This window comes from Streptomyces sp. NPDC046805, assembly GCF_040645355.1.
Lineage (GTDB): Bacteria > Actinomycetota > Actinomycetes > Streptomycetales > Streptomycetaceae > Streptomyces.
In genome coordinates this window covers 55,580-113,250 of sequence record NZ_JBEYYC010000003.1, presented here as the reverse complement: position 1 = coordinate 113,250, position 57,671 = coordinate 55,580, and the positions used below count along the sequence as shown (strand labels likewise).

Here is a 57,671-nt window from a genome sequence, read left to right as displayed (position 1 = left end):
GAGGGCCGTGGGTCCGCGGCCGCGGGACAGCGCCCGGTCCACCAGGGCGGGGGCGCACCCCACGTACCGGGCCGGGTCGCGGAGGTGATCGAGCGAGGGCACCTCACCGCTCTCGGTCAGGCCGGCGAGGACGTCGAACAGGTCCGTGTGCTCCTCCGCCGCCCGCCGCGACGCCTCCGTGAGCAGCCGCCGGGCCGCGTCCCGGCCCAGCACCGGAGTCAGCTCCGTCAGCAGCCGCTCGGTCAGCATCAGGCCGCCCGTCGCGTCGAGGTTCGCGCGCATCCGGTCCGCACGTACCACGAGGCCTTCGCACAGTCCGGCCGCCGCGGTCGCCGCGCCGCCCGTCAGGCGCAGGGCTTCGCGCAGGGGCAGCCACTCCGCGTGCCAGGCGCCGGCGGGGCGTTCGTCCTCACAGGCCAGCGCGCCGAGGAGCACCGTGGCGAGCGCCGGCACCTGGCGGGCCGCGGAGGCGATCAGGGTCGCCCGCACGGGGTTGCTCTTGTGCGGCATGGCCGACGAGCCGCCGCCGGTGCCCTCGGCCAGCTCGCCCACCTCCGTGCGCGACAGCACCAGCACATCCGCCGCGATCTTGCCGAGCGCTCCGGCACAGAAGGCCAGCGCCGCCCCCAGGTCCGCGATCGGCGTCCGCAGGACGTGCCAGGGCAACCCGGGCTCGGTGAGACCGAGTTCGCGAGCATATGCGGCCAGGAGAGCCGGTCCCCGCTCGCCGAACGCCGCCAGCGTGCCCGCCGCGCCGCCGAGTTGTGCGGGCAGCGAGGCCCGGGTCCGCGTCACGCGTTCGTGCGCGTCCAGGACGAGCGCCCGCCAGCCCGCTGCCTTCAGCCCGAAGGTGGTGGGGACCGCGTGCTGGGTGAGGGTGCGGCCCGGCATGGGAGTAGTGCGGTGTGCGGCGGCGAGAGCGGCCAAGGCGTCGGCGGTGCGGTCCAGTTCGGCGGCGATCAGGTCCAGCGTGCGGGCGGACACGAGCATGAGCGCGCTGTCCACGATGTCCTGGCTGGTGGCTCCTCGATGCACGAACTCGGCGTGCTCGGGGACCACTTCGCCCACCGCCGCGGTGAGGTCGGCGACCAGCGGGATCACCGGGTTGCCCCCGGCCCGCGCGCGCACCGCAAGGGACCGGGCGTCGAACCGGTCGGCGGCCTTCGCCACGGCGGTGACCGTCTCGCCCGCCACCGGATCCAGCGCCCGCGCCAGCGCGGCCTCGGCGTCCAGCATGGCCCGCAGGACCGCCCGGTCGTCGGTGGCGGCCTCCACCCCGGTGCCCGCCCACACCGGCGCGAGCAGCCCGACGTCACCCACGGAAGTCAAGGAAGACCGTCTCCTTCTCGCCCTGCAGACGGACGTCGAAGCGGTACGTCCGCTCCCCGTCCGGTACGGCGATCAGCGTCGGCCTGCGCTCCTCGGGCACGGCCGCGAACAGCGCGTCCGTGCCGTCGGGCGGCGGATCTCCGACGTACGCGCGCGTGTAGAGGTGGTGGGTCAGCCCGCGGGCGAACACGCACACCGACAGGTACGGCGTGGCCGCCCGCGGCGGAAGCGTCCGCACCGCCCAGTGCCCGTCCGCGTCGGTCGCCACTCTTCCGAAGCCGGTGACATGCACCCCGTCGCGGCGCAGTGAACCGGGGAGGCCCGTACCGCCCTGCCAGAACTCCAGCAGCGCGTCCGGCACCGGATCGCCGTGCCCGTCACGGACGTACCCGTGCACGGTGACGGCGTCGGGCCGCCCGGCCGGGGCGATGTCCCCACCACCGGCGAACGGCAGGGCGTACGCGTAGAAGGGGCCCACCGTCTGGGACGGGGTCGGCGGAAGCATCAGTGGTCCTCCTCGGGGTCCGGGAGCGTGGCCGCCGGACCGTCGAGCACGATGTCCCAGCGGTAGCCGAGCGCCCATTCGGGCTGCGACAGCTCGTGGTCGTACACGGCGACGAGCCGGGCACGCGCCGCGGGGTCGGGGACGGACTGGAGGATCGGGTCGTACGGCAGCAGCGGGTCGCCCGGAAAGTACATCTGCGTCACCAGGCGCTGGGTGAACGCGGTCCCGAAGAGCGAGAAGTGGATGTGCGCGGGACGCCAGGCGCCCGTGTGGTTGCGCCAGGGATAGGCCCCGGGCTTGATCGTCGTGAACGCGTAGCGGCCGTCGTCGTCCGTCAGGCAGCGGCCCGCACCGGTGAAGTTCGGGTCCAGCGGCGCGGGGTGCTGGTCGCGCCGGTGCGCGTACCGGCCGGAGGCGCCGGCCTGCCAGATCTCGACGAGCTGACGGCGTACGGGACGGCCCTGCCGGTCGGTCACCCGGCCGGTGACCGTGACGCGTTCGCCGATCGGCTCCCCCGTGTGCTGCCGGGTGAGGTCCGCGTCGAGTTCGTCGACGTCGGTGGCGCCGAAGACCGGGCCGGAGAGCTCGGCCGCCTCCGGGTCGTCGCCGACGGCGATGAGCGGGTGCCGGGGATGCCGCAGGACGCTGCTGCGGTACGGGGCGAAATCGCGGGGCGGATGGTGGGGCGGCGACGTCCCCTCGGCGCGGGCGGCCTGGTGCGCGGCCTCGATCTCCGCGCTTATCTGCTGCTGACTGGGGATCACCGGGGTCACTGCCTCCTCTGGTTCGTCTGGTGGCGCGTCTCGCCGGAACGACGACTCGGAGCGCCTCCGCGCGGGCGGCCGGTCACACGAGCTCGGCTCCCGTCCTGTCCTGTACGTCGTCGGGGGACACGCCCGGCGCCGTCTCGACGAGCGCGAATCCGGCGGGGGTCACGTCGAGGACGCCGAGATCGGTGATGACCCGGTGCACACACGCCCGTCCGGTCAGCGGCAGCGTGCACTCCCGGACGAGCTTCGGGGCGCCGTCCTTGGTGGTGTGGCTGGTCAGGACGATGACCCGGCGGACGCCGTGGACGAGGTCCATCGCGCCTCCCATGCCCTTGACCAGCTGCCCCGGGACCGACCAGTTGGCGAGGTCGCCACCTGCCGAGACCTGCATGGCGCCCAGGATCGCGGTGTCGATGTGTCCGCCGCGGATCATGCCGAAGGACAGGGCGGAGTCGAAGAACGCGGCGCCGGGCAGGACGGTGACGGTCTCCTTGCCCGCGTTGATCAGATCGGGGTCGACGTCGTCCTCGCAGGGGTACGGGCCGACGCCGAGAACGCCGTTCTCCGCGTGCAGGACGACGTCCACGCCGTGCGGGAGGAAACCGGGCACCAGGGTCGGCAGGCCGATGCCGAGGTTCACGTAGGAGCCGTCGGTCAGCTCGGCGGCCGCGCGGGCGGCCATCTCGTCGCGTGTCCAGCCCATCAGGCTCGTACCGCCCCTCGCTCCGGACGGGCGACGACGGTGCGGCGTTCGACGCGCTTCGCGGCGGCCTGCTCGGGCGTGAGCGGCAGCACGCGCTGCACGAAGATCCCCGGAACATGGATCCTGTCGGGATCCAGCTCTCCGGGTTCGACCAGCGTCTCGACCTCGGCGATCGTCACGCGGCCGGCCATGGCGGCGAGCGGGTTGAAGTTCCGGGCGGCGCGTCGGAAGACGAGGTTTCCGTGGCGGTCGCCCCTGGCCGCCCGTACGAGGGCGAAGTCGGTGGTGATGGCGTGCTCCAGGACGTGATCGCGGCCGTCGAAGGTGCGCACTTCCTTGGCCGGCGACGGCACGGCGACGGATCCTTCGGGGCCGTACCGCCACGGCAGTCCGCCGTCGGCGATCTGTGTGCCGACGCCGGCCGGCGTGTAGAAGGCCGGGATGCCGCAGCCGCCGGCCCGCAGCCGCTCGGCGAGCGTGCCCTGTGGAACCAGCTCGACCTCGATCTCCCCGGCGAGATACTGGCGGGCGAACTCCTTGTTGTCCCCGATGTAGGAACCGGTCGCGCGGGCGATACGACCCGCGGCGAGCAGGATACCGAGGCCGCCGCCGTCGACTCCGCAGTTGTTGGAGACCACGCTCAGTCCGGTCGCGCCGCTCGCGTACACGGCCTCGATCAGTACGTTCGGCACACCGCTGAGGCCGAAGCCGCCGACGGCGAGTGACGCGTGGTCCTCGATGCCGGCGACTGCTTCGGCTGCGGACCGCAGGACTTTGTCCATGAGGCTTCCGTTCCACACCAGTTCATCCGTGTTCGCCAGATGGACTAAAGTTCACGTGAGCTGCCCCCGCAGTGTGCGTGTACCGGTCACGCATGTCAACGCCTGGAGGACCGATGCCGGCCACAGCCTCACCACAGGCCCCCACCGAAGCCGTGGGCCCTCTGATGCGCGGGATCGCCGTGCTGCGCGAACTCAGCGACGCCGGCGGCCGGATGACCCTCAGCCATCTCTCCCGGACGGCCGGACTCGCGCGCTCCACCGTCGACCGGATCGCCGCGACGCTCGCCCGCATGGGATACGTACGCCTCGACGGCCACGAGGTCCACCTCGCACCGCGGCTCATGGAGCTGGGCAACGCCTGTCTCGCCGCGACCGGACTGCCGGGCCCGCTCGGCCCGCTCGCCGCACAACTCGCCGACGAACTCGACGAGTCGGTCTCGCTCGCCGTGCCGGACGCCGACGGCATCCGCTTCGTCCACCAGAGCCCGCGGCGGCGGGCCATGTCGATCGCCTTCCGGATCGGCGACCTGCTGCCCTGCGAACGCAGCGCGCCGGGACCGCTGTTCGCCGCCTCGTGGACGGACGAGGAGTGGGCGACCTGGCGGCAGGGAGCGGACGCCCGCACCTCGTCCGCAGGAGACGCGGAGGCTGCGAGGGCTGCACGGGCCGCAAGAGACTTCGAGCAACGCGCCGCACGCGCCGCGAAGGTCGGCTGGGCCGTGGACGACCAGCTGATCGAACCGGGACTCGTCGCCCTCGCGGTACCGGTGCGCGACGCCCAGGGGCGAACGGTCTGCGCGCTGAGCGTCGTCAGCCACACCAGCCGCCACAGCACCGACTCCCTGCGCGGCACGCTGCTTCCCCGCGTACAGGAGAGCGCGGCCGCGATGGAGCGCGCACTGCGCGAGCAGCCGCCCGCCACCGAACACACCGCCACCACCACCGCCCCCGCCGGTGAGGAAGTCACTGGTACGGCCTTGATCGGGACGGCCGCCGACCGCGGTGCCGGCGAACACGGGCTCGCCCACTGGACGGCCGCCTCCAAGCAGGAACTCGGCGCGGAGTTCGTGGAGTCGCTCGCCCGCGGACTCACCGTCATCACCGCCTTCGGCGAGGGCCGGGCGGAGCTCGGCCTCACCGCGATCGCCCAAGCCACCGGCCTCGCCCGCGCCACCGCCCGCCGCGCCCTCATCACCCTGGAACACCTCGGCTACGTCGTCGCGCAGGAGCGGACCTTCCGCCTCACCCCGCGCGTGCTCGCCCTCGGCTGCCCCGCGCTCTCCCGGACGACGCTCCCCGACATCGCCGTACCGCACATGGCGGAACTGGTCCGCCGCGTCCACGACTCCGCCTCCCTCGCCGTCCTCGACGGCGACGCCATCCGCTACACCGCCCGCGTCGCCACCGAGCGCATCATGAGCGTCGACATCACCGTCGGCACCCGCTTCCCCGCATACGCCGCCTCGATGGGCCGCGTCCTCCTCGCCGGCCTCCCGGCACCGGAGCGAGCGGCCCGTATCGGCGACGCGGCCCTGCGCCCGCTCACCCCGCACACGGTCACCGACCCCGACCGCCTCGCGGTACTCCTCGACCGTGTCGCCCACGACGGCTACGCCCTGGTCGAGGAGGAACTCGAAGAAGGCCTCCGCTCCCTGGCCGTACCGGTCCGCGACCACACCGGCCGCATGGTCGCCGCCCTCAACGTCGCCATGCACATCAGCCACCGCACCCCGCAGGCCTGCGTGACCGACGTCCTCCCCCACCTGCGCGCCACAGCGGCGGCCATCGAGACCGATCTGCACACCCTCGGACGCTTCACCCACGTCGGCCAGGCCTGACACGGCCGTCCCGGAGGGGCGTCAGGCCGCGGTGACCGGTACCGTCTGCGGCTCTCGCACATACAGGTAGATCACCGCGCCGGCGATCATCAGGCCGCCGTCGATGCAGATGGCGCCCACCCACGTTCCGTACGCGTCGAAGAGCGCACCGCCGAGCGCAGGGCTGATGACGGCGCCGATCTCGGCGAGCAGGTTGTACATGCCGAACGCGGCGCCCCTCTGGTGCTCGTCGACGACTTCGGCGACGAGCGCGTGAGCCATGGGCTGCAGGGCGTTGAAGAACAGGCTGGCGGTGAAGAGCAGCACCGACATGACCACCAGCGACGGCTTTCCCGCCAGGTGCAGGTAGGCGCCGAAGAGCAGCACCAGCGCCCCCTGGATCAGGGTGGACCCGATCAGCATGGGCCTGCGGCCCCAGCCGCGCGCCTTCGCCAGGTCGGAGAGCCGTCCGCCGGCAGGGAAGCCGAGAATCCCCGCTCCGGCGTTGAAGGCGGCGACCATGGCGGCCTGCGCGAACGAACTGTGGGCGGCGTCGGTGACGATCGAGACCGACCAGAAGCTGAAGAACCACAGGTTCCAGAGGATGGTGATGCCGGCGACGCTCAGCAGCATCACGTCCCGGTTGCGGACGATCGACCCGGCATCGCCGCCCCGCCGGACGAAGATGACCGCGACCAGCAGCAGCGCGAGCAGCGTTTCGACGACGGCCACACTCCACGTCGGCATCCCCGCGCCGTCGGCCACGAGGTAGACCGCCATGATGGCGGCGCAGAAGAGCACCGAGATCCCCAGCAGCCGCAGGGTGGAGCCGCCCGCCTTCAGCGACCCGCCGAGGCGGCGCAGGTACGGCGTCATGCCGCAGCCGAAGCACAGCGTGAGACCGCCGAGGACCAGGAAGGGCATCCGCCAGGCGCCCTCCTTGCCGAAGGTGTCCACGCCCCAGTCGAGGAGGTAGGGGGCACTGATCGTGGCGACGGTCAGACCGAGGGAGAGGCCCGTGATGACGACGCCCATGCCGAGGCTGACCTTCCCCCGCGGCGAGTGCTTGGCGATCAGCGTGCGGTCGTTGGAGTAGAAGACACCCTCGCCGAGGCCGGTCAGCACGCGCAGCACCACGAAGACGATCAGGCCGGTGATCAGGCCGGTCAGCAGGGTCGTGACGCCTGCCCAGAGCAGGGACACGACGACCATCGTGCGGTGGCCGAACCGGTCGCCGAGATGGCCGCCGGGGAACTGGGTGAGCATGTAGCCCGCGAAGAACAGGCTCCCGATGAGCCCGCCGAGCGCGTGCGGATGGCTGGAGCCGCCGATCAGGCCGATGTCGTTGTTGATCAGCCAGGTGACGATGGGGCCCGTGATGGAACGGTCCGCGTAGCTGAAGAACCAGCCGCCGAGGAGCACGGCCCAGAGCGTGTGGTACGGCTGCCAGCCACGGCCCTCCTTGTCGGTGGCCGATCTGTCCTGTCCCGCGCTCGTTGTCTGTGGCTGCATCGCGAGAGCCCCTTCCCCTGACGGCGCCTGTTCGTCACGTGAACTTTTCTTCGCCGATCTGCGCGCGGGGGATGGTCCCACCGCCCTCAGGGCTCGTCAACGGTTCCGGCAGCATGCGTCCGACCGGCGGACGACCAATGAAAAATGCCCCCCGATACTGCGTTTCCGCAGGTCAGGAGGCATTTTGCAGTGGAGCCTAGGGGAGTCGAACCCCTGACATCTGCCATGCAAAGACAGCGCTCTACCAACTGAGCTAAGGCCCCGTGAGAGAAGCGTCCGCCGGAACGATCTCACTTCCGAGGGCGCCGCAGACCAGAGTACCGGGTCACCCCCGGGATCTCGCAAAAAACTTGGGCTCCCCGTACACGACCACGCTTCGTAAGATGCTCGACGTGGTTCGCTACAGCGAACCTCGTTTTGGGGAAGCGATGGGGAGACGCAATGGACGCCGCACAGCAGGAAGCCACCGCGAGAGCGCGGGAGCTGCAGCGGAACTGGTACGGAGAGCCGTTGGGGGCGCTCTTCCGTAAACTGATCGACGATCTTGGACTCAACCAGGCTCGTCTCGCGGCCGTACTGGGACTGTCCGCGCCGATGCTGTCACAGCTGATGAGCGGCCAGCGCGCGAAGATCGGCAATCCCGCGGTGGTCCAGCGGGTGCAGCTGCTGCAGGACCTGTCCGCGCAGGTCGCGGACGGCACCGTCAGCGCGGCCGAGGCGACCGAGCGCATGGATGAGATCAAGAAGTCGCAGGGGGGCGCCGTGCTCAGCAACACCACGCAGACGACGAACAGTTCGGGCGTGCCCACGGTCAAGCGGGTCGTCCGCGAGATCCAGTCGCTGCTGCGGTCGGTGGCCGCCGCGGGCGACATCATCGAGGCCGCCGACTCCCTCGCCCCGAGCCACCCGGAACTGGCAGAGTTCCTCCGGGTGTACGGCGCGGGCCGGACCGCCGACGCGGTGACGCACTACCAGTCCCACCAGGGCTGAGCCCACGGCCCGTCCCGCCGGAGGGGGTCCGGGGGACGGGCCGACGGTGACCCCGGTGGCGGGCCCGCCGTCGAGGGGGCTGCGCAGGAGTCCGCTCGCGCTTCGGGGTTGAGCGGGGAGACCGCAGGGGGAGGAGCGACGGACAGCCATGGGTGAGGTCTTCGCCGGCCGGTACGAACTGGCCGATCCGATCGGGCGCGGGGGTGTCGGCGCCGTCTGGCGCGCCTGGGACCAACGGCGCCGCCGCTATGTGGCCGCCAAGGTGCTGCAGCAGCGCGACGCCCACTCGCTCCTGCGGTTCGTACGGGAACAGGCCCTGCGGATCGATCACCCTCATGTGCTCGCACCGGCCAGCTGGGCCGCCGACGACGACCAGGTCCTGTTCACCATGGACCTGGTCTCCGGCGGTTCACTGGTCCATCTGGTCGGGGACTACGGCCCCCTGCCGCCGGCGTTCGTCTGTACGCTCCTCGACCAGCTCCTCTCCGGACTCGCCGCGGTGCACGCGGAAGGGGTCGTGCACCGGGACATCAAGCCCGCCAACATCCTTCTGGAGGCCACCGGCACCGGTCGCCCGCGGCTGCGTCTGTCGGACTTCGGCATCGCGATGCGCCTGGGCGAGCCGCGCCTGACGGAGACCAACCTCGTGGTGGGAACGCCCGGTTACCTCGCGCCCGAGCAACTCCTGGGCGCGGAGCCGGACTTCCCCGCCGACCTGTTCGCCGTCGGCCTGGTCGCGCTGTATCTGCTCGAGGGCGCCAAACCCGACGTCAAGGCACTCGTCCAGTACTTCGCCGAGCACGGAACTCCAGGCGCCCCCAAGGGAATTCCCGAGCCGCTCTGGCAGATCGTGGCCACGCTGCTGCAGCCGGACCCGCAGGCCCGCTTCCGTACGGCCACGGGGGCACGCAAGGCACTCACTCAGGCCACGGAACTCCTGCCGGAGCCGGGCCTCGACGACGAGCTGATCGAAATCTTCGACCAACTCGGCTCTCTTCCCCCGGGGTTCGGCCCTTCCGGCCCGCTGAAGGCGACGTCGAACGGGAGCACCACTGGGGACGGCCCCGCCGCCACCGACGGAGCCGGGGATGCGGACACGGGAGCCGAAGCATCCCGGCCAGGGGCTGCGGCAGGGGGAGGGAGCGAGCCGGAAGCGGGGAGCGGTCCGGGAGCAGGGAGCGGCGCCGTATCCGCCGATCCGCGCCAGGTCAGCGCCCCGCAACCGTCCACCATGTCGGACACCGGCAGCTTCCACCTGCCCCCGCCCCGAGCCGCCGGGCCACCCACCCCGGCAGCCCCCATCCCGCAGACCCCCACCCCACAACCGCACCAGACCCAACAGGCTCATCAGGCCGCGTCCCCAGACTCCCCCACGCACGTCCTGACACCGGTGTCACCGCAGCGTGTTGATGCCTCTACTGCTTCATACACCGCTCAGGCCCAGCAGGTTCCGCATCCCGAGATGGCAACCTCACCGCACCGATCCAGGCACCGTGCACACCGCCCCGGACGCCTCGGCCGTCCCGGCCCCCCGGCGAAGGCGGCGATCCCGATCCTGCTCCTCGCGCTGGCCTGCTACGCCGTGGGTTTCTGGGCACTGACCCGCATCTGAGCCCCCGTCCTGCGCCGGGCCGCCACGGTCCACGCCCCGAGGACGAGCAGCAGCGCGCTGCCCATGCCGATGCCGCCCACCGCGAGCGCCCTCATCGCGCTGTCACCGCCCCCGGTGTCCCCCGTCAGCGCCCGGGACCGGTCCTCGGCCGTGACCTCGAAGAGGTGCGGCCTCCTCGACTGCCCGGCGTATCCGGGGCCGGCGTGCGCAGGACCGCCGACCCGCACGCGCAGCGTCACACCGAACGGCCCCGGACCGAAGGTGTCGGCCATCTGCTCGCTGACGTGCACCACAAGGAAGTAGGCACCGGCGAAGCGCATCGCCCGCACCCGGTCGAGGACGCCGTACCGGTTGCGGTACTCGACAGACGGCAGCGGCGGGAGAGAAGCGGCCTGCTGCCTGCCGGTGTAGCCGAGGGCCACGTCGTCGACGCCTCCGCGGACGGGGTTGTAGAGCGACAGGTCGAGCGCGCCACTGACATAGCCTCCGCCGCCCGAACTGCCCAGCTCGGCGCTGGCGTAGAGCTGCTGGCCCCAGTCGACGGGCACCCGGTAGAAGAGGGTCTGCCCCGGCTCGACGTCGGCCTGCCACACCCCACCGGCCAACGGCCGCGCCGTGGCGAACCCCGGTCCGCCGTCCCGGCGCCTGCGCTCGCCGGTGACGGCCTGGGGTGAGGCGGAGTCCCAGACCTCGGGCGCGGTCGTCGCTCCTGCCTTCGCCAGGCCCGGCTCCGAGGAGGGGGCGAGCTCAAGGTCCCAGGAACCGGAGCCGGAACCGGACGAGGATCCGCCCGCCGCCCCAGCCTCCGTACCCGCCCCGGTCGAGGACCCGGTCGCGTCGAGGCGTTCGACGAGCACGTAGTACGTCCCCGCCTCCCGGCACAGCGCCCGGCCGGCCTCGCGCATCCCCAGCGCCGTGAGGGGACGGGGGCTCAGTCCGGCACCGAAACGCGCGGTGCCGTAGGAGCCGCAGGTGCCGCCGTTGGCGTCCTCCACGGACACCCTGATGCCGTCGGTCGCGGAGACCGTGGATCCGGCCGGGGGTACGGCGGTGACGGGGACGTATGCGGTCGTCGAGACGTCAAGTTCGAGGCGGTAGTAGAGCTTGGCGTTCCCGGTGAGGGAGCTCCGGTACGTCTGGCCCGGCTCCAGCCGTACGGCGTCCGCGGTGCTCGCCGTCCCGGCGACGGTCCGGACGTCCGCAGCGAAGGCGTAGCCGCCCGGAACCCCGTCCGCCGCACCCGCGGCCATCGCGGGCAGCCCCGGTGACGCCGCCACGGCGCTCAGCACCGCCCCCACGACGACGGCGCGCGCAGCGGCAACGGACAGCCGGCGGCGCCGGTGTCCTCCGGCCCGCCACCACGCCGTACGCCGCCGCCCCATTACGCCCCACCCCTCGTCGTCGCAACCGGCAGTGTCCGTACACCGGCAATCGCCCGTCGTCCGGCAGTCGACGTAATCCGGCAGCAGCCGGACGGAGCGCGGCACCGCCCTGTCCCGCCATGCGCCGCCCCCGCCGCCGTGCGGTGCCGTGCCGTGCCGGACCGTGGCCCATACTGCCTCGGCCGTGCTCGCGCCACCCGGGGAATGCGCGCAATCCGGTGCCGGCCCGAGCAACACAAAACCCCGACCGCAAGGGCGGTCGGGGTCTGCTCACATCTCGGTGTCGGTATTCACGAACCCGTGGGCACGGAGTCGGTCGCCTCCGTCCACAGGTCCTGCTCGGCGCGATCCGCCTGGATCTGGCGGTACACGAGGAGCCCGCCGATAGCGGCCAGTGCGACCAGGAGAAGCTTCTTCACCGCGCGACCTCGTCTTTCCTTGGCGTAGGGGACCTCTGGCGCCCGACTATACACACCGCCCGATATCGATCGGTGACCTGCGTCTGGGGTCAACTTCCGCCTATGAACGCGCATTAGGCCCGGACGGCACCGGATGGCCCGGAGGGTGAGGACACCTCTACAGGCGGTCACTTTGGTCCGCTTTCCTCACCTCTCATCTCTCTTCAGGATATTTACAGCCACCTTGCACCCATCCGTGTGTTGTTCATCTGAACATCAACGCGCCACGAGCGTCGGTCCACCACTTCGCGCCGCTCATACACATCATGAGGAAAGTACGCAAATCGCCCGACCCGAAAGTGAGGGGCCATGACCAAGAACAAGGTCATGAACCTGTGGACCGCCATCGTCACCGCCTTCCTCGCGCTGTGCACGGCGCTCGGACTCATCACGACCACCGCCGCCGCGGCGGTACCGCAGACCGACGTCACGAGCAAGAGCAACAGCGAGAGCATCAGCAGTACGCCGATCACGGCGCCGGCGATGTCACCCTGGTCCTGGTCCCATACCAGGTCCCTGCCCCCCACGATGAAGCAGCGGATCCGCGCCGAGGCCCACGGAAAATCCCCGAACTGCCGCCACCGCCCCCTCGACGACCTGGAAGCGGACGTACCGGCGGAACCCGCGGACCCCCTCGACTGCTGATCCCCACGGCTCGGCGGCTCAAGCGGAGCAAGCCACTCAAGCAGCTCAGCAGTACAGGCGTAGCGACGTAACACGTAACGACGAGCGCAATGACGTGACAGACAAAGACGTGATGCCGCGTACGACGTAGCTACGCAGACGGCGATCTTGCGTACGACGCCACACACCACGGCCCCCGACCGGTTGGCACCGGTCGGGGGCCGACGTGTCTTCCCCCTTGTCCTCCCCCCTTCTCCCAGCCCTCTCGACTCGTCAAGCCCTCTCCAGGAGCCGTAGCCTGATCACCTCTGACCTGGAAGACGGATCGGTGAGCGCCCATGCCAGTCGCGTACGAACGGGTCCCCCGCAAGCAGGCGGTCCGCGACAACGCGCGCCACCAGTGGGAGAAGAACCGCGCCCGTGAACCGAGGACCACGCGGGCCGAGACCGGAGCGACCGAACGCGAAACCGGCCTCCAGTCCCAGGACCTGGTCTTCTCCGCGCGGTACCGCGAGATCGAGGCCTTTGGGGAGCTGGCCGGGGCGTTCGGCGTCCCCGAGGGCACGGCGCTCCTCCGGCGCACCTACCGCACGCGCTACGCGGCCGAGACGGCTCCGTTCAACCTGATCACCTCGTACCTGGTCCGCGACCTGATCGCCGGGAACCCCGCGCTCCTGGACGAGACGAACGAGCCGTGGCCGGGCGGCACGCTGAACCAGCTGTTCACGGTCGGCATCGAGGTGGACCGCATCGAGGAGCGGTTCACCGCGCGTCCCCCGACGCCGGACGAGGCGCGGGGACTGGAGCTTCCGCCCGGCACGTCGGTGATCCTCCTCCGCAAGACGTCGTACGACATCCACGACCGCGTCGTGGACATCTCCGACGTGACGCTGCCGGGCGACCGCACCGAGCTGCGCTTCACCACTCCCCTGGAAAGGTGGTGAGTGCGGCCGTGAGCCGGCGCATCATCATCGTCACCGCTGTCCACGGCCCGTCGGCCCCGTTCCTCGCGGCGGCGTACAAGTCGCTGTGCGAGCAGGAGCTGCCGGACGGCTGGGAGTGGCAGTGGCTGATCCAGGAGGACGGCCGGACGGACGACGTACGGCCCTACGTCCCCGACGACGAGCGGGTCTCCTTCCGGCAGGGGCGTCGCGGCGGCCCCGGCGTCGCCCGCACGATCGCCCTGGCACGGGCCGACGGCGCGTACGTGAAGGTCCTGGACGCCGACGACCGGCTGCTGCCGGGTGCGCTGGCGCGCGACCTGGCCGCGCTGGAGGCCGATCCCACGATCGGCTGGGCGACGTCCCGGGTCCTCGACCTGCTGCCGGACGGGTCCACGGCCGGCTTCCCGGGCGATCCCGAGCCCGGGCCGATCGAGCGCGGCGCAGTCCTCGACGGCTGGAAGGCGAACGGCTTCCTCGCCCCGGTCCATCCGGCGACGCTGTTCGTCCGCCGCGATCTCCTGCTGGCCCTCGGCGGCTGGATGGCGCTGCCCGCGTCCGAGGACACCGGTCTGCTGCTCGCGCTGGGAGCCGTCAGCCGCGGCTGGTTCTCGGGCGAGGTCGGTCTGCTGTACCGCAAGTGGGACGGGCAGGTGACCGGGCAGGCGTCACACGTCGACCCCGCGGAACGGGACGCGCGGATGGCGGTCGCGGAAGCGAGGGCCAGGGCGCTGGCAGCCTCCCGGTGGCGTTACCCGGCCGACGGCTGAGCAGGCCGTGAGGAGGGCCGCCCCAGCGCTCAGGCCCCGTCGCCCCCTCTGCTCGTGATGGCCCGGGAGGGACACGCCTCCAGCGCCTCACGCACCGCTTCCCGCAGCGCGGGGTCGTCGTCGGCCTCCTCGCGTCCCGGTACGACGGCACCGAACCCGTCGGCCACGGTGAAGACGGACGGGACGCGGTAGGCGCAGTCACCGGAGCCGTAACACCGGTCGGGGTCCACGGAGATCGTCATGTGTCCTCCAGTCACAGGCACGGATCGAGGCACCTTCACGACGTGCCTGCCCCACCACGCACCCTGCCGAACCGGCGCGCAGACGCCAAAGCCCCCCGACCAAGCCTTGGTTGGGGTCTTCGTGCTGGTGGGGCTAACAGGAGGGGGGCTGGTAGTCACGGGCACGGCGGGGACACCGGCGCACTCGTCTCAATCACCGGCGTCCCGGCGCTTGTCGCGCCTGACGCTCTTGATCCAGTCCCGAAGACCGAGCATGTCCGCAACAACGGACACCAGGCCCAACACCCGAGATATGACCGACACTGCCAGATCTTTCATGGCCCCCCTGATCACTCGTGCGGCTGGCGCCTGCGGACGTCCGAGAGGGAGACGTGTACCTCGCAGCCGACGAGCGGTGTCCCTTCCACGTCACCTGATGTGACACGGCGGTTGATGTCAGCCGTGAATGTCAAAGACCCCCGGTCCTGGTGGACCGGGGGCCTTTTCGCATGTGGGGCTAACAGGATTTGAACCTGTGGCCTCATCCTTATCAGGGATGCGCTCTAACCAACTGAGCTATAGCCCCGCCGCGCTCTGCGGTGTGTGTCCCGCGCGCTGACTCCTGAAGATTAGCGCACGACCGGGGCAGTCCCAAAATCGGTTGCCGGGCGACCGTCGGCCGAGAGGGGAACCGCCGCGGCGAGGAGCCTCACTCGTCCTCGGCCAGCGTGAGCTCGATGCCGCCGACGAAGCCCGCGGAGAGGTTGTAGATGAACGCGCCGAGCGTGGCGAGCGCCGTCGCGAGGACGACGTCGATGACGGCGATGATCGCCGCGAACGTCAGGACGTGCGGGAGGGACAGGAAGGCCTGGAGGTCGAAGCCGGTCGCCGCGGTCGCGCCGGTCGCCTCCGAGATCGTGCCGCCGACCGTCGAGAAGACGCCCATCGCGTCCATGACCATCCACAGCACGGCCGACGCGACGACCGTGCAGATGCCGAGCGCGATGGAGAGCAGGAAGCTGACCTTCATCACCGACCACGGGTCCGCCTTGGCCACGCGCAGCCGGGCCTTGCGGACACGGGGCGTCGTGCGCGCGCCGGTACGCGGGCGGCGTACGCCTCCGGCGGGGGCCTGCGCCGGGTAGGCCTGCGGCGGGTGGTAGGGCCCGGCAGGCTGGTGCGGGGGGCGCTCGCTGGGCAGTGGCGACGCGGTCTGTACGGCGCTCTCCGCCGCCGGGGGCTGGGCCGCCGGCTGGGGCTGGGCGCCCGGAGCGACCTGGCCGGCTCCGGCCGTGTGCTGCGTCTGCGGGCCGCGGCTGTCCGTCACAGTTCCCCCCTGGGATCCGTGGGATCCATCGGATACATGAGTGTCCGTCGAGTGCGAGTCCTTCGTATGCGCCACGGAGCCACGGGCGCCGCCCTCCGCTTTCTTACCGGCAGAGGTGTCGGTCGAGGTACCGACCGAACCGGCGCCCGTGGCTCCGCTCACGCTGACTCACTCCTCGTGCTACTCGGCCGAGGGCGCCTCACCCTCGTCCGTGCCGGTGGTCGCGGCATCTTCGGCGATCTCGTCCACGACGATGTCGCCGTCGACTTCCTCCGCCTCGCGCCCCGCCTCGGCGTTACGAGCGATACCGACCACGGCATCGCGCTTGCCCAGGTTGATCAGTTGGACGCCCATGGTGTCACGGCCCGTCTCCCTGACCTCGTTGACTCGCGTACGAATCACACCACCGGACAGTGTGATGGCGAGGATCTCGTCGGTCTCCTCGACCACCAGCGCACCGACGAGGGATCCGCGGTCCTCGACGATCTTGGCGGCCTTGATGCCGAGGCCGCCGCGGCCCTGGACGCGGTACTCGTCGACGCTGGTCCGCTTCGCGTACCCACCGTCGGTGGCAGTGAACACGAACGTACCGGGTCGAACAACATTCATCGAGAGGAGTTCGTCGCCTTCGCGGAAACTCATTCCCTTGACGCCCGAGGTCGCACGGCCCATGGGTCGCATGGTCTCGTCCGAGGCCGTGAACCTGATCGACTGCGCCTTCTTGCTGATCAGCAGCAGATCGTCGTCGGCCGACACGAGTTCGGCTCCGATCAGTTCGTCATCGGAACCGTCCTCCTGCTCGCGCAGGTTGATCGCGATGACACCGCCGGAGCGCGGCGAATCGTAATCCTTCAGAGGCGTCTTCTTGACCAGGCCGGCCTTGGTGGCGAGCACCAGGTACGGCGCCGCGTCGTAGTCGCGGATCGCGAGGATCTCCGCGATCGCCTCGTCCGGCTGGAAGGCCAGCAGGTTCGCGACGTGCTGCCCGCGCGCGTCACGGCCGGCGTCCGGGAGCTCGTACGCCTTGGCGCGGTACACGCGGCCCTTGTTGGTGAAGAACAGCAGCCAGTGGTGCGTGGTGGACACGAAGAAGTGGTCGACGATGTCGTCTTCCTTCAGCTTCGTGCCGCGTACGCCCTTGCCGCCGCGCTTCTGCGAGCGGTAGTCCTCCGTCTTGGTGCGCTTGACGTAGCCGCCGCGCGTGATGGTGACGACGATGTCCTCTTCGGCGATCAGGTCCTCGATGGACATGTCACCGTCGTAGGGCACCAGCGTGCTCTTGCGGTCGTCGCCGAACTTCTCGACGATCGCGGCCAGTTCAGCGCTGACGATGCCACGCTGGCGGACCGGCGAGGCGAGGATCTCGTTGTACTCGTTGATCTTCGCCTGGAGCTCGTCGTGCTCCTGGACGATCTTCTGGCGCTCCAGGGCGGCCAGCCGGCGCAGCTGCATCTCGAGGATGGCGTTGGCCTGGATCTCGTCGATCTCCAGCAGGCCCATCAGGCCCTCGCGCGCGATCTCGACGGTCTGGCTGCCGCGGATCAGCGCGATGACCTCGTCGATGGCGTCCAGGGCCTTGAGCAGACCGCGCAGGATGTGGGCGCGCTCCTCGGCCTTGCGCAGCCGGAAGCGGGTCCGGCGGACGATGACCTCGATCTGGTGCGTCACCCAGTGGCGGATGAACGCGTCCAGGGACAGTGTGCGCGGCACGCCGTCGACCAGCGCCAGCATGTTGGCGCCGAAGTTGGTCTGCAGGTCCGTGTGCTTGTACAGGTTGTTCAGGACGACCTTGGCGACCGCGTCCCGCTTCAGGACGATCACCAGGCGCTGGCCCGTGCGCGACGACGACTCGTCGCGGACGTCGGCGATGCCGCCGATCTTGCCGTCCTTGACCAGGTCGGCGATCTTCTGCGCCAGGTTGTCGGGGTTCACCTGGTACGGCAGCTCCGTGACCACCAGGCACTGGCGGTTCTGGATCTCCTCGACCTCGACGACCGCGCGCATCGTGATGGAGCCGCGGCCCGTGCGGTACGCCTCCTCGATGCCCTTGCGGCCGACGACGAGGGCGCCGGTCGGGAAGTCGGGGCCCTTGATGCGCTCGATCAGCGCGTCCAGGAGCTCCTCGTGCGAGGCCTCCGGGTTCTCCAGGTACCACTGGGCACCGGCCGCGACCTCGCGCAGGTTGTGCGGCGGGATGTTGGTCGCCATACCGACCGCGATACCGGCCGAGCCGTTGATCAGCAGGTTCGGGAAGCGGGCCGGCAGGACGGTCGGCTCCTGGGAGCGGCCGTCGTAGTTGTCCTTGAAGTCGACGGTGTCCTCGTCGATGTCGCGGACCATCTCCATCGACAGCGGCGCCAGCTTGCACTCGGTGTACCGCATGGCGGCCGCCGGGTCGTTGCCCGGGGAGCCGAAGTTGCCGTTGGAGTCGACGAGCGGCATGCGCATCGACCACGGCTGGGCGAGGCGGACCAGGGCGTCGTAGATGGAGCTGTCGCCGTGGGGGTGGTAGTTACCCATCACGTCGCCGACGACGCGGGCGCACTTGTAGAAGCCGCGCTCGGGGCGGTAGCCGCCGTCGTACATGGCGTACAGGACACGGCGGTGGACGGGCTTGAGACCGTCACGGACGTCGGGCAGCGCACGGGACACGATGACGGACATCGCGTAGTCCAGGTACGAGCGCTGCATCTCCGCGTCGAGCCCGACGGGCTCGATGCGCAGCGTGGTCGTGCCCTCGTCGGTCTCAGGCACGGTCGGGATGTTCTCGTCGGCCATTGCTGGTGAAGATCCTTCCTGGTGCGGTCAGCGGGGACCGACTCAGATGTCGAGGAAGCGGACGTCCTTGGCGTTGCGCTGGATGAACTGGCGGCGGGCCTCGACGTCCTCGCCCATCAGGACCGAGAACAGGTCGTCGGCCTGGGCGGCGTCGTCGAGGGTGACCTGGCCGAGGACCCGGAGGTCGACGTCCATCGTGGTCACGCGCAGCTCCTCGGCGTTCATCTCGCCGAGGCCCTTGAAGCGCTGGATCGAGTCCTCGCGGATGCGCTTGCCGCGCTGACGGCCGATCTCCAGCAGCGCGTCGCGCTCACGGTCGGAGTAGGCGTACTCGAAGTCGTCCCGGCCCCACTTGATCTTGTAGAGCGGGGGACGCGACAGGTAGACGTGCCCGGCCTCGATCAGGGGCCGCATGAAGCGGAACAGGAAGGTCAGCAGCAGGGTGTTGATGTGCTGGCCGTCGACGTCGGCGTCCGCCATCAGGATGATCTTGTGGTAGCGGAGCTTCTCGATGTCGAAGTCCTCGTGCACGCCCGTGCCGAAGGCGGAGATCAGCGCCTGGATCTCCTGGTTCTGCAGGATCTTGTCGATCCTGGCCTTCTCGACGTTGAGGATCTTGCCGCGGATCGGGAGGATCGCCTGGTACTCCGGGTTGCGGCCGGACTTGGCCGAGCCGCCGGCGGAGTCACCCTCGACGATGAAGATCTCGCACTTGGCCGGGTCGTTGGACTGGCAGTCCGAGAGCTTGCCCGGCAGGGACGCCGACTCCAGCAGACCCTTGCGGCGGGTGAGGTCGCGGGCCTTGCGGGCCGCCACGCGCGCGGTGGCCGCCGCGATGCCCTTGCGGACGACGTCCGCGGCCTCGATCGGGTTGCGGTCCAGCCAGTCGCTGAGGCGCTCGTAGACCGCCTTCTGCACGAAGGTCTTCGCCTCCGTGTTGCCCAGCTTGGTCTTGGTCTGGCCCTCGAACTGCGGCTCGCTCAGCTTGACCGAGATGATCGCGGTCAGGCCCTCGCGGATGTCGTCGCCCGTGAGGTTGTCGTCCTTGTCGCGCAGCAGCTTCTTGTCGCGCGCGTACTTGTTGATCAGCGAGGTCAGCGCGGCACGGAAGCCCTCCTCGTGCGTACCGCCCTCGTGGGTGTGGATGATGTTGGCGAAGGAGTACACGCCCTCGCTGTAGCCGCTGTTCCACTGCATCGCGACCTCGACGGACAGGTGCTTGTCCTTGTCCTCGGCCTCGATGTCGATCACGGTCGACGGCGTCACCTCTCCCTTGCGGGAGTTGAGGTACTTCACGTAGTCGACGATGCCGCCCTCGTAGTGGTACGTGACGGACTTGACCTCGTCCTTCTCGTCGGCGCCCGCCTCGTCCGCCCCACTGGTGGCCTTCGCCAGCTCGCGCTCGTCGGTGAGCCTGATCGTCAGGCCCTTGTTGAGGAACGCCATCTCCTGGAAGCGCCGCGAGAGCGTCTCGAAGGAGTACTCGGTGGTCTCGAAGATGTCCGGGTCGGCCCAGAAGGTGACCGACGTGCCGGTCTCCTCCGTGGCCTCGTGCTTGGCCAGCGGCGCCGTCGGGACGCCCATCTTGTAGTCCTGCGTCCAGCGGTGGCCGTCGGTCCTGACCTCGACGGCCACCTTGGTCGACAGGGCGTTCACAACGGAGACGCCCACGCCGTGCAGACCGCCGGAGACCGCGTAGCCGCCGCCGCCGAACTTGCCGCCCGCGTGCAGTACGGTCAGCACGACCTCGAGAGCCGGCTTGCCCTCGGAGGGGACGATGCCGACCGGGATGCCACGGCCGTTGTCGACGACACGGACGCCGCCGTCGGCGAGGATCGTCACGTCGATGGTGTCCGCGTGGCCGGCCAGCGCCTCGTCGACGGAGTTGTCGACGACCTCCTGCACGAGGTGGTGCAGGCCGCGCTCCCCGGTGGAGCCGATGTACATGCCGGGTCGCTTGCGAACCGCGTCCAAGCCCTCGAGCACGGTGATGGCGCTGGCGTCGTACGAGGCGTTGACCTCGTCGTTCACGCCGGCGTCGGTGGACGGGATGTTCTCGTTGGGGTTGCCGGAATCGGCCACGAAGCGCCCTTTCTGGCACAGCACGAGCCGGGCTCGTCGGCGGGTCGCCGGAGCGGCTGCGGCATGTTGCGTTGGTAAGCCCTGATCAGCGTTGCTCAGCTTGTCCCGGACGGTCCCCACTATTGGGGCGGGATTGCCTTCCAGTCTACCGGTAGCGCCGACAGTGATGGGGGTTTGCGGGTACCTGAGTCCGCATGTGCCGCCCTGAATCGGCCTCGATCGGGTCCCGATATGTGGAAGGGGGCTCCAAGACGCTCACAGAGGCGCTCAGCGCCTCGGTCCGTCAACCCTGGCTACTCGGGGGTCAGGACATGATCCGCCACCATGCGCGCTCGCATGGCTACACGCCAGCGGCACCATGCCCGATCACCTGCGTGAAGTACGTCACCCGCACGTCAGCCGTAGGTATCGCCGGGTCCCGTGCTGCCCGGAGCGCGCAGCGGGCCATAGCGACGGGCGGGTGCGCCGGGGCCGTACACCTTGATCAGCTTCACCGCGCCGTGCCCGAGGTCCTCGTTGAGACGGGCCACCAGCGTAGGGGCGAGCAGCCGCAGATTGGTCGCCCAGGCGGTGGAGTCGCAGCGCACGGTCAGGACCCGCTCGTCCTCGTCGTACCGGTCCGGCACGCAGTGCTTGGCCACGTCCTCGCCGACGATCTCGGGCCAGCGGCCCGTGACCCCGCCCACCGCGGCGGGCGTCTCCCAGCCCCGCTCGTTGATCAGCCGGTTGATCGCGGAACCGAGCGCCATCGGGTCGCGGCCGTCGGCGCGCGCGCCGGACCGCAGGCCGCCGCGCCGTGCCTGCTTCTTCTGCCGCGCGACGTCCCCACGCGCGCGTGCCTGTTCCTTCGCCGCGCGCAGCGCCACGCGCGCGAGGTCGACGCCGGACGGCTCCGGGGCCTTCTCGGGCGTGGGTTCACCGGTGCTCATGCGCGCTCCACCGTCCCGTCGGACACCGCGTACCGGGTACCCGCCAGCACGTGCGGTACGTCGTCGTCGACCGCGGCCGTCACCAGGACCTGCTCGCCGGGCGCGACCAGCTCGGCGAGGCGCTCGCGGCGCCGGGCGTCCAGCTCGGCGAACACGTCGTCGAGGACCAGCACCGGCTCGTTGCCCTCGGCGCGCAGCAGGTCGTACGAGGCGAGGCGCAGCGCCAGCGCGTACGACCAGGACTCGCCGTGGGAGGCGTACCCCTTGGCCGGCAGCTGGCCGAGTTTGAGGACCAGGTCGTCCCGATGCGGGCCGACGAGGGTGACGCCCCGCTCGATCTCCTGCTTGCGGGCGTCGGCGAGCGCGGCCATCAGCTGCTCGTAGAGCTCCTCGCGCGCGTGGGCCTCGCCGGGGGCGGACGGCTTGTACTCCAGGGTGATGGGGCCGCCGCCGGGGGCCAGCTGCTCGTACGCCTTGTCGGCGAGCGGCTGGATCGCGGCTATCAGGTCGAGACGCTGCGCGAGCAGTTCGGCGCCCGCGCGCGCGAGGTGCTGGTCCCAGACGTCGAGCGTGGACAGGTCCATCGAGCGGCCGCCGTGGCGCCGGGCGAGCGCGGCCGACTTCAGCAGGGTGTTGCGCTGCTTCAGCACGCGCTCGTAGTCGGAGCGCACGCCCGCCATGCGCGGCGAGCGGGCGGTGATCAGCTCGTCGAGGAAGCGGCGCCGCTCACCCGGGTCGCCCTTCACCAGGGCGAGGTCCTCGGGCGCGAACAGCACGGTCCGCACGATCCCGAGCACGTCACGCGGCTTGACCTGCGAGGACCTGTTGATGCGGGCGCGGTTCGACTTGCCCGGGTTCAGCTCCAGCTCGACCAGCTGCTGCCGCTCGCCCTGCCGGACCTGCGCCCGGATGACCGCGCGGTCGGCGCCCATGCGCACCAGCGGCGCGTCGGAGGAGACGCGGTGGCTGCCGAGGGTGGCGAGATAGCCGACGGCCTCGACGAGGTTGGTCTTGCCCTGCCCGTTGGGGCCGACGAAGGCGGTGACGCCCGGGTCGAGCGGGACCTCCACCCGGGCGTACGAGCGGAAGTCGGCCAGCGACAGATGCGTGACGTGCATGGTCGTTCGCCGACCTCCCCCGGAGTCGTGGATCGCGGGGCGACCCTGTGGACTGCTTCCCTGCCGTCTCGGCCTTCTCGGTCGAGCTTCCTGGTCGAGAAGGACTACTTCGTCTCGACCGCGTGGCCGCCGAACTGGTTGCGCAGCGCGGCGATCATCTTCATCTGCGGCGAGTCCTCCTGACGGGAGGAGAACCGCGCGAACAGCGACGCGGTGATCGCGGGCAGCGGCACCGCGTTGTCGATGGCGGCCTCCACCGTCCACCGGCCCTCGCCGGAGTCCTGTGCGGAGCCCTTCAGCCGCTCGAGGTGCTCGTCCCCGTCGAGGGCGTTCACCGCGAGGTCGAGCAGCCAGGAACGGATGACCGTGCCCTCCTGCCAGGAACGGAAGACCTCACGCACGTCCGTGACCGAGTCGACCTTCTCCAGGAGCTCCCAGCCCTCGGCGTACGCCTGCATCATCGCGTACTCGATGCCGTTGTGGACCATCTTCGCGAAGTGGCCGGCGCCGACCTTGCCGGCGTGCACCGAGCCGAGGTCGCCCTCGGGCTTGAGCGCGTCGAAGACCGGCTGCACCTTGGCGACGTTCTCGGCGTCGCCGCCGTACATCAGCGCGTAGCCGTTCTCCAGGCCCCAGACACCGCCCGAGACGCCGCAGTCGACGAAGCCGATGTCCTTGGCGGCCAGTTCCTCGGCGTGCCTCTCGTCGTCGGTCCAGCGGGAGTTGCCGCCGTCCACGACCACGTCACCGGGCTCGAGCAGCTCGGCGAGCTCGTCGATCGTCGACTGGGTGGGCTCGCCGGCCGGGACCATCACCCAGACCACACGCGGGGCCGGAAGCTTGCCCACAAGCTCTTCCAGGCTGTGGACATCCGCGAGGTCCGCGTTGCGGTCGTATCCGATGACGGTGTGGCCCGCGCGGCGGATCCGCTCGCGCATGTTGCCGCCCATCTTGCCGAGGCCGACGAGACCGAGGTCCATCAGTTGTTTTCCTTAGGTTGCTGTGTGGCGTGTGAGGCGCAGGCACATTCGTACCTGCGTCCGAGCCTAAACCCGGACGCTCACGCACACCTGTGGGCATACGCGCTCATTCGTACGCCCTCACCTGCGGCTTCGTCGGAGGGTGGACTCGGCGGCCGAGCCCACCCGTCTCCGTCCGCCGCGAGGCGGCTCGACGGCTCAGCCGCTGAGTCGCACCGGCATGATCAGGTACTTGTAGGCCTCGTCCGCCTCGGCGTCCACCGCCGGCTTGCCGCTGAGCAGCGCGGGCTTCGTGGACGTCGTGAAGGACAGCTGGGCCACCGGGGAGTCGATGGCGCTCAGACCGTCCAGCAGGAAGGTCGGGTTGAAGGCGATCGAGATGTCGTCGCCCTCCAGCTGGGCGTCAACCCTTTCCACAGCCTGTGCGTCGTCGCTGGAGCCGGCCTCCAGGATGAGCACGCCCTGCTCGAAGCTGAGGCGCACCGGGGTGTTGCGCTCGGCGACCAGGGCCACGCGCTTGACGGCCTCCACGAAGGGGGCGGTCTCGATGACGGCGACGGAGTTGAACTCGGTCGGGAACAGCGTGCGGTACTTCGGGAGGTCGCCCTCCAGCAGACGCGTGGTCGTCCGGCGCCCGGCGCCCTCGAAACCGATCAGGCCCTCGCCCGAGCCGGAGCCGGACAGCGCCAGCGTGACGCTGTCGCCGCTCGTGAGCGCCTTGGCGGTGTCCAGGAGCGTCTTGGCGGGCACCAGGGCGACCGCGGAGGCGTCCGGGTTCTCCGGCTTCCACAGGAACTCACGGACCGCGAAGCGGTAGCGGTCGGTCGAGGCCAGGGTGACCGTGTCGCCCTCGATCTCGATGCGCACACCGGTGAGCACGGGCAGCGTGTCGTCACGGCCGGCGGCGATGGCCACCTGGGAGACGGCGGACGCGAACACCTCGCCGGGGACGGTTCCCGTGGCGGTCGGCATCTGCGGCAGCGCCGGGTACTCCTCCACAGGCAGGGTGTGGAGTGTGAACCGCGAGGAACCGCAGACCACGGTCGCCCGTACACCGTCTGTGGAGATCTCCACCGGGCGGTTGGGCAGCGCGCGGCAGATGTCGGCCAGCAGGCGGCCGGAGACGAGGACCGTGCCCTCCTCGTCGACCTCGGCCTCCACGGACACGCGGGCGGAGACCTCGTAGTCGAAGCTGGACAGGCTCAGCTGCCCGTCCTCGGCCTTCAGCAGGAGGCCGGCGAGCACAGGCGCCGGCGGACGGGCCGGGAGGCTGCGTGCCGCCCAGGCCACTGCCTCCGCGAGTACGTCGCGTTCCACCCGGATCTTCACCGTAAGCCGCCTCCTGCGGTTGCTACTGAGTCCTACGACTCGGCGTCACGGCCCTCTGGGACGGGAAGGACGCCGGGGACCAGTCTGACGCACCGCACTGACAGTAGGTGCCTGTCGGGGTCAAGTCGCTCGGAGGGGCGGCCGGGCTCGAGACAGCGAGTTGTGCACAGGTCCCGCTTCCAAACGAATTCCGCACTCTCTCTAGTCGGGAGTAGTAGTAGGGCCTGTGGATACCGTGGATAACCACGTTTGCCCAGCTCAGCGCGGAAATTTTGTCCACCGGCCCTGTGGGTGGCGGCGGTGGACAACCGGGCGTCTCTGTGGAGAACAGGAAGTTCTGCACACCCCGCCCACAGCCTGGGCCGACTTCTCCCCAGCTGCGTCCCCAGCTTTACCCACGTTTCCCACAGCCCAATCCGGCCCCTTGGTGTGACGGCTTTCACTCAGGGCGGTGATCCGGTGCGGCGCGTTGCCGAACAGTGGACAACCATGTGGAGAAGCCGCCGATCGATGGGGACAACCGGCCCCAGCCTGTGGGCCGACGGTGGACAACGTTGCGCACAGCCTGTGGATCTCCGCTTCGTCCACAGCCTGTGGAGATCGTCCGTCCACCAATCCACAGCCTGCTGACCTGGCCTGATGGTCTTTCAACAGGCTCCTCTGTGGACACGATCTGGACAACTCCCCAGTCCCCAGGGTGTGGACGGAAGAAAGTCGTCGAATCTGTGGAGGGCGACCGTAACCCGCCGGGGATTCGAACACCACGCGGCCGCGGTACGACGAAGGGCGCCTCCGGGATCCGCTCCCGGAGGCGCCCTCGACGCCGTACGACTGTGGCTGTCAGCCGTTCTTGATGCGGTTCGTCAGCTCGGTCACCTGGTTGTAGATGGACCGCCGCTCGGCCATCAGTGCGCGGATCTTGCGGTCGGCGTGCATGACGGTCGTGTGGTCGCGGCCGCCGAACTGTGCGCCGATCTTCGGCAGCGACAGGTCGGTGAGCTCGCGGCACAGGTACATGGCGATCTGGCGCGCGGTCACCAGGGCGCGGCCGCGCGAGGTGCCGCACAGGTCCTCGACGGTGAGGCCGAAGTAGTCGGCGGTCGCCGCCATGATGGCCGTCGCCGTGATCTCCGGGGCCGAGTCCTCGCCACCGGGGATCAGGTCCTTGAGGACGATCTCCGTGAGCCCGAGGTCCACCGGCTGCCGGTTGAGCGACGCGAACGCCGTCACGCGGATCAGCGCGCCCTCCAGTTCGCGGATGTTGCGCGAGATCCGGGAGGCGATGAACTCCAGCACCTCCGGCGGGGCGTTGAGCTGCTCCTGCACCGCCTTCTTGCGCAGGATCGCGATGCGCGTCTCCAGCTCGGGCGGCTGGACGTCGGTGATCAGGCCCCACTCGAACCGGTTCCGCAGCCGGTCCTCCAGCGTGACCAGCTGCTTGGGCGGCCGGTCGCTGGAGAGCACGATCTGCTTGTTGGCGTTGTGGAGCGTGTTGAAGGTGTGGAAGAACTCCTCCTGCGTCGACTCCTTGTCCGCCAGGAACTGGATGTCGTCGACGAGCAGGATGTCCATCTCGCGGTAGCGCTTGCGGAAGCTGTCGCCCTTGCCGTCGCGGATGGAGTTGATGAACTCGTTGGTGAACTCCTCCGAGCTCACGTACCGCACGCGCGTGCCCGGGTAGAGGCTGCGCGCGTAGTGCCCGATGGCGTGCAGCAGGTGCGTCTTGCCGAGCCCCGACTCCCCGTAGATGAAGAGGGGGTTGTAGGCCTTCGCGGGCGCCTCGGCGACGGCCACCGCGGCCGCGTGCGCGAAGCGGTTGGAAGCGCCGATGACGAACGTGTCGAAGAGGTACTTGGGGTTCAGCCGTGCGGTGGGCTCGCCCGGACCGGTCGCCGGAGCGGGCTGCGCGGCCAGCGGTCCCGGGGCACCGGTCGTCGGCAGGTTCGGTCCCATCGGACCGCCGCGGTGCACCTGGCCGGAGCCTGCCGACGGCTCGCGGCGGCCGGCGTCGCGCTGGTCGTAGTCGACGCGGGACGGGTCGTATTCGGAGCGCTGCTGGTCGTACGACGGGCGCTCCATGGACTGCGGGCGGTAGTCCTGCGTCGGGGCGTACGCGTCCTGGCCCGAGCCGTACGAGTCCGACGACGGGGCACCGTAGGTCTCGCGCGTGTCGCGCGACGGCGAGCCGTACGAATCCTGCGACGGCGACGCGTACGGGTCCCGCTCCGGGAAGCCGAGCCGCGGCTGCCGCCAGCTGTACTCGTCCTGCGCGGGCCGCGGCCAGGCGCCCGGCTCGGGGCGCTGGTACTCGGAGGGGTACGCGGGGCGGGCGGACGGCAGCTGATCCGCGCGGGTGCCGGGGTCGGCCGGGGAGCCCGGCGACTGCTCGGCGCGGTGGCGCCGGTACCCCTCGTACTGGCCGGAGGGGCGTTCGGTCTCCTCGTAGCGCGACTGCGGGGAGCTCTGCCGCTCGTGCGGGGCCGAAGAGGCCGCGGGCGCGGGCGGAGCCGCGGGCTCGCCCGCGGAGTCGTCGACGGTGATCGCGATGCGGATCGGCCGGCCGCACTCGCGGCTCAGAGTCTCGCTCACGACCGGAGCCAGCCGGCCCTCCAGCACGTTCTTCGCGAATTCGTTCGGTACGGCGAGCAGGGCGGTGTCCGCGACCAGCGCCAGCGGCTGGCAGCGCCGGATCCAGTGCTCGTCCTTCACCTCGACACCCTGGCCACGGCCCTCACCCAGGAGCTGGTCCAGTACTCGCGGCCACACTGCGGCAAGATCGGCAGGTACGTCAGCCACAGGGCACGCTCTCTCACAGGTCCCACGAACGTGTGATTCGCGGGAAGGTCGGGATGTAAATCGGGTGGTGCGGGGACAAGGGAACGAATTGGGGTTCAGCCAAGGTAGTCAGGGCGGCGGGTACGGTTCAAGTCGTTGTCCCCAGCCTGTGGATAGTGTCCCTCACGGGCAGCTGGTTTGACCGGATGGCGTAGCCCCGCGTACCGTGACCAGGTCGAGTTGTCGATGGCTGCTGCCGCCTGCCTACCGATGGGCACAGATCGCTAAAGGTGATCGGGAAGCGGTGCACTCGGGCGTGACGCGAGCTACTCGTGGGCGCACGGTGACAGCCAGGACGGCACCCCGCCAACTATCGATTCTTTCTGGAGCCCCCGAGTGAGCAAGCGCACCTTCCAGCCGAACAACCGTCGTCGCGCCAAGACCCACGGCTTCCGGCTGCGTATGCGGACCCGTGCCGGCCGCGCGATTCTCGCCGCCCGCCGTGGCAAGGGTCGCGCGAGCCTGTCCGCCTGATTCCGATCAGGTCATGACGTCGTGCTGCCCACCGAGAACCGGCTGAGGCGGCGCGAGGACTTCGCGACCGCGGTACGACGAGGTCGCCGGGCAGGCCGCCCGCTTCTCGTCGTCCACCTTCGTAGCGGTTCCACGGACCCGCACGCGCCTGGGGAGAGCGCTCCCCTGACGCGTGCGGGTTTCGTCGTGAGCAAGGCAGTGGGTGGTGCGGTCGTCCGTAACACAGTGAAGCGCAGACTTCGCCATCTGATGCGTGACCGAGTCGCCCTGTTTCCCCCCGGTAGCCTGGTAGTCGTACGAGCGCTGCCCGGAGCGGGCGACGCAAGCCATGCACAGCTGGCCCAAGACCTGGACGCCGCCCTACAGCGGCTGCTGGGAGGGGGCGCGCGATGAAGTACCCGCTGCTGGCTCTGATCAAGCTGTACCAGTGGACGATCAGTCCACTGCTCGGGCCGGTCTGCAAGTACTACCCGTCGTGCTCCCACTACGGCTATACGGCCATCGACCGGCATGGTGCGATCAAGGGAACGGGACTCACCGCCTGGCGCATCCTGCGGTGCAATCCGTGGTCGCTCGGCGGCGTGGACCATGTCCCGCCGCGCAAGCGTCCACGGTGGCACGAAATGCTGCGCAGCGCCTGGCGCGCGCGCAAGGGCGGGCCCTCCGCCGCCGAACCGGCCACTGAAGGGAAGCCGCACATGGCACTTCCTTCGAGCCCGGTCGCAGAGACCTCGTCCCATGCCCAAGGAGCATGATTAGTGGACACGATTGCCAGCTTCTTCAGCTTCATCACGACACCTGTTTCCTGGGTCATCGTCCAGTTCCACTCGGTGTACGGGAACATCTTCGGGCCCGACACGGGCTGGGCCTGGGGCCTGTCCATCGTGTCTCTGGTGATCCTGATCCGCATCTGCCTGATCCCGCTCTTCGTGAAGCAGATCAAGGCGACCCGGGCCATGCAGACGCTCCAGCCCGAGATGAAGAAGATCCAGGAGCGCTACAAGAACGACAAGCAGCGTCAGTCCGAAGAGATGATGAAGCTGTACAAGGAGTCGGGCACCAACCCGCTCTCCTCGTGCCTTCCCATCCTGGCGCAGTCCCCGTTCTTCTTCGCCCTGTACCACGTGCTCAACGGCATCGCGACCGGCAAGACGATCGGCGTCATCGACGATCAGCTGCTGGCCAGCGCCCGTCAGGCGCACATCTTCGGCGCCCCGCTCGCCGCGAAGTTCACGGCGAGCGCCGACTCGGTCGCCGCGCTCGGTGCCTCGCTGACCGACGTCCGCGTCGTCACCGCGGTCATGATCATCCTGATGTCGGCGTCGCAGTTCTACACGCAGCGCCAGCTGATGACGAAGAACGTCGACACCACGGTGAAGACGCCGTTCATGCAGCAGCAGAAGATGCTGATGTACGTCTTCCCGATCATGTTCGCCGTCTTCGGCATCAACTTCCCGGTCGGTGTCCTCGTCTACTGGCTGACCACGAACGTGTGGACCATGGGCCAGCAGATGTACGTCATCCACAACAACCCGACCCCGGGTTCCAAGGCGCAGGCCTCCTACCTCGAGCGCCTGACCAAGCACGTCACGCACCACGGCAAGGTCCGTCGCCGCAGCCAGAAGACCATCGTCAAGGCGATCGTCGCCAAGGGGCGGGACCGCAACGAGCACGAGCGCAAGTTCATCCACGCCCTGACCAAGGCCGGCCTCGCGGCCCAGGTCGACGGCTCCGTGGTGAAGGGCGAGACCCAGGCCGCTGTGGAGACCGAGGAGGGCACGGCGACGACCGCCGCCCCCAAGCGTCAGCAGCCCAAGCGTCAGACGAAGGCCCAGCGGCAGTCGGGCAGTACGAAGACGGCGGACGAGTCCGAGTCCTCCACGTCTTCCACGTCTTCCGCGTCCTCCCAGCCGTCCACGTCGCTGGCGAAGTCCGACGAGCCGCAGAACGGCAAGGCTGCTTCGAAGCCCAGTGCCGGCTCCGGCTCCCGCAGCAAGGCCCAGTCCGGTCAGCGCAAGGGCGGCTCGCAGCGCCCCAAGTCCCCGTCCAAGAAGTAAGAAGGAGCCCATCCCGTGACGGAAGGCACCACCTCCGCCGCTGCCGAGGGTGCAGACACCCTGACCCGCCTGGAGCAGGAGGGCGAGATCGCGGCGGACTACCTCGAAGGTCTGCTGGACATCGCCGACCTTGACGGCGACATCGACATGGACGTCGAGGCCGACCGGGCGTCCGTGTCGATCATCAGCGACACGAGCAGCCGCGACCTGCAGAAGCTGGTCGGCCGCGACGGCGAGGTGCTGGAGGCACTCCAGGAGCTCACGCGCCTGGCCGTGCACCGGGAGACTGGGGACCGCAGCCGGCTGATGCTGGACATCGCGGGTTACCGGTCCCAGAAGCGCGCCGAGCTCTCGGAGCTGGGCGCCAAGGCCGCGGCCGAGGTCAAGAGCACCGGCGAGTCCGTCAAGCTCAAGCCGATGTCCCCGTTCGAGCGCAAGGTCGTGCACGACGCGGTCAAGGCCGCGGGGCTGCGCAGCGAGTCCGAGGGCGAGGAGCCGCAGCGGTTCGTCGTCGTGCTGCCTGCTTGACCGGCCCCTACGTTCCACCGGCCCCGTCTGTTGCGCAGACGGGGCCGAACTTTGTCAGCCTGTAGTTCTGGTGGCCGACGCTCGGTGCGTCGGCGCTGTACGGAAGGACGGTCCCCGTGACGGAGGCAGCGGAGCTCCCCCCTGCGCCTGAACAGGCGCGGGAAGTGTTTGGCGATCGCTTCGACGATGCGGTCCGCTATGCGGAGCTGCTCGCCGAGGCGGGTGTGCAGCGTGGGCTCATCGGCCCGCGGGAAGTGCCCCGCCTCTGGGAGAGGCATCTGCTGAACTGTGCGGTGCTCTCCGAGGTCGTCCCCGAGGGCGTGACGGTGTGCGATGTCGGCTCGGGTGCGGGCCTGCCGGGCATTCCCCTGGCCCTGGTCCGGGACGACCTGAAGATCACCCTCCTTGAGCCGCTGCTGCGGCGTACGACCTTCCTCACCGAGGTCGTCGAGCTCCTGGGCCTGGACCATGTGACGGTCGTCCGCGGCCGGGCCGAGGAAGTCATGGGCAAGCTGACGCCGGTCCACGTGGTGACCGCCCGCGCCGTGGCTCCACTGGACCGACTGGCCACCTGGGGCATTCCGCTGCTGCGCCCGTACGGCGAGATGCTCGCCCTGAAGGGTGACACTGCCGAGGAGGAGCTGAAGGCCGCGGGTACCGCTCTGAGTAAGCTCGGGGCGGTGTCGACCTCGATCCTGCATGTGGGCGAGGGCGTGGTGGATCCCACGTCCACCGTCGTGCGGGTCGAGGTCGGGGAGAGCCCGGGCGGTGTGCGTTTCGCGGCCAAGCGCGCCAAGGCGGCGCGCACGGAGCGGGTGCGCAGGCGCCGCTGAGTACGCGACGTACTCCACACAAGCTGCCCAACCCATGCGTGTCGGAGTGTCGCGCAGGCGCGGCTGGTGCCGCTATGCATCGTGTTTCACGTGAAACGTCGCTCACTGTTGCACGGCATCATCAGTCGCGGCCGCGCTGCGGCCGAACCCCGCGAGCGTAAGCCTCTCGGTTCACTCGGAGAGGTAGCGGAGTTGTCCACAGAGGTGGATTTCTCCACAGAACGTCAAGCCTCACTGGTTCATCACCCCGAAGGCATGGGAGGCTCTGTTCATTGCGAGCCTGAAGTCGAGGAGAGTGAATCCTTGCGGTCCGACGCCAACATCGCGGGACCGATGACCGATCCGGTCCCCGGTCCCCGTACCGAGTCGATGGGGGCGGATGTTTCACGTGAAACACCGCCTCCGATGGACGACACTCCCATCGGTCGTGCTGCCCAACTGGCGGTCGAGGCGCTGGGCCGCGCTGGTGAAGGCCTGCCTCGGCCCGAGCAGACCCGCGTCGTCGTGGTCGCCAACCAGAAGGGCGGCGTCGGCAAGACCACGACGACCGTCAACCTTGCCGCTTCGCTGGCTCTGCACGGTGGTCGTGTCCTGGTGGTCGACCTCGACCCGCAGGGCAACGCCTCCACGGCTCTGGGTATCGACCATCACGCCGAAGTTCCATCCATCTATGACGTGTTGGTCGACAGCAAGCCACTCTCCGACGTCGTGCAGCCGGTGCCGGACGTCGAGGGTCTCTTCTGCGCCCCTGCCACGATCGATCTCGCCGGTGCGGAGATCGAGCTGGTGTCACTGGTGGCCCGGGAGAGCCGACTGCAGCGAGCGATCCAGGCGTACGAGCAGCCGCTGGACTACATCCTCATCGACTGCCCGCCGTCGCTCGGCCTCCTGACGGTCAACGCGATGGTGGCCGGCGCCGAGGTCCTCATCCCGATCCAGTGCGAGTACTACGCGCTGGAGGGCCTGGGGCAGTTGCTGCGCAACGTCGACCTGGTACGGGGGCACCTCAACCCCGCCCTGCATGTGTCGACGATCCTGCTCACCATGTACGACGGCCGGACGCGTCTCGCCTCCCAGGTCGCAGAAGAGGTGCGCAGCCACTTCGGTGACGAGGTGCTGCGGACGAGCATTCCCCGCTCGGTCCGTATCTCGGAGGCACCGAGCTACGGGCAGACGGTGTTGACCTACGATCCAGGATCAAGCGGTGCCCTCTCCTATCTTGAGGCGGCACGAGAAATCGCGCTGAAGGGTGTCGGCGTCAGCTATGACCCGACGCAGGCCCACATCGGCGCACAGAGCAACCCGAGCACGGTGGAGGGGATTCAGTGAGCGAACGACGGAGGGGGCTGGGCCGAGGTCTTGGCGCACTGATCCCTGCAGCCCCGACCGAGAAGAACCCGGCCCCGGCCGCGGTGGGGGGAACGCCTTCCGCGTCCCCCGCAGTGGCCCCAGTGCTGACGACCGACCGAGGGGTGGCTGCCGCCAAGGTGGCCACGCTGCCCCCGGTTTCGCAGGAAACCGATGAGCCGTCGGTGAACGGCGCTGCTGAGCTGCCCACGCATCCCATGGGCGCCCACTTCGCCGAGATTCCCCTCGACTCCATCACGCCGAACCCGCGCCAGCCGCGCGAGGTCTTCGACGAGGACGCGCTGCACGAACTGGTCACCTCCATCAAGGAAGTCGGCCTCCTCCAGCCCGTCGTCGTACGGCAGCTGGGCCCCGGGCGCTACGAGCTCATCATGGGCGAGCGGCGTTGGCGGGCCTGCCGCGAGGCCGGTCTCGAAGCGATCCCGGCGATCGTGCGCGCCACGGACGACGAGAAGCTTCTCCTGGACGCGCTCCTGGAGAACCTGCACCGTGCCCAGCTCAACCCGCTGGAAGAGGCGGCCGCCTACGACCAGTTGCTGAAGGACTTCAACTGCACGCACGACCAGTTGGCGGACCGCATCGGGCGCTCCCGCCCGCAGGTCTCCAACACCCTGCGTCTGCTGAAGCTCTCGCCGGCTGTTCAGCGCCGGGTGGCCGCCGGGGTCCTCTCCGCCGGACATGCCCGGGCACTGCTCTCTGTGGAGGACTCGGAGGAGCAGGAGCGGCTGGCTCACCGGATCGTGGCCGAGGGGCTCTCGGTGCGGGCCGTCGAGGAGATCGTGACTCTGATGGCCTCGCGGCCTCAGACGGCACAGCGCTCCAAGGGGCCGCGTGCGGGGACCCGGGTCTCCCCGGCGTTGGACGAACTCGCGACCCGTCTCTCGGATCGGTTCGAGACGCGCGTGAAGGTGGATCTCGGCCAGAAGAAGGGCAAGATCACCGTCGAGTTCGCTTCGCCGAAGGACCTCGTGCGGATCCTCAGCACGCTGGCCCCGGGTGAGGGAGAGGCCCTTCAGAAGGGTCTTCACGACGGTGACTCCGAGGGCCCGGAGGACTGATCCTCGTGTGAACCCGCCTGTTCGGGCGATGAAGCGGATCGTGTCCGGTGTGTACCGGAACACGGTCCGCTCTTTGCTTTCAGGCGGTATCGATGGAATCTCAACATGGATACGATGCGTTCGGGTATGGCGCATCCACCTGACAGCACCTTCGAGTGGGAGGCGGGGCCATGCGAGGGGTGAGCCGCACCGGGCTGGTGAGCGCGAGCCTGGGACTGGGCGTGGTCAGCGGCTTCATCGGCAGTCTGCTCAGGGAGCGAAGCGCTCTGACAGCCGCTCGTGACGCCGCGGGCGAGGGAAGCGAGGAACAGGCTTCATGGGCCGACGGCTCGTACCGCTTACGCTGGACAACCTTCAGGACCTTCCCCGGCGTTGTCGTTCGTGCGTCTTCTGGGAGCTGGACCCGGTCAGCGGCGAAGCCGCGGTAAAGGCGGGAACGGCCTCCGTGGAGAAGGAAGCCTGGATCTCCGCGGTTCTGCTCGACTGGGGCTCGTGTGGCCGGGTGGTTTACGTCGACGACGTACCCGTGGGCTTTGTGCTCTACGCTCCCCCCGCCTACGTCCCCCGCTCCACGGCGTTTCCCACGAGCCCTGTCTCACCGGACGCGGTCCAGCTGATGACGTCGTTCATCATGCCGGGCTACCAAGGGCAGGGGCTCGGCCGCGTGATGGTCCAGACGGTCGCCAAGGATCTGCTGCGGCGCGGGTTCAAGGCGATCGAGGCCTTCGGTGACGCCCGCTGGAAGGAGCCCGCGTGTGTGCTCCCGGCGGACCATCTGCTGGCCGTCGGCTTCAAGACGGTCCGCCCTCATCCCACGTACCCGAGACTGCGGCTGGAGCTGCGCACGGCGCTCTCCTGGAAGGAAGACATGGAGATGGCGCTGGACCGCCTTTTGGGGGCCGTACAGAAGGAACCGGCGCTTCGGCCGCTGTAATGCGAATGGGCCAGCCCGCAGGGGCTGGCCCATTCGTGTTTCACGTGAAACATGCGCCTGTCGGTTCGACGGCGCAGCCGTGGACTCGGCTACTCGGCGATGAAGTCCTCGAGGTCGCGGACGAGCGCGGCCTTCGGCTTCGCACCGACGATGGTCTTGGCGACCTCGCCGCCCTGATAGACGTTCAGGGTCGGGATGGACATGACGCCGTACTTGGCGGCCGTAGTCGGGTTCTGGTCGATGTTGAGCTTGACGACCTCGATCTTGTCGCCGTACTCGGCGGCGATCGCTTCAAGGGACGGCGCGATCTGACGGCACGGGCCGCACCAGTCGGCCCAGAAGTCCACCAGGACGGGCTTGTTGCTCTTGAGGACATCCTCGTCGAAGGAGGCGTCAGTCACGTTCTTCAGGGTGCCGGCCACGGCGGGCTCCTTAACTTGATCTTGCGGTGGGGCGGAAGGGGATCAGACAGAGGTCTTCTCGGGCTCGGCCTGCTCCTCGTCTGCGAGGGAGGCGAGGTAGCGCTCGGCGTCGAGAGCGGCGGCGCAGCCGGTGCCGGCCGCAGTGATCGCCTGGCGGTAGCTGTGGTCCACCACGTCACCGGCGCCGAAGACACCCGGGACGTTGGTCCGGGTGGTGGGCGAGTCGACCTCGAGGTAGCCCTCGGCGTCGAGGTCCAGCTGGCCCTTGAACAGCTCGGTGCGCGGGTCGTGGCCGATCGCGATGAACAAACCCGTCACCGCGAGGTCCGAGATCTCGCCGGTCTTGAGGTTGCGCAGCTTCAGGCCGGTGAGCTTCGGGTCGCCCAGGATCTCGACCACTTCGCTGTCCCAGACGAACTTGATCTTCGGGTCGGCGAAGGCGCGGTCCTGCATCGCCTTGGAGGCGCGCAGGGTGTCCCGGCGGTGGATGATCGTCACGGACTTGGCGAACCGCGAGAGGAAGGTGGCCTCCTCCATCGCGGTGTCACCGCCACCGATCACGGCGATGTCCTGGTCCTTGAAGAAGAACCCGTCACAGGTGGCGCACCAGGAGACGCCGCGGCCGGAGAGAGCATCCTCATTCGGCAGGCCCAGCTTGCGGTGCTGCGAGCCGGTCGCCACGATGACGGCCTTCGCCCGGTGAACCGTGCCCGCGGTGTCGGTGACGGTCTTGATGTCACCCGTCAGGTCGACCGAAACGACGTCGTCCGGGTTGAGCTCGGCTCCGAAGCGCTCGGCCTGGGCGCGCATGTTGTCCATGAGCTCGGGGCCCATGATGCCGTCGGGGAAGCCGGGGTAGTTCTCGACCTCGGTGGTGTTCATCAGCGCACCGCCCGCGGTGACGGCGCCCTCGAACACCAGGGGCTTCAGCGACGCGCGCGCGGTGTAGAGCCCCGCCGTGTAGCCGGCGGGCCCGGAGCCGATGATGATCACGTTACGGACGTCGCTCACGGCTTGATTCCTCGTCTCTGGTCTGCGTCATTCGACCGGTGGGAGCCCCTTCCGGGACTCTCACCCCACCCAACGGATCCTACGGGTCGCGCATTCCCGGTGCGGCCGGGCACACGGGATGCCGCACGGTACGACCTAACATCCCGGACCGCGTTGATGCGTCAAGGCTCAGGGGCGTGCGAAGGACTGCTTCAGGAGGACGTCTCCCGGGGAGGCGGTCTGCCTGCCGACGCAGGCGGCGTCGACGACGTATGCGGTGACCCGAGTGCCGTCGGAGATGTCGGGCAGGACGACGAGGTACACGTGCTTCCCGTCGTACGTTCCCTGTTCGGCGCCGAGGACGGGGTCGTCGCGGTTGATGCCCTGCCGGATGCAGTCCGGGACCGGGGCCGAGGTCTGAAGCAGGGTGTCCGCGCTCTCGGTCGACCCCGGGGTGTCGGACTGGGACTCGATGCCCAGCTTCGGCTTCTGGCTGTCCAAGCCGCGCTGCGGGCTCTTTGTCTTGGCGAGAAGGTCCGTTACCTGGCCCTTGAGGCTCCTCTCGGAGAAGGCGCCGGCCGAGGCGGTCTGCTTGCCCTGCGCGGCCGAATCCGCATCGGGGTGACCGAGTGACAGCAGGAGCAGCGATCCGGCCCCGAGAACGGCAGCCGTGAGTACGGCTCCCAGGGCCACGCGCCTCCGGCGTCCCGAGCGCTGACGTTGCTTGCGGCCCGGACCGGCCGCGCCGTGGGGACGTCCGGCGGGACGGTCCACCGGCGCCGATGTTTCACGTGAAACATGCGCATCGGCGTCGGGCTCGGCGGCGGGGGCGGGGTGGAGCAGCGCCTCGGCCGCGAGTGCAGCATCGACACGGCTCGCCACGTCGTCGGGCATCCGCGGCGGGCCCGGCAGCGTGCCGAGCAGTCCCTGGATCTCCTCCAGCGAGACGAGGACGTCGGCGCAGAGCTCGCACGCGTCCAGGTGACGTCGTACGTCCGCGGTCCGGGACGGGGAGAGGAGGCCCTCGGTGAGGTCGGAGATCTCGGCGACGTCCGGATGCCCGGCCGTGTCCGTCGTGGAAGTCACGCTCGCCCACCTCCGCCCTTCACTGCGGTTGAATCACTCGGCCCCGGCTCGTGTGGACCACCGTCCGGAGGCCCCGCTGCCGGTGGGACGGATGTCCCCTGCGCCCGGTTCCGTGCCGCGTCCGGCTCCTTTTCGGCACCGCCGCCTTCCGGCCGTAGATGGCCGACCAAGGGGAGAAGTCTGGCTCTGCCCCGGGCGCATCGGCTCTTCACCGTCCCGGTCGGCACGTCGAGGATGCGGGCGGCCTCTGCGACGGGGTAGCCCTGCATGTCCACCAGGACGAGCGCTGCGCGCTGGTCGTGCGGGAGGGTGCCGAGGGCTTCGAGGAGCTGGCGGTGCAGCTCGTTGCGTTCCGCAGGCGCCGAGGCCGACTCGTGGGGTTCCAGCAGATGCTCGAGCCGCTCGGTGTCGTCGACCGGAGCGGTCTTCCGGGAGGCCGCCTTGCGGGCTCGGTCCAGGCAGGCGTTCACCGTGATCCGGTGCAGCCATGTGGTGACGGCCGACCGGCCGCGGAAGGTGTGGGCGGCACGGTAGGCGGACACGAGCGCGTCCTGAACCGCGTCAGCGGCCTCCTCGCGGTCCCCGAGCGTCCGCAGCGCCACGGCCCAGAGCCGGTCCCGGTGGCGCCGCACAAGCTCACCGAAGGCGTCAGGATCGCCTTCTACGTGACGGGCGAGGAGATCCTGATCGCTGACCGCATCGCCGGCGGACTCGTCCAACGGTTCCCCTCCCTCCCGCCACGTGCTCGTTCAGCTGGTCACCTTGACGTTCGCCAGCCTGCCGCGCCATTTGCCGTCGTCCGACTGCATCGGCAGCTTGGTCAGCCACACCAGCACGTACCGGGTCTTGAGGGGCTTGCCCGGCTTGAGTCCCACGGTCGTACCCGAGCCCTCGGCGACCTTGGTGAAGGCGTCGAAAGACGTCGGTTCCGTGCCCGTATCCGCGCTCGCGGCACGGAGTTCGACCGAGGTGTCCCCCACAAAGGTGGTGGTCACCTTGCCGACCTGCTGGACCTTGCCGAGGTCGAGGATCACACCGACGCCCGACTTCAGGCGGCCGAAGTCCGGGCTCAGATAGAAGTCCGTCTGCCAGTACGTGGCCGTGCTGTTGTCGTAGACCTTCGCCACATCGGCCGGCTTCTCGGAACCGTCCGAGCTGAACGGGTCGAAGTCACGCGCGCCGACGATGGCGATCGGCTTGCCCGACGCCGGCTTCTTGCCCTTGCCGCCGCCGTTCGTCGTCTGCGTGTTGTTCGTGTCGTCGGACTTGTCGCCGTGGTCCATCAGCGCGTCCGCCAGCTGCCAGCTGCCGAGGCCGAGAGCCGCGATCAGGAGAGCGGAGACCGCCCACTTGAGGGCCTTGCCGGTACGGCTCTGGAGCGGGGGCGGCGGCGTCTGGACCGGCTGGGCGGCACCGGGGTGCGCCGCCGGGCGGCCGTACGTGCCCTGCTGGTACGTCGTGCGCTGGTACTCCGGCGGTGCCGTGAACGCGGGCTCCGGCGGGCGGATGCGGGGCATCTCGCCGATCGCCTTCACCAGCTCCTCAGGCGTGGTGCACGGGGACTCGTGGCGGGAGGCAGTGGCACCGTCGTTGGCGAGCGCACGCATCGCGAGCTCAGACAAGCCGCGGTGGACGCCGGCGCGCACCTGGTCCGGTGCGATCAGGCCGATGTCCTTGGGCAGGCCGGACAGGCCGTAGGCGTCGCTCTCGTACGGCCAGCGCTGGGTCAGCGCCGCGTACAGCAGGGCGCCGATCGACTCGGTGTCCGTTCGCTGCGGGGTGTCGGAGGTGATGCCGCGCAGCGCGGCGTTCACGGCGAGGCCGCGGATGCGCCACTGGCCGCTGGACGTGCGCAGCACGGCGTTCGGGTTGAGCCGCAGATGGGCGAGGCCCTCACGATGGGCGGCGGCCATCGCGGAGGAGAGCTGGCTGACCATCTGGTACGTGTCGTGCGGCTCCAGCGTCCCGGCGGAGAGCAACGTGGTCAGCTCGGTGGCGTCGGGCAGCCACTCGTGGACGACGTAGACGAGGTCGTTCTCCTCGACGGCGTCCAGGACCTGCACGAAGCGGGGGTCGCCGAGAAGCGCGGCGGAGCGGGCCGCGGCCAGCACCGAACGCGCCCGTGCATGGTCCGCGGGCAGAATGTGAACGCCGACGGCACGACGGAGCTTCTCGTCGACCGCTCGCCAACTGCTGAATCCGTCCAGACGAGTGACGCACTCCTCGAGACGGTAGCGTCTGGCGAGTTTGTGACCGCTGTGCAGTTCGGGAGGTGAGGCCTGCTTCCCGGGGTCCCCGGTTCCGTCTCCCCCGGTTCCGTCTCCCCCCTGCGCCTCGTCGCTGTCCGTGTCCCGCTTCGGGTTCTGGGCCACCCCGTCGGCCGTGGACTGGTCCGCCTTCGCGGTCAGCGGCTTGTCGCCGCTGTTGTCTGCCACGTCGACGGCAGCCGTGCTCCGTTCCGCCACCGTCGTTCCCTGCCTCCCCATCCGTTGCGCGCTGTCCGACGCCGAAACCAATTGTGCCCACAGTCCGCCGCTATGCACGACACGCGGTGGCGGACGATGGTTGTGCGCGTACCCCCGTCTCAGCGCCCCAGACGCCCGCGCACCATGCCCACGAGCGAGTTGAGTTCCTCGATGCGCATCCGGCGGGCCGCCACGAAGAAGACACCGACCAGGACCGCACCGCCGATCAGCAGCGCTGCGAAGGAACCGAGGACGCCCTGACCGAGGGTGTGGCCGATCTCGTAGCAGGCCGCACCACTGAGTAGAGCGGCCGGTACGGAGGCGATGCACAGTCGCGCGTAGGTCCTGAGGACCCTCGCACCGTCCAGGTCACCGCCGAGCCTCTTGCGCAGCCGCCGCCAGGCGACGCCCACTCCGGTCGCGTAGGCGACGCCGTACGCGGCGGCCATGCCGGCCACGGCCCAGCGGGCCGGGAGCAGGAAGTAACACGCCGCGGAGGCGCCCGCGTTGACCGCGGCCACGATGACCGTGTTGTAGAAGGGCGTCCGGGTGTCTTCGTAGGCGTAGAAGGCGCGCAGGACGACGTACTGCACGGAGTACGGGATCAGGCCGAGGGCGAAGGCCATCAGCATGTAGCCCATGTTGGTGGCCTCGCCGGTGCCCGAGGAGCCGAAGATCAGCGTGCACATCGGGATGCCGAGGGACAGGAATCCGAACGCGATGGGCACGATCGCCACGGCGGTCGTCCGCAGTCCCTGGGAGATGTCGTCGCGGACGGCGCCCGCGTCGTCCTCGGCCGCCGAGCGCGCGATCCGCGGCAGCAGGGCCGCCATCAGAGAGACCGTGATGATGGCCTGCGGCAGGCCCCAGATCAGCTGCGCGTTGGCGTACGCGGAGAAACCGGTGCCGTCGACGGGCGAGTCCTTGCCGGCCGCGGTGGACAGCTGGGAGACGACCAGCGCGCCGGCCTGGTTGGCGAGGACGAACAGGAAGGTCCACTTGGCGAGTGTGACGGCCTTGCCGAGGCCGTGGCCCCGCCAGTCGAAGCGCAGGCGCAGCCGGAAGCCGGTCTCGCGCAGGTACGGGATCATCGCCAGGGCCTGGACGACGAGGCCGAGCAGCACACCGACGCCGATCAGACGCTGGCCCTCCGGCGGGATGTTGGTGACCTTCATCCCGGAGTGCGCGGCGGTGCCGTACACCCAGATGAACATGCCGAGCGTGACGATGATGACGATGTTGTTCAGGACCGGGGTCCACATCATCGCGCCGAACTTTCCTCGGGCGTTGAGGATCTGCCCCATCACCACGTGGATGCCCATGAAGAAGATCGAGGGCAGGAAGTAGCGGACGAAGGTGACGCCGACCCCGTTGGCCGCCGGGTCGCTCGCGACCGGGTCCGACAGCAGGCGGATCAGGACCGGGGCGCCCACGACCGCGAGCACCGTCAGGGCGCCGAGCGCGACCATCACCAGGGTCAGCAGGCGGTTGGCGTACGCCTCGCCGCCGTCCTCGTCCTCCTTCATGGCGCGCACGAGCTGCGGCACGAAGACGGAGTTGAGGCCGCCGCCCACGGTCAGGATGTAGATCATGGTCGGCAGCTGGTAGGCGACCTGGAAGGTGTCACCGAGCAGGCCGACGCCCAGCGCCGAGACGATCAGCGCGGAGCGGATGAAACCGGTGAGGCGGGAGACCATCGTGCCCGCGGCCATGACGGCGCTGGACTTCATCAGGCCCGCGGCCCGCCCGGTCTTCTTCCCGGCCGGGGCGGCAGGCGCCGGATCCTGCACGGCCGAGGGGGCTCCGGGTGCGGAGGAGGCCCCCGGGTACGACGCCGCCGGGTTCGCGTTCGTGCCCGGGTACGGCACTCCCGGACGTTGACCCGAGCCCGGGACCGGTACGGCCGGGGGCGTCATCGGTGGGCGTCCGCCGCCCTGCTGCTGGTCCCGGAGGAGGTGTGCGAAGGCGTCCGGCTCGTGGCGTTCCTCGCCGGAGTGCGTGACCAAGTCGTCGACTCCCACGAACTGGGTCGTACGGGGATCTTCGCCGTACGGCAGGTACGGCTTCGGACCGCCCGGCTCCGGCGCCGGCGTCCGGGCCCACACATGCGGGTCGGGCGCGTACGGCGACTGGGCCGGCTGACCGTACAGCGGCTGCCGGTCCGGGCCGGGGGGCGGCGGAGGGTGCGAGGCGCGGTCGTAGAGCGCCTCGGCAACCGGGTCCTGGGCGGAGAGGTCCTGCTCCCTGTAGGGGTCCTTGTCGTAGGCGTCCTGGAGGTACATGTCCGCAGCGTGCTGCGGCGGAACCTGGCCGGGCTCGGGCGGCGGCTCGGGGTGGCCCGAGCCGCCGGCGGCCTGCCCGCGGTCACCGTCGTACGGCGCGTTCATGGTTACCCCACCTCATCGTCCCCGGGCCCACGGGCCACGACATCGCTCAACGGTCCACTCTCTCACCCGTGCCGGACGGGTCTGTGCTTTCCGGTGCGGTGTCCGGTGTCGGGTCACTCGGCTGCTCCGGGTCCTCTGCCCGGGAGTGGGCGTCGGACTCTTCCTGAGGACGGTCTCCGGGGCCCTCGGGGTTCTCCGGCCCGTCCGGGCCGTCCCCCGCCGCGTCGGGGCCGTCCTCCTCGGCCTGCCGGGCGGCCGCACGCTTGCGCTGCGTGTACATCCGGAAGCCGGCGAGGACGAGCAGCAGGACGCCGCCGCCGATGACGAGCATCACGGTGGGCGTGACCTCGGTGACCTTCACGTCGAAGGTGACCGGAGCGCCGTACTCCTGGCCGTCCTGCGTGTACAGCTGGGCGATCACCGTCGCACGGCCGTTGGCGTTGGCCGACGTGGTGAACTTCACGGACTGGCTGTGGCCGCCGGAGACCTCGACCGGCTGCTCCGAGTAGGCCTTGCCACCGATCTTGAGGCGGGTCGGCATCGTCGAGGTGACCCGCAGGACCAGGTGGTCGACGCCCTGCACCAGGTTGTTCTGGACGGTGACCGGGATGGTGGCGCTGCGGCCGGAGAGCTTCGTCTCGGACTTATTGATCAGCTTGACCTGGTCGGTGAGCTCGTCGAGCCACGACTCCACGCCGGTCCGGAAGCTGTCCGCCTGGGTGGGGCGGCCCCGCCACGACGTGGACATCTCGCGGTTCATGGCCCGCCCGAAGGGGGTCACCACGCGGGACTCTTTGCTGAGGATGGCCTGGAAGGTGTCGAGCTTGTCCTGCGTCCGCCCACTCTGCTCGAAGGCCGAGCGCGGCAGCTCCTGCCTGCGCAGCGAGGAGGGGTACGCGGACGTCGAGGGCACCCGTGTGGTGGCGCCGGCGTCGGGCTTGGCCTTGGCGGCCGCGCCGAGGTCCTGGGACTGGCTCCAATTGCCGTCCTGGAGCTCCTTGAGCGCCTGGGCCATGGCCTGGGCCTGGCTCGCGGACGGCATGCGCTGCGGGGCGACGACGATGTTGCGCTGCTTGCCGGTCTGCAGGTTGAGCTCCAGGCTCTGGGCCAGGAATTCCTGTACGGCGAGGGTGGACGAGCCCGCCTTCGTCAGATCGCCCTGGAAGGCCGTGGACAGTCCGGCATCCGCCACCACCGCCGTCGTGCCGCCGCCGATCGGGCGGGCCGCGGAGGGGGTGTAGGAGAGGCCGGCCGTCTCCCGGAGGCTGTCGCTGCGCGCGATCACCTTGTCGGCGCCGGCGGAGGTGGCGACCTTGACGATCGACGGGTCCACGGCGCCGTCCACGGGCCAGGCGAAGTCGGTGCTCGGCGTGACGTGGAGCACGGTCTTCACCGTGGTCGCGCCGACATCCGTGGCGTCCTTGAGGTGGCTCAGCGAGCCGGTGACGCTCGTTCCGGTGTGGGCGAGCGAGGCCAGGTCCGGGTCGGCGAAGGGCAGCGCGACGACCTCCTTGTCCGCCACCGCCTTCTGCAGGTCGGCGAGCCACTGCTTGGCCACCGCCTGGTGGGTGCCGGCCGTCGTGGTGCCGTGGGGGCCCTGGACCCGGTAGCCGCGCGTCATCGCGTCCACCGAGGCCAGCAGGTCCGGGTCCATGACCCAGGTCACGTCCAGATCCTTGCCGAGGGCCACCATCCGGGCCAGACGGCCGCCCGGGGCGAGGTCCTTGGCGAGGTCGTCGTTGCGGAAGACGGGCGTCTGCTGCTCACCGGCGCCCGTCTTCGCCGTCACATGGACGGTGGAGAGCAGCGGCCACAGGTACGTCGTCTTCGTCTTGGGGTCGGCCTCGTCCGGCTGCCACGGCAGGAAGGTCCGCTGGATGCCGAGCATCTGGTCCCACGGCTGTGTGGCCGTGTGGCCGGAGAGGGCCACACCGAGCTCGTAGACACCTCCCGTGCCGAGATCGAGCTTGTCGACCGGCACGGAGATGCTGAAGTGCTCGGCGACGCCGGGGGCGAGCCTCGGGAACTTCTCGGTGTACTTGCCGCCCACCTCGGCGCCGGCGGAGGCCTGGAGGCCGTCGGAGTGGAGGGCGGTGCTGTCGATGGCCGAGCGGGTGCTCAGCTGAGGACCCACACGCAGCCCCACGTGCGCGCCGGTGACCGGCTGCTTGCCCTTGTTGGTCACCGTGCCGGAGACGGTCACCGTGTCCCCGTCCGTGGGGACGCCGGGGCTCAGCGAGTCCAGGGAGACCGACACCGTGCCCGAGGACGCCGCCTGCGCGGGCGTCGCGGCAGACAGCTGGAACAGGCCCGCCAGCAGGGGTGCCCCTGCGAGCAGCGCCCCAGCACGCCGTAGCCATCGATGGGCAGGTGAGGGACTTGTCCCTTGGAAGTCTGCCGCCTCGGCCACGCGCTCGCCCGTCCCTCGTGATCAGTGGTCGTTGGAATGTGCGTCCACGCATGGTAACGATGCGCGCCGAGGGGAAGTGCCGCGGTCTGCCCCGCAAGATCGCGGGACACCGTCAGCCTGTCCCCTATATCCAGTATCGAGTGGAGAGCTCGTGTACGCCGTGGGCCACGTCTCATGCGCGCATATGGCGGGAGCTGTCCGCACGGTCAATGGAGGCGCACCCCGCCGCCCGGGCCACGTACCCTGTTCTGTTGTGCCGAACGCCAACGAAGACACTCCTACTGCCCTGAGCCAGGTGCAGCAGCGCGCGGTGAGCGAACTGCTGCGGGTGGCCCCTGTCGCCGACGACCTCGCCCGCCGTTTCCAGGAGGCCGGGTTCTCACTCGCCCTCGTCGGCGGCTCGGTCCGGGACGCGCTGCTCGGTCGGCTCGGCAACGACCTGGACTTCACCACCGACGCCCGCCCCGAGGACGTACTGAAGATCGTGCGGCCGTGGGCGGACGCGCTGTGGGAGGTCGGGATCGCCTTCGGCACGGTCGGAGCGCAGAAAGACGGCTACCAGATCGAGGTGACCACGTACCGGTCGGAGGCCTACGACCGCACCTCGCGCAAGCCCGAGGTCTCGTACGGCGACTCGATCGAGGAGGACCTCGTCCGGCGTGACTTCACGGTCAACGCGATGGCCGTGGCGCTGCCGGAGAAGGAGTTCATCGACCCGCATGGCGGCCTCGAGGATCTCGCGGCGCGGGTGCTGCGCACGCCGGGCACGCCCGAGGACTCCTTCTCGGACGACCCGCTGCGGATGATGCGGGCCGCGCGGTTCGCCGCCCAGCTGGACTTCGAGGTCGCCCCCGAGGTCGTCACCGCGATGACGGAGATGGCCGGGCGGATCGAGATCGTCTCGGCCGAGCGGGTCCGGGGCGAGCTGAACAAGCTGATCCTCTCCGCGCACCCCCGCAAGGGCCTGAGGCTGCTGGTCGACACCGGGCTCGCCGATCACGTGCTGCCCGAGCTGCCCGCGCTCCGTCTGGAGCGTGACGAGCACCACCGGCACAAGGATGTGTACGACCACACACTGATCGTGCTGGAGCAGGCGATCGCCCTGGAGCAGGACGGCCCCGACCTGACCCTTCGCCTGGCCGCGCTGCTGCACGACATCGGCAAGCCGCGCACGCGTCGCTTCGAGAAGGACGGCCGCGTCTCGTTCCATCACCACGAGGTGGTCGGGGCGAAGATGACCAAGAAGCGCATGACGGCCCTGAAGTACTCCAACGAGCTGGTGAAGGACGTCTCGCGTCTCGTCGAGCTCCACCTGCGCTTCCATGGCTATGGCACCGGAGAGTGGACGGACTCGGCGGTCCGCCGCTACGTCCGGGACGCGGGCCCGCTTCTCGACCGCCTGCACAAGCTGACGCGTTCCGACTGCACCACCCGGAACAAGCGCAGGGCATCCGCGCTCTCGCGTGCGTACGACGGCCTGGAGGAGCGCATCGCTCAGCTCCAGGAGCAGGAGGAGCTCGACGCCATCCGGCCGGACCTCGATGGCAACCAGATCATGGAGATCCTGGGCGTCGGTCCGGGCCCGGTCGTCGGCAAGGCCTACAAGCACATGCTGGAGCTTCGGCTGGAGCACGGCCCCATGGAGCATGACGCGGCGGTGGCGGCCCTCAAGGAGTGGTGGGTCGAGCAGAGCTGAGCCCATGGAGCGGTGTCACGTTTCACGTGAAACATGACACCGCTCCACATGTACTGAGGGGGCGGTGTTTCACGTGAAACACCGCCCCCTCAGCTAGAGGCCGACCGCGACGTTACTTGGTCTCCTTGAGGCACAGCACGACGTCGTGACCGCCGCCCGACTGCACGTAGTAGATCGTCGCCTCCGTGACGGCCTTGCACTTGTTCTCGTCACTGGAGTCGTCGAACTTCTGGACAACCTTGTACTGGGCCCCGCTGGAGGAGCAGCCGACATCGTTCAGGTCAGGCTTGGAGTACGAGCCGTCGTTGTGCATGCACGAGCCGACAGACGTGGTCTCCGCGTCGTCACGGGTCGCGAACCAGCCTGCACCGAACTTGATGAGGGCGACGATGACGGCGACGACGATGATGCCGACGATGCGCATGACCTTCTTGCTTCCGCCACCCTTGGCCGGAGTCGGGGGCGGCACGGGCGCCCCCTGGCCGGGGAGCGGGGCGTAGGGCGCCTGCGACGGAACTCCCGGCTGACCCGGCTGCTGCCCCGCGGGCGGCGGAGGCGTCTGGGCGTACGGGTTCTGGCCCTGGGACGGCGGAGTGGTCATGTGTGAGGTCCCCCCTGGGACGTGAGCGCGCATGGCGCGAAATAAGACGCCCGTAAGTTAACGGCTCCCACTGACATCGATGTAATCCGGAATGGATCTGTGTCACTGATGTGAGGCATATTGCTGCTCAAAGCGAGCCATAGCGGCAGCAACCGTCGCGTAGACAACGGCGACCGTGACCACCAGAGTCGTCGAGCGGCCGTCCGGAGGGAGTATCAGGGCGGCCACGCCGGCGGCGGCGACGAAGGCGACGTTGAACAGCACGTCGTACACGGAGAAGATCCGGCCGCGGAATCCGTCGTCGACCGTGGACTGCACGATCGTGTCCGTGGCGATCTTCGCGCCTTGCGTGATCAGTCCGAGGACGAACGCCGCGATGAGCAGGGGGACGGTGGCGAACGGCAGGCCGAGCGCGGGCTCCAGAACCGCGGCCGCCGCCGCGCACACGACGATCCAGCGGCCGGGGCCGAGCCTGCCCGCCGCCCAGGGGGTCACCACCGCCGCCGCGAAGAAGCCGGCGCCGGAGAGGCCCAACGCCAGCCCCAGCAGGCGCAGTCCGGCGTCCGGGCTGGACGAGAGGGCGTACCGGCACAGCATCAGCAGCAGGACCAGCAGCGCGCCGTAGCAGAAGCGCATCAGCGTCATCGCGGCCAGCGCCCAGACCGCTTCCCGGCGTGGCGGTGCGGCGAGATGCCGTACGGCCGCCAGCAGATCCCGGGTCGTGCCGACGAGTGCCGTCCCCAGCCGCGGCTGTGTCGATGCCCGGTCGGGGCCCAGCAGGTCGGGTGCCATGCTCAGCGTGGCGAGGGCCGCACACAGATACAGCACGCCGCTCAGCAGCACCATCGCGGCATCGGATTCCGACACCGTCAGGCGCATGGCGAAGGCAAGGCCGCCGCCCGCTGTCGCGGCCAGTGTTCCCGCCGTCGGGGACACGGAGTTGGCCATCACCAGGCGTTCGGTACCGACCACGCGCGGAAGCGCGGCGGACAGCCCCGCCAGGACGAAGCGGTTGACGGCGGTGACACACAGGGCGGAGGCGTAGAACAGCCAGGCCGGGACGTGGCTGACCATCAGAACGGCGGTGACCGCCGCGAGCAGGACGCGCAGCAGATTGCCGTACACCAGGACCTGGCGGCGCCTCCAGCGGTCCAGCAGGGCGCCCGCGAAAGGGCCGACCAGGGAGTACGGGAGCAGCAGGACCGCCATCGCCGAGGCGATCGCGGCGGCCGAGGTCTGCTTCTCGGGAGAGAAGACGACGTAGGTGGCGAGCGCGATCTGGTACACGCCGTCGGCGCCCTGGGAAAGCAGGCGTACGGCGAGCAGGCGGCGGAAGTTCCGCAGGCGCAGCAGGACGCACAGGTCGCGGACGACGGGCATGGGGCTCAGCCTCACACACGGGAAGGGTCCCCGGGGCGTACCACCCGGGGACCCTCAGCCCTGGCAGGAGCGTATTCAGCGTGCGCTGATCAGCGCACGGGGCGCTGGGGCGGTCTAGCGCTCGACCTCGCCGCGGATGAACTTCTCGACGTTCTCGCGGGCCTCGTCGTCGAAGTACTGAACCGGCGGGGACTTCATGAAGTACGAGGACGCGGAGAGGATGGGGCCGCCGATACCGCGGTCCTTGGCGATCTTCGCAGCGCGCAGGGCGTCGATGATGATGCCGGCGGAGTTCGGGGAGTCCCAGACCTCGAGCTTGTACTCGAGGTTCAGCGGGACCTCGCCGAAGGCACGGCCCTCGAGGCGGACGTAGGCCCACTTGCGGTCGTCGAGCCAGGCGACGTAGTCGGAGGGGCCGATGTGGACGTTCTTGTCGCCGAGGTCCCGGTCCGGGATCTGGGAGGTGACGGCCTGCGTCTTGGAGATCTTCTTGGACTCCAGGCGGTCGCGCTCCAGCATGTTCTTGAAGTCCATGTTGCCGCCGACGTTGAGCTGCATGGTGCGCTCGAGACGGACACCGCGGTCCTCGAACAGCTTCGCCATCACACGGTGCGTGATGGTGGCGCCGACCTGGGACTTGATGTCGTCGCCGACGATCGGGACGCCCGCCTCGGTGAACTTGTCCGCCCACTCCTTGGTGCCGGCGATGAAGACCGGGAGGGCGTTGACGAAGGCGACCTTGGCGTCGATGGCGCACTGGGCGTAGAACTTCGCCGCGTCCTCGGAACCGACGGGCAGGTAGCACACGAGGACGTCGACCTGCTTGTCCTTGAGGACCTGGACGATGTCGGCCGGCTCCTCGGCGGACTCCTCGATGGTTTCGCGGTAGTACTTGCCGAGGCCGTCGAGGGTGTGGCCGCGCTGGACCGTGACGCCGGTGTGCGGCACGTCGGCGATCTTGATGGTGTTGTTCTCGGAGGCGCCGATCGCGTCCGCGAGGTCGAGGCCGACCTTCTTGGCGTCGACGTCGAAGGCGGCGACGAACTCGACGTCACCGACGTGGTAGTCGCCGAACTGTACGTGCATCAGGCCGGGGACCTTGGATGCCGGGTCGGCGTCCTTGTAGTACTCGACTCCCTGTACCAACGACGCGGCGCAGTTGCCCACACCGACGATGGCTACGCGAACCGAACCCATTCCGGTTGCTCCCTGTGTGTACGAGTGAGGCCCTGGGCGGGCTTCACGTGGCGGTGTCGTCGGGCGTATCCGTCCGTGGGGTGTCCCCGGGACGGGGCAGGCCGCCCGACGCTCCAGATGTGGTGTCCTGCTGAGCGGTCTCCCCGGACGCGGGACCTCTCAGGTCCCGGCCGGCCCGCTCGCTCTCGATGAGCTCGTTCAGCCAGCGCACTTCGCGCTCCACGGACTCCATCCCGTGGCGCTGGAGCTCAAGCGTGTAGTCGTCGAGGCGCTCCCGGGTGCGGGCAAGGGAGATGCGCATCCTCTCGAGACGCTCCTCCAGCCGGCTGCGGCGGCCCTCCAGGACGCGCATGCGCACGTCCCGCGACGTCTGTCCGAAGAAGGCGAACCGAGCGGCGAAGTGCTCGTCCTCGTATGCGTCCGGGCCCGTCTGCGAGAGCAACTCCTCGAAGTGCTCCTTACCTTCCGCCGTCAGCCGGTAGACGATCTTGGCGCGCCGTCCGGAGAGCGGCGCGGCGAGCGCGTCTTCGTGGGTGTTCCCCGGCTCCTCGATCAACCAGCCGTTGGCGACCAGCGTCTTGAGACAGGGGTAGAGCGTCCCGTAGCTGAACGCGCGGAACACGCCGAGCGACGTGTTGAGGCGTTTGCGCAGCTCATAGCCGTGCATCGGAGACTCGCGGAGCAGGCCGAGTACGGCGAACTCGAGGATGCCGGAACGGCGGCTCATCATCGCCTCCTTCGGTCTTATCTCGCACCGATGTATCGACTCGATACATCCCGACGATAGAACGGCACCCCTGGTGCGACAAGGGCAGGGAGGGTGAACGGGATCACATCACCGATTCGTTGTAAGCGAGTTGCCTGATTTGGGGTGAACCTCGGGGCTAGGCAGGTTTTGACGATGCGTAGTCTGTGCGGCATGCACACCGCCGGGAACCAAGTGACATCTGGGGACGTCCTTGTCCTCGGTGCAGTACGGGTGAATGCAGTACCGACCACATCCGTACTTCGGGGGGACCGGAAACCAGCCGCCGTTTCCAGGCGCGCAAGGGTGCGCCTGCCCGAGGAGTAGTCGTTCGATGAGCGAGCACCGTCGCAAACCGCCGCCGCCGCAGGGAGGCGGACGTGCCGCGGCCCGACGCGGCCAGACCGGTCCGTCATCCGCCCGCCGCGGGGCGCCGCGCGGCGCCACCGGGTCCCCTTCCGATTCGTATGGATCCCCTTCCTATGGGGACTCCGCCTCGGGGGGTGATGAACGCCCGTACGGTGGCCGGGCCGAGGCGCGACGAGCCGCTCAGAGAGGCTCGGGCGGCCGCCGCAGAGGGGTCGAGAACGCCGGGCACGGCAGGGGCCGTGCGGCAGCGCCGGCCGAGAACCGCATGATCAACTACCCCCGGGCGGACAAGTACGGGTGGCACCGCTGGATGCCCTCCTGGAAGCTTGTCTCCGGACTCTGCATCGCGTTCCTCGGCACCATGGTCGTCCTGATCGGTGTCGGCTACACGATGGTGTCCGTCCCCAGTGAGAATGCCGCGGCGCAGTCGCAGAGCAACGTCTATTACTGGGCCGACGGCAAGCAGATGGTCACGGCGGGCACCGGTGCGAACCGGCAGAACGTCACCATCGACCGGATCCCCAAGGCCATGCAGTACGCGGTGATCTCGGCCGAGAACAAGAGCTTCTACCAGGACTCGGGTGTCGACCCCATGGGTATCGCCCGTGCCTTGGTCAACATGGCCCGGGGTGGTAACACCCAGGGTGGTTCGACGATCACTCAGCAGTTCGTGAAGAACACCTACCTGAGCCAGGAACAGACGGTCACCCGGAAGTTCAAGGAGATGTTCATCTCCATCAAGGTGGGGACGAAGCTCTCGAAGTCGCAGATCCTGCAGGGCTACCTGAATACGTCGTACTACGGCCGTGGCGCCTCCGGCATCCAGGCCGCCGCGCAGACCTACTACGGCAAGGACGCGGTCAAGCTGACGCCGAGCGAGTGCGCCGTCCTCGCCGCCCTACTCAAGGGTCCGACGTACTTCGACCCGGCGGGCAACCCGAACTGGGACAAGACGGCGACTCCGAAAGCCAACCTCGAGCGCTCCAAGGGGCGCTGGGCCTGGATCCTCGGCGAGATGCACAAGGACAAGCACCTCACCGACGCCGAGTACCAGCAGGCCATCAAGCACTACCCCATGCCCGATGACCGCAAGGCGACCAAGGGCATGACCGGCCAGATCAGCTACCTGGCCGACACGGCCAAGAAGTACGTCATGAACCACTCCCACATCACGGAGCAGCAGTTCGCCCAGGGCGGCTACCAGATCTACACGACCTTCGAGAAGAAGAAGGTCGACGCCCTGACCAAGGCCGTCCAGAAGATCAAGAAGGCCCGCCTCAAGCCCGGGAGCCGGCCGAAGGACAAGTACGCCCAGTTCGGCGCCGCGTCCGTGGTGCCCAATGACGGCAGGATCGTCGCGCTCTACGGCGGTGACGGTTACGAGCACGGCCACTTCACCAACAACGCCGACACCGCGGGTGTGCCCGTGGGTTCGACGTGGAAGCCGTTCGTACTGGCCGCGGCCATGCAGTACGGCACCTACAAGACCGACGGTGTCGGTGTCTCGCCGATGAGTAAGTACAACGGCGATGACCACCTCAAGGTCAGGAACCAGGACGGCTCGTATGTGCTGAACAAGGAGAACAAACCGTTCTTCCAGAACAACGAGAGCAACCACCCCTGGGGCTACATCACGCTGCGCAAGGCGATGGAGCAGTCCATCAACACGCCGTTCGTCCAGCTCGGCTGGGATGTCGGCATACCTCATGTGCAGGACGTCGCCATGCGGGCCGGCATCCTCAAGGACAGCCTCGCCTACCCCAACCCGTCCTTCGCGCTCGGCACCTCGACCCCCAGTGCGATCCGGATGGCCGACGCCTACGCGACGTTCGCCGCCTCGGGCCAGCACACGGAACCGTATTCGGTGAAGGAGGTCAAGGAGAACGGGCAGGAGCTTCCGGGCTTCAAGAAGCCGAAGCCCAAGGAGGCGATCCCGGCGGACGTGGCCAACAACGTCACGAACACGCTCGAGAACGTCATCCAGAACGGTACGGGCCAGAACGCCAGGGCGCTGGGCAGGACGGCGGCCGGCAAGACCGGTACCACCGACAGCAACAAGTCGGCCTGGTTCGTCGGCTACACCAAGCAGCTGTCGACGTCGGTCGCGATGTTCCGCGAGAACCCGCAGAACCACAAGCTGCTCTCCATGAACGGCACGGCCGGTGTGGCCTCCATCCACGGTGGTGACATCCCGACGTCCGTGTGGACCGAGTACATGAAGGTCGCGCTGCAGGGGCTGCCTGATACGCCCTTCCCGCCCGCCGTGAAGATCGGCCAGGTCGCGGACGAGGCGGGTGCTCCCTCACCGAGTCCGTCGGTCACCGCCACGCCGAGCGCCCCGACCGAGTCGCCCAGCGCCTCGCCCAGCGTCACGGCCACGCCGTCTCCGTCGGCCAGCGAGACGTGCACGTTCAAGTGGGCCTGTCCCGACCCCGGTAGCACCGACCCGGGTGGCACCAACGGAGGCGTGTCTTCCACGCCGACGGCTCCGGCGACGACCGGGTCCGGCAACAACAGGGGCAACGGCAACGGAGGCCTCTTCGGCGGTCCGAACGGGTAGCGTCGACGTGCGCCCGGTTGGTGTTCATATCGACCGTCAAGGGTGTTTCACGTGAAACAAGGGCCGCCGCACCTCGCGGGTGCGGCGGCCCTCGGCGTATTCCGGGAGAGGTACGGCAGGATGTGCCCCATGCGCAGTGCAGAAACGACACCCGCGAGCGTGCATGAGCCGGATCCGGTGCGGCCGACCAGAGAAGACGAGGTCGCCGCGGCCGGCAGTGAGCTGATCGGCGGCCCCATCGGACTGCGCGCCCTGCTCGGGACGTCCTGGTGGACGCCCGTCCGGGTCGTGGCGCTCGTGACGATCGGCATGTTCGCCCTCGGCCTGGTCCAGAAGGCACCCTGCTACAACGGCGCCTGGTTCTTCGGGGCCAGTTCGCAGTACACGCATGCGTGCTACTCGGACATCCCGCACCTCTTCCAGGGCCGCGGATTCGCCGACGGGCTCGTGCCGTACTTCGACAAGCTCCCCGGCGACATGGACTACCTCGAATACCCGGTGCTGACCGGTCTGTTCATGGAGGTGGCCGCATGGCTCACACCCGGCAGCGGCAGCCTGCAGCACCAGGAGCAGTGGTACTGGTTCGTCAACGCCGGGATGCTGATGGTGTGCGCCGCCGTCATCGCCGTCTGCGTGACCCGTACGCATGCGCGGCGCCCCTGGGACGGCCTGCTGCTCGCCCTGGCACCGGCCTTCGCGCTGACGGCCACCATCAACTGGGACCTGCTGGCGGTCGCCCTGACGACGGCGGCGATGCTGATGTGGGCGCGCGGACGCTCCCTTGCCTTCGGTCTCCTGCTGGGGCTTGCCACGGCCGCCAAGCTCTATCCCGTGCTGCTGCTCGGCCCGCTCCTCGTGCTGTGCTGGCGCGCCGGTAAGTGGCGGGACTTCGGCAGGGCCCTGGGCGGCGCGGTCGTCGCCTGGCTCGTCGTGAACCTGCCCGTGATGGTCTTCGCCTTCGACGGCTGGTCGAAGTTCTACACCTTCAGCCGGGAGCGGGGTGTGGACTTCGGGTCCTTCTGGCTGATCTGGGCCCAGAACTCGAGCAATCCGCCCACCACCGACACGGTCAACCTGCTCGCCATGCTGCTGATGGTGCTGTGCAGCGGCGGTATCGCGGCGCTGACGTTCACCGCACCGCGCCGGCCGCGCTTCGCCCAGCTCGCCTTTCTGATCGTGGCCGCCTTCGTCGTCACCAACAAGGTCTACTCGCCGCAGTACGTCCTCTGGCTGATTCCGCTGGCCGTGCTGGCCCGTCCGAAGTGGCGGGACTTCCTGATCTGGCAGGCCTGCGAGGTGGCGTACTTCCTGGGGATCTGGTCGTACCTCGCGTACACGACCAGCGGAGACGCACACAAGGGCCTTCCCACCCACGGCTACCACTGGGCCGTCGCGGTGCACCTGCTGGGCACGCTCTACCTGTGTGCCGTGATCGTCCGGGACATCCTCATGCCGGAGCGGGACGTGGTGCGCCTGTCCGGCGACGACGACCCCTCGGGCGGGGTGCTCGACGGTGCGGAGGACGCCTTCGTCCTCGGCGCTACGGCCTGTCCGCCCCGGCACGCGACCCACTTCGAGGGACCTCAGGTGGAGTGGGGAAGCCGCGAGGCGGCTGCTCCTTCGGAGGGTTCGCCCTGAGCGAACGGTGCTCGGGTGCCCGCCACGGAGCGCCCGCAGGCCAAGGAAAAGGCCGTACACGGGAGTCCGTGTACGGCCTTTCTGCGGCTCAGGGGCTTCTCAGCGGTCCACTGCCCGGTCGAACTGGGTGGTGGTGTGGCGCAGATGGGCCACCAGCTCCTCGCCGACCTTCGGCTCGGGTGCGTCCGACGGCACGAAAAGGATCGAGACCTGCATGTGCGGCGGCTCCGCGAACCAGCGCTGCTTGCCGCCCCAGACGAACGGGGAAAGGTTCCGGTTGACCGTGGCCAGGCCGGCCCGTGCGACGCCCTTGGCGCGCGGCATGACGCCGTGCAGCGCCTTCGGGGCCTCCAGACCCACCCCGTGCGACGTTCCGCCCGCCACGACCACCAGGTAGCCGTCGGACGCGGCCTTCTGCTGGCGGTAGCCGAAGCGGTCGCCCTTGGCGACGCGCGTGACGTCCAGGACCGCGCCGCGGTACTCGGTCGCGTCGTGGTCCCCCAGCCACAGCCGGGTGCCGATGCGGGCGCGGAAGCGGGTCTGCGGGAACTGCTGCTGGAGACGGGCGAGTTCGTCGGCCTTGAGGTGGCTGACGAACAGCGTGTGCAGGGGCAGACGGGCCGCGCGCAGCCGGTCCATCCAGCCGATGACCTCCTCGACGGCGTCGGAGCCGTCGGTGCGGTCCAGCGGCAGGTGGATGGCGAAGCCCTCGAGCCGGACGTTCTCTATGGCGGCGTGCAGCTGCGGCAGATCCTGCTCGCTGATGCCGTGCCGCTTCATCGAGGACATCACCTCGATGACCACACGGGCGCCGACGAGGCCGTACACGCCGTCGATGGACGACACGGACCGGATGACCCGGTCGGGCAGCGGCACCGGCTCCTCGCCGCGCCGGTACGGCGTCAGAACCAGCAGGTCACCGCCGAACCAGTCCTTGATCCGGGCGGCCTCGTAGGTCGTGCCGACGGCGAGGATGTCCGAGCCCAGCCGGGTGGCCTCCTCGGCCAGCCGTTCGTGCCCGAAGCCGTAGCCGTTGCCCTTGCAGACCGGGACGAGTCCCGGGAACTGCTCCTGCATCTGCTTGTGGTGCGCCCGCCAGCGCGCGGTGTCGACGTAAAGCGTGAGCGCCATGGCCGGACCCGGAACCTTTCTCGTGGCTGCGGTGTATCAGAGGTATGGATGCTATGGAATCAAACAGCCCGGGCTCAGCGGCGCGACATGTAGAGGTCGAGCGCCTTGTGGAGCAGCTTGTTGAGCGGGAAGTCCCACTCACCGAGGTACTCGGCGGCCTCTCCGCCGGTTCCCACCTTGAACTGGATCAGGCCGAAGAGGTGGTCGGTCTCGTCCAGGGAATCGGAGATGCCGCGCAGGTCGTAGACGGTGGCGCCGAGCGCGTAGGAATCGCGCAGCATCCGCCACTGCATCGCGTTCGAGGGCCGGACCTCGCGGCCGATGTTGTCGGAGGCGCCGTAGGAGTACCAGACGTGCCCGCCGACGATCAGCATCGTCGCCGCCGACAGGTTCACACCGTTGTGCCGGGCGAAGTACAGCCGCATGCGGTTGGGGTCCTCGCTGTTGAGGGCCGTCCACATGCGCTGGAAGTACGACAGCGGGCGGGGCCGGAAGTGGTCGCGCACCGCGGTGATCTCGTACAGCCGCTGCCATTCCTCGAGGTCCTCGTAGCCACCCTGGACGACCTCGACGCCGGCCTTCTCGGCCTTCTTGATGTTGCGTCGCCACAGCTGGTTGAAGTTCTTGTGCACCTCTTCCAGCGAGCGGTTCGCGAGCGGCACCTGGAAGACGTACCGGGGCTGGACGTCGCCGAAGCCGGCGCCGCCGTCCTCGCCCTGCTGCCAGCCCATACGACGCAGCTTGTCGGCCACCTCGAAGGCGCGCGGCTCGATGAAGTCGGCCTCGATGTCGCGCAGCCGCTTGACGTCCGGGTCCTGGATGCCCTGCTTGATGGAGGTGGCGTTCCAGCGCCGGATGATCACCGGGGGGCCCATCTTCACGGAGAAGGCGCCCTGCTGCTTGAGGTGCGCCAGCATCGGCTGCAGCCAGTCGTCGAGGTTCGGCGCGAACCAGTTGATGACCGGGCCCTCGGGGAGATAGGCGAGGTAGCGCTTGAGCTTGGGCAGCTGGCGGTAGAGCACCAGACCCGCGCCGACGAGTTCGCCGGTGCGCTCGTCGAACCAGCCGAGGCTCTCGGAGCGCCATTCCGCCTTGACGTCTGCCCATGCGGGGACCTGCATGTGGCTCGCCGACGGCAGGCTCTGGATATATGCCAGATGCTGCTCGCGGCTGATGGTCCTCAGGGTCAGGCTCATTCGGGGCGCTCCTCGGGCTGGTGTGTCCCCATGGGTACAGGGGCTCCGGCTCTCGCGCCGAAGCCTACTGCGCCTGACGAGCGCCCCGACTGGGCATACGGCACCTTCGTGGTTCAGCTGCCGATGATCCCGCCGAAGAGGCCGCCGTGTGACATGGCGAGGTAGAACCCGACGCCGGCGGCACCGAGACCCAGGATCAGACCGAAGCGCTCGCGCGTGGTGACCGAGACCCACTGTCCGTAAGCGCCCGTGATGATGCCCACCAGGCCGGTCCAGGAGCTGAGCAGGTGCAGGCCGTCGAAGAACCCCGTGATGAGGGACGTCAGCCCGAGCACCAGCGTCACCGCGAGCA

General features: G+C 69.4%; 48 protein-coding genes, 2 tRNA genes and 1 pseudogene (2 of these 51 running past the window's edge). 18 read left to right on the top strand and 33 right to left on the bottom strand.

Annotated features, from left to right (window positions below; translation table 11 throughout):
* The 5 genes from pcaB to ABZ910_RS05000 form a co-directional block, all read right to left on the bottom strand.
* Nucleotides 1-1,329 carry the 5' portion of a 3-carboxy-cis,cis-muconate cycloisomerase gene (gene pcaB / locus ABZ910_RS05020; protein ID WP_361359377.1) on the bottom strand. 15 nt of this gene lie to the left of the window's left edge, so 1,329 of the gene's 1,344 nt are visible here — the first part of the coding sequence; the start codon lies at nucleotides 1,327-1,329; its stop codon lies off the left edge, out of view.
* On the bottom strand, nucleotides 1,313-1,834 hold the full coding sequence (gene pcaG, locus ABZ910_RS05015) for a protocatechuate 3,4-dioxygenase subunit alpha (protein WP_361359374.1): 522 nt from the start codon (nucleotides 1,832-1,834) through the stop codon (nucleotides 1,313-1,315). The genes pcaB and pcaG overlap by 17 nt, the downstream gene beginning before the upstream one ends.
* Nucleotides 1,834-2,598 carry a protocatechuate 3,4-dioxygenase subunit beta gene (gene pcaH / locus ABZ910_RS05010; protein WP_361359945.1) on the bottom strand — a complete coding sequence of 255 codons (765 nt, stop codon included), beginning with the start codon at nucleotides 2,596-2,598 and terminating at the stop codon, nucleotides 1,834-1,836. The genes pcaG and pcaH overlap by 1 nt, the downstream gene beginning before the upstream one ends.
* An 82-nt stretch (nucleotides 2,599-2,680) precedes the next feature.
* Entirely contained in the window at nucleotides 2,681-3,307 is a 627-nt protein-coding gene (locus ABZ910_RS05005) for a 3-oxoacid CoA-transferase subunit B (RefSeq protein ID WP_361359371.1), read from the bottom strand.
* Nucleotides 3,307-4,089 carry a CoA transferase subunit A gene (locus tag ABZ910_RS05000; protein ID WP_361359368.1) on the bottom strand — a complete coding sequence of 261 codons (783 nt, stop codon included), beginning with the start codon at nucleotides 4,087-4,089 and terminating at the stop codon, nucleotides 3,307-3,309. The genes ABZ910_RS05005 and ABZ910_RS05000 overlap by 1 nt, the downstream gene beginning before the upstream one ends.
* A gap of 113 nt (nucleotides 4,090-4,202) precedes the next feature.
* Between ABZ910_RS05000 and ABZ910_RS04995 the strand changes: the two genes are divergently transcribed.
* Nucleotides 4,203-5,927 carry an IclR family transcriptional regulator C-terminal domain-containing protein gene (locus ABZ910_RS04995; RefSeq protein ID WP_361359365.1) on the top strand — a complete coding sequence of 575 codons (1,725 nt, stop codon included), beginning with the start codon at nucleotides 4,203-4,205 and terminating at the stop codon, nucleotides 5,925-5,927.
* 21 nt (nucleotides 5,928-5,948) lie between these two features.
* On the opposite strand, the gene ABZ910_RS04990 is transcribed toward ABZ910_RS04995, so the two are convergent.
* Together ABZ910_RS04990 and ABZ910_RS04985 are read right to left on the bottom strand one after the other, a co-directional pair.
* A complete protein-coding gene (locus ABZ910_RS04990; protein ID WP_361359362.1) occupies nucleotides 5,949-7,418 on the bottom strand; it encodes an MFS transporter in 1,470 nt (489 codons plus the stop codon).
* A gap of 190 nt (nucleotides 7,419-7,608) precedes the next feature.
* Nucleotides 7,609-7,681, bottom strand: a tRNA-Ala gene (locus ABZ910_RS04985).
* 178 nt (nucleotides 7,682-7,859) lie between these two features.
* Between ABZ910_RS04985 and ABZ910_RS04980 the strand changes: the two genes are divergently transcribed.
* Together ABZ910_RS04980 and ABZ910_RS04975 are read left to right on the top strand one after the other, a co-directional pair.
* Nucleotides 7,860-8,408, top strand: a complete 549-nt coding sequence (locus ABZ910_RS04980; protein ID WP_361359359.1) for a DNA-binding protein — start codon at nucleotides 7,860-7,862, stop codon at nucleotides 8,406-8,408.
* Between the two features lie 148 nt (nucleotides 8,409-8,556).
* Nucleotides 8,557-10,020, top strand: a complete 1,464-nt coding sequence (locus tag ABZ910_RS04975) for a serine/threonine-protein kinase (protein ID WP_361359356.1) — start codon at nucleotides 8,557-8,559, stop codon at nucleotides 10,018-10,020.
* Here ABZ910_RS04975 and ABZ910_RS04970 read toward each other — a convergent pair.
* Both ABZ910_RS04970 and ABZ910_RS04965 read right to left on the bottom strand, forming a co-directional pair.
* Nucleotides 9,984-11,402, bottom strand: a complete 1,419-nt coding sequence (locus ABZ910_RS04970; RefSeq protein WP_361359353.1) for a hypothetical protein — start codon at nucleotides 11,400-11,402, stop codon at nucleotides 9,984-9,986. The two genes, ABZ910_RS04975 and ABZ910_RS04970, sit on opposite strands and share 37 nt — an antisense overlap.
* 290 nt (nucleotides 11,403-11,692) lie before the next feature.
* Nucleotides 11,693-11,821, bottom strand: a complete 129-nt coding sequence (locus ABZ910_RS04965; RefSeq protein ID WP_003999697.1) for a DLW-39 family protein — start codon at nucleotides 11,819-11,821, stop codon at nucleotides 11,693-11,695.
* Between the two features lie 348 nt (nucleotides 11,822-12,169).
* Here ABZ910_RS04965 and ABZ910_RS04960 point away from each other — a divergent pair, with 348 nt between their 5' ends.
* The 3 genes and pseudogenes from ABZ910_RS04960 to ABZ910_RS04950 all read left to right on the top strand — a co-directional run bounded on the left by ABZ910_RS04960 (nucleotide 12,170) and on the right by ABZ910_RS04950 (nucleotide 14,195).
* A complete protein-coding gene (locus ABZ910_RS04960) occupies nucleotides 12,170-12,505 on the top strand; it encodes a DUF6344 domain-containing protein (protein ID WP_361359350.1) in 336 nt (111 codons plus the stop codon).
* A 329-nt stretch (nucleotides 12,506-12,834) separates the two neighbouring features.
* A pseudogene (locus ABZ910_RS04955) lies at nucleotides 12,835-13,428 on the top strand (UTRA domain-containing protein); the annotation flags it as partial.
* An 8-nt stretch (nucleotides 13,429-13,436) separates the two neighbouring features.
* Nucleotides 13,437-14,195 (top strand): glycosyltransferase family 2 protein, encoded by a 759-nt coding sequence (locus ABZ910_RS04950; protein WP_361359347.1) that lies wholly within the window; start codon nucleotides 13,437-13,439, stop codon nucleotides 14,193-14,195.
* Between the two features lie 29 nt (nucleotides 14,196-14,224).
* Here ABZ910_RS04950 and ABZ910_RS04945 read toward each other — a convergent pair whose 3' ends face one another.
* The 10 genes from ABZ910_RS04945 to dnaA form a co-directional block, all read right to left on the bottom strand.
* Nucleotides 14,225-14,437: a ferredoxin gene (locus tag ABZ910_RS04945; protein WP_361359344.1), complete on the bottom strand. Its 213-nt coding sequence runs from the start codon at nucleotides 14,435-14,437 to the stop codon at nucleotides 14,225-14,227.
* Between the two features lie 491 nt (nucleotides 14,438-14,928).
* A tRNA-Ile gene (locus ABZ910_RS04940) sits at nucleotides 14,929-15,002 on the bottom strand.
* 123 nt (nucleotides 15,003-15,125) lie between these two features.
* Nucleotides 15,126-15,905: a DUF3566 domain-containing protein gene (locus ABZ910_RS04935; RefSeq protein WP_361359341.1), complete on the bottom strand. Its 780-nt coding sequence runs from the start codon at nucleotides 15,903-15,905 to the stop codon at nucleotides 15,126-15,128.
* 18 nt (nucleotides 15,906-15,923) lie between these two features.
* Nucleotides 15,924-18,521, bottom strand: coding sequence for a DNA gyrase subunit A (gene gyrA, locus ABZ910_RS04930; RefSeq protein ID WP_361359338.1), 2,598 nt, complete (start codon nucleotides 18,519-18,521; stop codon nucleotides 15,924-15,926).
* Nucleotides 18,522-18,563: 42 nt separating this feature from the next.
* Complete coding sequence (gene gyrB / locus ABZ910_RS04925; protein WP_361359336.1) at nucleotides 18,564-20,627, bottom strand: DNA topoisomerase (ATP-hydrolyzing) subunit B; 2,064 nt, start codon at nucleotides 20,625-20,627, stop codon at nucleotides 18,564-18,566.
* A gap of 371 nt (nucleotides 20,628-20,998) precedes the next feature.
* Nucleotides 20,999-21,532, bottom strand: a complete 534-nt coding sequence (locus ABZ910_RS04920) for a DciA family protein (RefSeq protein ID WP_361359333.1) — start codon at nucleotides 21,530-21,532, stop codon at nucleotides 20,999-21,001.
* Nucleotides 21,529-22,650 (bottom strand): DNA replication/repair protein RecF, encoded by a 1,122-nt coding sequence (recF, locus tag ABZ910_RS04915; RefSeq protein WP_361359330.1) that lies wholly within the window; start codon nucleotides 22,648-22,650, stop codon nucleotides 21,529-21,531. The genes ABZ910_RS04920 and recF overlap by 4 nt, the downstream gene beginning before the upstream one ends.
* 104 nt (nucleotides 22,651-22,754) lie before the next feature.
* Nucleotides 22,755-23,630, bottom strand: coding sequence for a phosphogluconate dehydrogenase (NAD(+)-dependent, decarboxylating) (gnd, locus tag ABZ910_RS04910; protein ID WP_361359327.1), 876 nt, complete (start codon nucleotides 23,628-23,630; stop codon nucleotides 22,755-22,757).
* Nucleotides 23,631-23,828: 198 nt separating this feature from the next.
* Nucleotides 23,829-24,959, bottom strand: coding sequence for a DNA polymerase III subunit beta (gene dnaN, locus ABZ910_RS04905; protein ID WP_361359325.1), 1,131 nt, complete (start codon nucleotides 24,957-24,959; stop codon nucleotides 23,829-23,831).
* Nucleotides 24,960-25,799: 840 nt separating this feature from the next.
* The gene (dnaA, locus tag ABZ910_RS04900) at nucleotides 25,800-27,755 is read right to left on the bottom strand and encodes a chromosomal replication initiator protein DnaA (RefSeq protein ID WP_361359322.1); all 1,956 of its coding nucleotides are present in this window, start codon (nucleotides 27,753-27,755) and stop codon (nucleotides 25,800-25,802) included.
* Nucleotides 27,756-28,130: 375 nt separating this feature from the next.
* Between dnaA and rpmH the strand changes: the two genes are divergently transcribed.
* The 9 genes from rpmH to ABZ910_RS04855 all read left to right on the top strand — a co-directional run bounded on the left by rpmH (nucleotide 28,131) and on the right by ABZ910_RS04855 (nucleotide 35,046).
* Nucleotides 28,131-28,268, top strand: coding sequence for a 50S ribosomal protein L34 (gene rpmH / locus ABZ910_RS04895; protein ID WP_030059672.1), 138 nt, complete (start codon nucleotides 28,131-28,133; stop codon nucleotides 28,266-28,268).
* Nucleotides 28,269-28,289: 21 nt separating this feature from the next.
* Entirely contained in the window at nucleotides 28,290-28,661 is a 372-nt protein-coding gene (gene rnpA / locus ABZ910_RS04890; protein WP_361359318.1) for a ribonuclease P protein component, read from the top strand.
* Nucleotides 28,658-29,023, top strand: coding sequence for a membrane protein insertion efficiency factor YidD (gene yidD, locus ABZ910_RS04885; RefSeq protein WP_361359315.1), 366 nt, complete (start codon nucleotides 28,658-28,660; stop codon nucleotides 29,021-29,023). Before rnpA ends, yidD begins: the two co-directional genes overlap by 4 nt.
* 3 nt (nucleotides 29,024-29,026) lie before the next feature.
* A complete protein-coding gene (gene yidC / locus ABZ910_RS04880; protein ID WP_361359312.1) occupies nucleotides 29,027-30,325 on the top strand; it encodes a membrane protein insertase YidC in 1,299 nt (432 codons plus the stop codon).
* A 15-nt stretch (nucleotides 30,326-30,340) separates the two neighbouring features.
* Nucleotides 30,341-30,853, top strand: a complete 513-nt coding sequence (locus ABZ910_RS04875) for a R3H domain-containing nucleic acid-binding protein (protein ID WP_361359309.1) — start codon at nucleotides 30,341-30,343, stop codon at nucleotides 30,851-30,853.
* 116 nt (nucleotides 30,854-30,969) lie between these two features.
* Nucleotides 30,970-31,686, top strand: coding sequence for a 16S rRNA (guanine(527)-N(7))-methyltransferase RsmG (gene rsmG, locus ABZ910_RS04870; RefSeq protein WP_361359306.1), 717 nt, complete (start codon nucleotides 30,970-30,972; stop codon nucleotides 31,684-31,686).
* A gap of 255 nt (nucleotides 31,687-31,941) precedes the next feature.
* The gene (locus tag ABZ910_RS04865) at nucleotides 31,942-33,015 is read left to right on the top strand and encodes a ParA family protein (protein WP_361359942.1); all 1,074 of its coding nucleotides are present in this window, start codon (nucleotides 31,942-31,944) and stop codon (nucleotides 33,013-33,015) included.
* Nucleotides 33,012-34,112, top strand: coding sequence for a ParB/RepB/Spo0J family partition protein (locus ABZ910_RS04860; RefSeq protein WP_361359303.1), 1,101 nt, complete (start codon nucleotides 33,012-33,014; stop codon nucleotides 34,110-34,112). Before ABZ910_RS04865 ends, ABZ910_RS04860 begins: the two co-directional genes overlap by 4 nt.
* Before the next feature lie 316 nt (nucleotides 34,113-34,428).
* On the top strand, nucleotides 34,429-35,046 hold the full coding sequence (locus ABZ910_RS04855; protein WP_361359300.1) for a GNAT family N-acetyltransferase: 618 nt from the start codon (nucleotides 34,429-34,431) through the stop codon (nucleotides 35,044-35,046).
* A gap of 89 nt (nucleotides 35,047-35,135) precedes the next feature.
* Here the strand turns inward: ABZ910_RS04855 and trxA are convergent, their stop codons facing one another.
* The 7 genes from trxA to ABZ910_RS04820 form a co-directional block, all read right to left on the bottom strand.
* Complete coding sequence (gene trxA / locus ABZ910_RS04850; RefSeq protein WP_361359297.1) at nucleotides 35,136-35,468, bottom strand: thioredoxin; 333 nt, start codon at nucleotides 35,466-35,468, stop codon at nucleotides 35,136-35,138.
* 42 nt (nucleotides 35,469-35,510) lie between these two features.
* The gene (gene trxB, locus ABZ910_RS04845; RefSeq protein ID WP_361359294.1) at nucleotides 35,511-36,479 is read right to left on the bottom strand and encodes a thioredoxin-disulfide reductase; all 969 of its coding nucleotides are present in this window, start codon (nucleotides 36,477-36,479) and stop codon (nucleotides 35,511-35,513) included.
* Between the two features lie 168 nt (nucleotides 36,480-36,647).
* Nucleotides 36,648-37,544 (bottom strand): hypothetical protein, encoded by an 897-nt coding sequence (locus ABZ910_RS04840; RefSeq protein WP_361359291.1) that lies wholly within the window; start codon nucleotides 37,542-37,544, stop codon nucleotides 36,648-36,650.
* The gene (sigM, locus tag ABZ910_RS04835) at nucleotides 37,541-38,263 is read right to left on the bottom strand and encodes an RNA polymerase sigma factor SigM (RefSeq protein ID WP_361359288.1); all 723 of its coding nucleotides are present in this window, start codon (nucleotides 38,261-38,263) and stop codon (nucleotides 37,541-37,543) included. The genes ABZ910_RS04840 and sigM overlap by 4 nt, the downstream gene beginning before the upstream one ends.
* A 30-nt stretch (nucleotides 38,264-38,293) precedes the next feature.
* Entirely contained in the window at nucleotides 38,294-40,009 is a 1,716-nt protein-coding gene (locus ABZ910_RS04830) for a protein kinase family protein (RefSeq protein WP_361359285.1), read from the bottom strand.
* A gap of 119 nt (nucleotides 40,010-40,128) precedes the next feature.
* A complete protein-coding gene (murJ, locus tag ABZ910_RS04825) occupies nucleotides 40,129-42,396 on the bottom strand; it encodes a murein biosynthesis integral membrane protein MurJ (protein WP_361359282.1) in 2,268 nt (755 codons plus the stop codon).
* Between the two features lie 46 nt (nucleotides 42,397-42,442).
* Nucleotides 42,443-44,806, bottom strand: coding sequence for a DUF6049 family protein (locus tag ABZ910_RS04820; protein ID WP_361359279.1), 2,364 nt, complete (start codon nucleotides 44,804-44,806; stop codon nucleotides 42,443-42,445).
* A gap of 253 nt (nucleotides 44,807-45,059) precedes the next feature.
* Here ABZ910_RS04820 and ABZ910_RS04815 point away from each other — a divergent pair, with 253 nt between their 5' ends.
* Complete coding sequence (locus ABZ910_RS04815) at nucleotides 45,060-46,502, top strand: CCA tRNA nucleotidyltransferase (RefSeq protein ID WP_361359276.1); 1,443 nt, start codon at nucleotides 45,060-45,062, stop codon at nucleotides 46,500-46,502.
* Nucleotides 46,503-46,614: 112 nt separating this feature from the next.
* On the opposite strand, the gene ABZ910_RS04810 is transcribed toward ABZ910_RS04815, so the two are convergent.
* From ABZ910_RS04810 to ABZ910_RS04795, 4 genes are all read right to left on the bottom strand, one after another.
* Complete coding sequence (locus tag ABZ910_RS04810; protein WP_361359273.1) at nucleotides 46,615-47,103, bottom strand: hypothetical protein; 489 nt, start codon at nucleotides 47,101-47,103, stop codon at nucleotides 46,615-46,617.
* Between the two features lie 102 nt (nucleotides 47,104-47,205).
* Entirely contained in the window at nucleotides 47,206-48,483 is a 1,278-nt protein-coding gene (locus tag ABZ910_RS04805; protein WP_361359270.1) for an MFS transporter, read from the bottom strand.
* 114 nt (nucleotides 48,484-48,597) lie between these two features.
* A complete protein-coding gene (locus ABZ910_RS04800) occupies nucleotides 48,598-49,680 on the bottom strand; it encodes an inositol-3-phosphate synthase (protein WP_361359267.1) in 1,083 nt (360 codons plus the stop codon).
* Nucleotides 49,681-49,723: 43 nt separating this feature from the next.
* The gene (locus ABZ910_RS04795; protein ID WP_361359264.1) at nucleotides 49,724-50,407 is read right to left on the bottom strand and encodes a PadR family transcriptional regulator; all 684 of its coding nucleotides are present in this window, start codon (nucleotides 50,405-50,407) and stop codon (nucleotides 49,724-49,726) included.
* A gap of 697 nt (nucleotides 50,408-51,104) precedes the next feature.
* Here ABZ910_RS04795 and ABZ910_RS04790 point away from each other — a divergent pair.
* Together ABZ910_RS04790 and ABZ910_RS04785 are read left to right on the top strand one after the other, a co-directional pair.
* Nucleotides 51,105-53,354 carry a transglycosylase domain-containing protein gene (locus tag ABZ910_RS04790; protein ID WP_361359939.1) on the top strand — a complete coding sequence of 750 codons (2,250 nt, stop codon included), beginning with the start codon at nucleotides 51,105-51,107 and terminating at the stop codon, nucleotides 53,352-53,354.
* 129 nt (nucleotides 53,355-53,483) lie between these two features.
* Nucleotides 53,484-54,992, top strand: coding sequence for a glycosyltransferase 87 family protein (locus ABZ910_RS04785; RefSeq protein WP_361359261.1), 1,509 nt, complete (start codon nucleotides 53,484-53,486; stop codon nucleotides 54,990-54,992).
* 99 nt (nucleotides 54,993-55,091) lie between these two features.
* Here ABZ910_RS04785 and ABZ910_RS04780 read toward each other — a convergent pair whose 3' ends face one another.
* The 3 genes from ABZ910_RS04780 to ABZ910_RS04770 all read right to left on the bottom strand — a co-directional run.
* A complete protein-coding gene (locus ABZ910_RS04780) occupies nucleotides 55,092-56,123 on the bottom strand; it encodes an alanine racemase (RefSeq protein WP_361359258.1) in 1,032 nt (343 codons plus the stop codon).
* 74 nt (nucleotides 56,124-56,197) lie between these two features.
* Complete coding sequence (femX, locus tag ABZ910_RS04775) at nucleotides 56,198-57,319, bottom strand: peptidoglycan bridge formation glycyltransferase FemX (RefSeq protein ID WP_361359255.1); 1,122 nt, start codon at nucleotides 57,317-57,319, stop codon at nucleotides 56,198-56,200.
* A 113-nt stretch (nucleotides 57,320-57,432) separates the two neighbouring features.
* Nucleotides 57,433-57,671, bottom strand: partial view of a hypothetical protein gene (locus ABZ910_RS04770; RefSeq protein ID WP_361359252.1) — the 3' portion only. Its footprint extends 79 nt past the window's final position; 239 of the gene's 318 nt are visible here — the last part of the coding sequence; the start codon falls outside the window, past its right edge — the gene reads right to left on this strand; the stop codon is at nucleotides 57,433-57,435.

What these genes read in the sequence shown, in the direction of transcription:
- ABZ910_RS04805 (WP_361359270.1), bottom strand. Translation starts at nt 48,483, where the DNA reads ATGCCCGTCGTCCGCGACCTGTGCGTCCTGCTGCGCCTGCGGAACTTC.
- ABZ910_RS04800 (WP_361359267.1), bottom strand. Translation starts at nt 49,680, where the DNA reads ATGGGTTCGGTTCGCGTAGCCATCGTCGGTGTGGGCAACTGCGCCGCG.
- ABZ910_RS04865 (WP_361359942.1), top strand. Translation starts at nt 31,942, where the DNA reads ATGGGAGGCTCTGTTCATTGCGAGCCTGAAGTCGAGGAGAGTGAATCC.
- ABZ910_RS04980 (WP_361359359.1), top strand. Translation starts at nt 7,860, where the DNA reads ATGGACGCCGCACAGCAGGAAGCCACCGCGAGAGCGCGGGAGCTGCAG.
- pcaG (WP_361359374.1), bottom strand. Translation starts at nt 1,834, where the DNA reads ATGCTTCCGCCGACCCCGTCCCAGACGGTGGGCCCCTTCTACGCGTAC.
- gnd (WP_361359327.1), bottom strand. Translation starts at nt 23,630, where the DNA reads ATGGACCTCGGTCTCGTCGGCCTCGGCAAGATGGGCGGCAACATGCGC.
- ABZ910_RS04785 (WP_361359261.1), top strand. Translation starts at nt 53,484, where the DNA reads ATGCGCAGTGCAGAAACGACACCCGCGAGCGTGCATGAGCCGGATCCG.
- ABZ910_RS04990 (WP_361359362.1), bottom strand. Translation starts at nt 7,418, where the DNA reads ATGCAGCCACAGACAACGAGCGCGGGACAGGACAGATCGGCCACCGAC.
- ABZ910_RS05000 (WP_361359368.1), bottom strand. Translation starts at nt 4,089, where the DNA reads ATGGACAAAGTCCTGCGGTCCGCAGCCGAAGCAGTCGCCGGCATCGAG.
- murJ (WP_361359282.1), bottom strand. Translation starts at nt 42,396, where the DNA reads ATGAACGCGCCGTACGACGGTGACCGCGGGCAGGCCGCCGGCGGCTCG.
- ABZ910_RS04780 (WP_361359258.1), bottom strand. Translation starts at nt 56,123, where the DNA reads ATGGCGCTCACGCTTTACGTCGACACCGCGCGCTGGCGGGCGCACCAC.
- ABZ910_RS04995 (WP_361359365.1), top strand. Translation starts at nt 4,203, where the DNA reads ATGCCGGCCACAGCCTCACCACAGGCCCCCACCGAAGCCGTGGGCCCT.
- ABZ910_RS04960 (WP_361359350.1), top strand. Translation starts at nt 12,170, where the DNA reads ATGACCAAGAACAAGGTCATGAACCTGTGGACCGCCATCGTCACCGCC.
- ABZ910_RS04975 (WP_361359356.1), top strand. Translation starts at nt 8,557, where the DNA reads ATGGGTGAGGTCTTCGCCGGCCGGTACGAACTGGCCGATCCGATCGGG.
- femX (WP_361359255.1), bottom strand. Translation starts at nt 57,319, where the DNA reads ATGAGCCTGACCCTGAGGACCATCAGCCGCGAGCAGCATCTGGCATAT.
- ABZ910_RS04795 (WP_361359264.1), bottom strand. Translation starts at nt 50,407, where the DNA reads ATGAGCCGCCGTTCCGGCATCCTCGAGTTCGCCGTACTCGGCCTGCTC.
- ABZ910_RS05005 (WP_361359371.1), bottom strand. Translation starts at nt 3,307, where the DNA reads ATGGGCTGGACACGCGACGAGATGGCCGCCCGCGCGGCCGCCGAGCTG.
- ABZ910_RS04920 (WP_361359333.1), bottom strand. Translation starts at nt 21,532, where the DNA reads ATGAGCACCGGTGAACCCACGCCCGAGAAGGCCCCGGAGCCGTCCGGC.
- ABZ910_RS04970 (WP_361359353.1), bottom strand. Translation starts at nt 11,402, where the DNA reads ATGGGGCGGCGGCGTACGGCGTGGTGGCGGGCCGGAGGACACCGGCGC.
- ABZ910_RS04855 (WP_361359300.1), top strand. Translation starts at nt 34,429, where the DNA reads ATGGGCCGACGGCTCGTACCGCTTACGCTGGACAACCTTCAGGACCTT.
- recF (WP_361359330.1), bottom strand. Translation starts at nt 22,650, where the DNA reads ATGCACGTCACGCATCTGTCGCTGGCCGACTTCCGCTCGTACGCCCGG.
- yidD (WP_361359315.1), top strand. Translation starts at nt 28,658, where the DNA reads ATGAAGTACCCGCTGCTGGCTCTGATCAAGCTGTACCAGTGGACGATC.
- ABZ910_RS04945 (WP_361359344.1), bottom strand. Translation starts at nt 14,437, where the DNA reads ATGACGATCTCCGTGGACCCCGACCGGTGTTACGGCTCCGGTGACTGC.
- ABZ910_RS04790 (WP_361359939.1), top strand. Translation starts at nt 51,105, where the DNA reads ATGCCCTCCTGGAAGCTTGTCTCCGGACTCTGCATCGCGTTCCTCGGC.
- ABZ910_RS04810 (WP_361359273.1), bottom strand. Translation starts at nt 47,103, where the DNA reads ATGACCACTCCGCCGTCCCAGGGCCAGAACCCGTACGCCCAGACGCCT.
- gyrA (WP_361359338.1), bottom strand. Translation starts at nt 18,521, where the DNA reads ATGGCCGACGAGAACATCCCGACCGTGCCTGAGACCGACGAGGGCACG.